Origin of the sequence: Arthrobacter vasquezii (assembly GCF_029455255.1) — a bacterium.
In the GTDB taxonomy this organism is placed as follows: domain Bacteria; phylum Actinomycetota; class Actinomycetes; order Actinomycetales; family Micrococcaceae; genus Arthrobacter_D; species Arthrobacter_D parietis.
Window position 1 is genome coordinate 1 of sequence record NZ_JAROKN010000026.1, and the last position, 43,833, is coordinate 43,833.

41 protein-coding genes and 3 tRNA genes are annotated in these 43,833 nt (G+C 64.5%); 20 read left to right on the forward strand and 24 right to left on the reverse strand.

All coding sequences use genetic code 11. The annotated features are described in order from the left end of the window. A partial coding sequence (locus tag P4U43_RS10475; RefSeq protein WP_277358727.1) for a hypothetical protein occupies positions 1-605 on the reverse strand: 605 nt, incomplete at its 3' end. Between the two features lie 259 nt (positions 606-864). On the opposite strand from P4U43_RS10475, the gene P4U43_RS10480 reads away from it, so the two are divergent. From P4U43_RS10480 to asd, 10 genes are all read left to right on the forward strand, one after another. Beyond that, the gene (locus tag P4U43_RS10480; RefSeq protein WP_056543925.1) at positions 865-1,569 is read left to right on the forward strand and encodes a winged helix-turn-helix transcriptional regulator; all 705 of its coding nucleotides are present in this window, start codon (positions 865-867) and stop codon (positions 1,567-1,569) included. A gap of 214 nt (positions 1,570-1,783) precedes the next feature. Continuing rightward, entirely contained in the window at positions 1,784-2,776 is a 993-nt protein-coding gene (gene mshD, locus P4U43_RS10485; RefSeq protein ID WP_056543922.1) for a mycothiol synthase, read from the forward strand. A gap of 72 nt (positions 2,777-2,848) precedes the next feature. Next, positions 2,849-5,074: an RNA degradosome polyphosphate kinase gene (locus tag P4U43_RS10490; protein ID WP_277358693.1), complete on the forward strand. Its 2,226-nt coding sequence runs from the start codon at positions 2,849-2,851 to the stop codon at positions 5,072-5,074. Beyond that, positions 5,074-6,039, forward strand: coding sequence for an NUDIX hydrolase (locus P4U43_RS10495; protein ID WP_277358694.1), 966 nt, complete (start codon positions 5,074-5,076; stop codon positions 6,037-6,039). The genes P4U43_RS10490 and P4U43_RS10495 overlap by 1 nt, the downstream gene beginning before the upstream one ends. Before the next feature lie 37 nt (positions 6,040-6,076). Further along, positions 6,077-6,886: a thymidylate synthase gene (locus P4U43_RS10500; RefSeq protein ID WP_277358695.1), complete on the forward strand. Its 810-nt coding sequence runs from the start codon at positions 6,077-6,079 to the stop codon at positions 6,884-6,886. After that, positions 6,883-7,482 carry a dihydrofolate reductase gene (locus tag P4U43_RS10505; protein WP_277358696.1) on the forward strand — a complete coding sequence of 200 codons (600 nt, stop codon included), beginning with the start codon at positions 6,883-6,885 and terminating at the stop codon, positions 7,480-7,482. Before P4U43_RS10500 ends, P4U43_RS10505 begins: the two co-directional genes overlap by 4 nt. Positions 7,483-7,530: 48 nt before the next feature. Then, positions 7,531-8,481, forward strand: coding sequence for a hypothetical protein (locus P4U43_RS10510; RefSeq protein ID WP_277358697.1), 951 nt, complete (start codon positions 7,531-7,533; stop codon positions 8,479-8,481). A gap of 27 nt (positions 8,482-8,508) precedes the next feature. Further along, complete coding sequence (locus tag P4U43_RS10515; RefSeq protein ID WP_277358698.1) at positions 8,509-9,162, forward strand: hypothetical protein; 654 nt, start codon at positions 8,509-8,511, stop codon at positions 9,160-9,162. A gap of 4 nt (positions 9,163-9,166) precedes the next feature. Next, positions 9,167-9,574 (forward strand): hypothetical protein, encoded by a 408-nt coding sequence (locus P4U43_RS10520; RefSeq protein WP_277358699.1) that lies wholly within the window; start codon positions 9,167-9,169, stop codon positions 9,572-9,574. A 77-nt stretch (positions 9,575-9,651) separates the two neighbouring features. Then, the gene (gene asd, locus P4U43_RS10525; protein WP_277358700.1) at positions 9,652-10,803 is read left to right on the forward strand and encodes an aspartate-semialdehyde dehydrogenase; all 1,152 of its coding nucleotides are present in this window, start codon (positions 9,652-9,654) and stop codon (positions 10,801-10,803) included. Positions 10,804-10,860: 57 nt separating this feature from the next. On the opposite strand, the gene P4U43_RS10530 is transcribed toward asd, so the two are convergent. Continuing rightward, positions 10,861-11,508, reverse strand: a complete 648-nt coding sequence (locus tag P4U43_RS10530) for a TetR/AcrR family transcriptional regulator (protein ID WP_277358701.1) — start codon at positions 11,506-11,508, stop codon at positions 10,861-10,863. Between the two features lie 255 nt (positions 11,509-11,763). On the opposite strand from P4U43_RS10530, the gene P4U43_RS10535 reads away from it, so the two are divergent. From P4U43_RS10535 to P4U43_RS10555, 5 genes are all read left to right on the forward strand, one after another. Beyond that, complete coding sequence (locus P4U43_RS10535; RefSeq protein ID WP_277358702.1) at positions 11,764-12,696, forward strand: carbohydrate ABC transporter permease; 933 nt, start codon at positions 11,764-11,766, stop codon at positions 12,694-12,696. Between the two features lie 65 nt (positions 12,697-12,761). Next, a complete protein-coding gene (locus tag P4U43_RS10540) occupies positions 12,762-13,595 on the forward strand; it encodes a carbohydrate ABC transporter permease (RefSeq protein ID WP_404800724.1) in 834 nt (277 codons plus the stop codon). A gap of 76 nt (positions 13,596-13,671) precedes the next feature. Then, on the forward strand, positions 13,672-15,003 hold the full coding sequence (locus tag P4U43_RS10545; RefSeq protein ID WP_277358704.1) for an ABC transporter substrate-binding protein: 1,332 nt from the start codon (positions 13,672-13,674) through the stop codon (positions 15,001-15,003). A 158-nt stretch (positions 15,004-15,161) separates the two neighbouring features. After that, a complete protein-coding gene (locus P4U43_RS10550; RefSeq protein WP_277358705.1) occupies positions 15,162-18,266 on the forward strand; it encodes a glycoside hydrolase family 2 TIM barrel-domain containing protein in 3,105 nt (1,034 codons plus the stop codon). 92 nt (positions 18,267-18,358) lie between these two features. After that, entirely contained in the window at positions 18,359-18,787 is a 429-nt protein-coding gene (locus tag P4U43_RS10555) for a hypothetical protein (protein WP_277358706.1), read from the forward strand. Between the two features lie 35 nt (positions 18,788-18,822). On the opposite strand, the gene P4U43_RS10560 is transcribed toward P4U43_RS10555, so the two are convergent. From P4U43_RS10560 to P4U43_RS10635, 16 genes are all read right to left on the reverse strand, one after another. Then, entirely contained in the window at positions 18,823-19,896 is a 1,074-nt protein-coding gene (locus tag P4U43_RS10560) for a UDP-N-acetylmuramate dehydrogenase (RefSeq protein ID WP_277358707.1), read from the reverse strand. Beyond that, positions 19,893-20,333, reverse strand: a complete 441-nt coding sequence (locus tag P4U43_RS10565) for a MaoC family dehydratase (RefSeq protein WP_277358708.1) — start codon at positions 20,331-20,333, stop codon at positions 19,893-19,895. Before P4U43_RS10565 ends, P4U43_RS10560 begins: the two co-directional genes overlap by 4 nt. Positions 20,334-20,335: 2 nt before the next feature. Continuing rightward, the gene (locus P4U43_RS10570; RefSeq protein WP_056543893.1) at positions 20,336-20,785 is read right to left on the reverse strand and encodes an FAS1-like dehydratase domain-containing protein; all 450 of its coding nucleotides are present in this window, start codon (positions 20,783-20,785) and stop codon (positions 20,336-20,338) included. 64 nt (positions 20,786-20,849) lie between these two features. Beyond that, complete coding sequence (locus P4U43_RS10575; protein WP_277358709.1) at positions 20,850-21,101, reverse strand: hypothetical protein; 252 nt, start codon at positions 21,099-21,101, stop codon at positions 20,850-20,852. A 9-nt stretch (positions 21,102-21,110) separates the two neighbouring features. After that, positions 21,111-23,687: an AMP-binding protein gene (locus tag P4U43_RS10580; RefSeq protein ID WP_277358710.1), complete on the reverse strand. Its 2,577-nt coding sequence runs from the start codon at positions 23,685-23,687 to the stop codon at positions 21,111-21,113. 4 nt (positions 23,688-23,691) lie between these two features. Continuing rightward, positions 23,692-24,837: an ABC transporter ATP-binding protein gene (locus P4U43_RS10585; protein WP_056543886.1), complete on the reverse strand. Its 1,146-nt coding sequence runs from the start codon at positions 24,835-24,837 to the stop codon at positions 23,692-23,694. Continuing rightward, positions 24,827-26,521: an ABC transporter permease gene (locus P4U43_RS10590; protein WP_277358711.1), complete on the reverse strand. Its 1,695-nt coding sequence runs from the start codon at positions 26,519-26,521 to the stop codon at positions 24,827-24,829. Before P4U43_RS10590 ends, P4U43_RS10585 begins: the two co-directional genes overlap by 11 nt. Next, positions 26,518-27,546 carry an extracellular solute-binding protein gene (locus P4U43_RS10595; RefSeq protein WP_277358712.1) on the reverse strand — a complete coding sequence of 343 codons (1,029 nt, stop codon included), beginning with the start codon at positions 27,544-27,546 and terminating at the stop codon, positions 26,518-26,520. Before P4U43_RS10595 ends, P4U43_RS10590 begins: the two co-directional genes overlap by 4 nt. A gap of 143 nt (positions 27,547-27,689) precedes the next feature. Beyond that, positions 27,690-28,604, reverse strand: coding sequence for a DUF2797 domain-containing protein (locus P4U43_RS10600; protein WP_277358713.1), 915 nt, complete (start codon positions 28,602-28,604; stop codon positions 27,690-27,692). Positions 28,605-28,652: 48 nt separating this feature from the next. Further along, complete coding sequence (locus P4U43_RS10605; protein WP_056543877.1) at positions 28,653-29,219, reverse strand: type 1 glutamine amidotransferase domain-containing protein; 567 nt, start codon at positions 29,217-29,219, stop codon at positions 28,653-28,655. A 67-nt stretch (positions 29,220-29,286) separates the two neighbouring features. Continuing rightward, complete coding sequence (locus P4U43_RS10610; RefSeq protein ID WP_277358714.1) at positions 29,287-30,720, reverse strand: MinD/ParA family ATP-binding protein; 1,434 nt, start codon at positions 30,718-30,720, stop codon at positions 29,287-29,289. A gap of 129 nt (positions 30,721-30,849) precedes the next feature. After that, positions 30,850-30,923 (reverse strand) — tRNA-Met (locus tag P4U43_RS10615). Between the two features lie 55 nt (positions 30,924-30,978). Next, positions 30,979-31,050 (reverse strand) — tRNA-Thr (locus P4U43_RS10620). 174 nt (positions 31,051-31,224) lie between these two features. Further along, positions 31,225-33,156 (reverse strand): DEAD/DEAH box helicase, encoded by a 1,932-nt coding sequence (locus P4U43_RS10625; protein WP_277358715.1) that lies wholly within the window; start codon positions 33,154-33,156, stop codon positions 31,225-31,227. A 348-nt stretch (positions 33,157-33,504) separates the two neighbouring features. Next, a complete protein-coding gene (locus P4U43_RS10630; protein WP_277358716.1) occupies positions 33,505-34,167 on the reverse strand; it encodes an MOSC domain-containing protein in 663 nt (220 codons plus the stop codon). Between the two features lie 45 nt (positions 34,168-34,212). Then, positions 34,213-34,965, reverse strand: coding sequence for an SDR family NAD(P)-dependent oxidoreductase (locus P4U43_RS10635; protein WP_277358717.1), 753 nt, complete (start codon positions 34,963-34,965; stop codon positions 34,213-34,215). Positions 34,966-35,030: 65 nt separating this feature from the next. Here P4U43_RS10635 and P4U43_RS10640 point away from each other — a divergent pair, with 65 nt between their 5' ends. Next, complete coding sequence (locus P4U43_RS10640) at positions 35,031-36,206, forward strand: amidohydrolase (protein ID WP_277358718.1); 1,176 nt, start codon at positions 35,031-35,033, stop codon at positions 36,204-36,206. A 1-nt stretch (position 36,207) separates the two neighbouring features. After that, positions 36,208-36,660, forward strand: a complete 453-nt coding sequence (locus P4U43_RS10645; protein WP_277358719.1) for a hypothetical protein — start codon at positions 36,208-36,210, stop codon at positions 36,658-36,660. A gap of 4 nt (positions 36,661-36,664) precedes the next feature. Here P4U43_RS10645 and P4U43_RS10650 read toward each other — a convergent pair whose 3' ends face one another. Both P4U43_RS10650 and P4U43_RS10655 read right to left on the reverse strand, forming a co-directional pair. Next, positions 36,665-37,819, reverse strand: a complete 1,155-nt coding sequence (locus P4U43_RS10650) for a cystathionine gamma-synthase (protein WP_277358720.1) — start codon at positions 37,817-37,819, stop codon at positions 36,665-36,667. Positions 37,820-37,842: 23 nt separating this feature from the next. After that, positions 37,843-39,219 carry a cystathionine beta-synthase gene (locus P4U43_RS10655; RefSeq protein WP_277358721.1) on the reverse strand — a complete coding sequence of 459 codons (1,377 nt, stop codon included), beginning with the start codon at positions 39,217-39,219 and terminating at the stop codon, positions 37,843-37,845. Between the two features lie 103 nt (positions 39,220-39,322). Between P4U43_RS10655 and P4U43_RS10660 the strand changes: the two genes are divergently transcribed. Beyond that, entirely contained in the window at positions 39,323-40,285 is a 963-nt protein-coding gene (locus tag P4U43_RS10660; RefSeq protein ID WP_277358722.1) for a DNA-3-methyladenine glycosylase family protein, read from the forward strand. Between the two features lie 197 nt (positions 40,286-40,482). On the opposite strand, the gene trxA is transcribed toward P4U43_RS10660, so the two are convergent. Then, positions 40,483-40,893: a thioredoxin gene (trxA, locus tag P4U43_RS10665; protein WP_277358723.1), complete on the reverse strand. Its 411-nt coding sequence runs from the start codon at positions 40,891-40,893 to the stop codon at positions 40,483-40,485. A gap of 226 nt (positions 40,894-41,119) precedes the next feature. Here trxA and P4U43_RS10670 point away from each other — a divergent pair, with 226 nt between their 5' ends. Continuing rightward, positions 41,120-41,527, forward strand: a complete 408-nt coding sequence (locus P4U43_RS10670; RefSeq protein WP_277358724.1) for a hypothetical protein — start codon at positions 41,120-41,122, stop codon at positions 41,525-41,527. 69 nt (positions 41,528-41,596) lie between these two features. Here P4U43_RS10670 and P4U43_RS10675 read toward each other — a convergent pair. Both P4U43_RS10675 and P4U43_RS10680 read right to left on the reverse strand, forming a co-directional pair. Further along, positions 41,597-41,678: transfer RNA gene (locus tag P4U43_RS10675), tRNA-Tyr, on the reverse strand. Between the two features lie 117 nt (positions 41,679-41,795). Further along, complete coding sequence (locus tag P4U43_RS10680; protein ID WP_277358725.1) at positions 41,796-42,083, reverse strand: hypothetical protein; 288 nt, start codon at positions 42,081-42,083, stop codon at positions 41,796-41,798. Between the two features lie 117 nt (positions 42,084-42,200). On the opposite strand from P4U43_RS10680, the gene P4U43_RS10685 reads away from it, so the two are divergent. Further along, on the forward strand, positions 42,201-42,689 hold the full coding sequence (locus tag P4U43_RS10685; RefSeq protein WP_056543842.1) for a YajQ family cyclic di-GMP-binding protein: 489 nt from the start codon (positions 42,201-42,203) through the stop codon (positions 42,687-42,689). A 78-nt stretch (positions 42,690-42,767) separates the two neighbouring features. On the opposite strand, the gene htpX is transcribed toward P4U43_RS10685, so the two are convergent. After that, positions 42,768-43,646 carry a zinc metalloprotease HtpX gene (gene htpX / locus P4U43_RS10690; protein WP_277358726.1) on the reverse strand — a complete coding sequence of 293 codons (879 nt, stop codon included), beginning with the start codon at positions 43,644-43,646 and terminating at the stop codon, positions 42,768-42,770. Positions 43,647-43,833: the final 187 nt, after the last annotated feature.

A 43,833-nucleotide genomic window follows, 5' to 3' on the forward strand; every position in this document is an offset into this window, starting at 1 on the left:
ACGACGGCGCCGCACACCGCGCCGATGATTGCGGCGGCAAGGCCCTCGACATCCGTGAAGATCAGCGCGCACAGTGGTCCGGCGAGCGCCGCGAGGACAACACCGAGCGGCCCGACCATGCGGTCAGGCCAGGGCAGCAGGGCCGTGGCGATTGCGATCAGGACGCTGATTCCCGTCACGAGGGTGACACCGGAGCTTCCCGCGTTCACTCCGAGGTTCTCGGCAGCGACCCAGCCGGCGCCGAGTGCGATGAGCAGCACGCCGGAACTCGCGCCGAGCGTTGATTCGAGGCGGTGACTCTGGCCGGTACCCCGGAGGAGCTGAATGAGGAAGATTGCCCCGACACCGAGGGCCACAGCAACCGGGAGCCAGGTCAGCGCTGCCCCCGAGGGGGAGAAGTAGGCGGCGGCGGTGGCCGCAAGGGCGCTCAGCGCGATGGCCGCGGATTGGCTCTTGCGCGCCGGGACTCCCAGCAGATGCGGCCACCCGATCGCGGCCACGAGGATCAGAACAACGACGGCGACGGCGCTCACCGTCAGCGACACGTAAGAAGCGCCGACGACAGCTATCAGTGCTACCGCCGCAACCAGTGCCGCCATCATCATTCTCACCCCTGCAATACTGCACTACCCACGCGTGAGGCGTCGAAAGCGGCAAATCCGTCCGTGGCCTTCCCGGCGGGATCATTCCCGCGGTGTAGCGAGGGATCAGCCGTTTCGGACGCGATGTTACGGGGGTGCCCCGGGTCACACCGGTATACTGGACTGCAATCCGCTGTCGGCCTGCCGGAACGTCCTGCTGTTTTCGGCACGCGGTCACCGCTGCGCCCGCCCGATGATGCGCGTCCCAATCCCTGGAGGACACATGCCGCACATCCTGATGCTGACGAACAGCCCCGGCTCCTCCGTGGAGATCCTCCCGGCGCTCGAGCTCCTCAACCACAAGGTGCACATCCTTCCCGCCGAGCCCACCGCGCTGCTCGAAACTGAACCGTCCGACGTCGTCATCATCGATGCGCGGAAGGACCTGGTGGGCGCCCGCTCACTGACGCAGCTGCTGCGCGCCACAGGGCTCAGTGCTCCGCTGATGCTGGTTCTCACCGAAGGCGGCATGGCGGCCGTAGCCGCCAACTGGCTGGCCGATGACGTCGTCCTCGACTCCGCCGGCCCGGCGGAGGTAGAGGCGCGGCTGCGCCTTGTCATTTCTCGGGCACATACCGCGGCCGAGGAGGTATCGAGCGAGATCCATGCCTCCGGCGTCGTCATTGATGAGGCCAGCTATACCGCGCGGGTGGGCGGCGAGCCGATGAACCTCACCTACAAGGAGTTCGAGCTCCTGAAGTACCTCGCGCAGCATCCCGGCCGGGTTTTCACCCGTGACCAGCTGCTGCATGAGGTGTGGGGCTACGACTACTACGGGGGCACCCGGACCGTCGACGTGCACGTGCGAAGGCTGCGGGCCAAGCTGGGCCCGGACCATGAGCAGTTGATCGGCACCGTGCGGAACGTCGGCTACCGGTTCACGCTCAGCCGCCAGAGCGGTGACTCGGCAGTCAGTCAGCAGGCATAACGTCAGCCGGCAGGCATAAACAAAGGCTCCCTCCCGCGCTGCGGAGAAGGAGCCTTTGTGTTTGTGGAGGACATACGGGTCGAACGTATCGAGGGCGCCCCACTGGCGCATCCCCCCGGTTGCACTCTTTCGAACGCTTGAAAAGCCTACCCCACGCCGCCCGACGCCGCCAAAATCCTCCCGGAATGGTGGTGCCCGCGGCTACGCTAATCAGATGACTGCAGCTGACGCACCCACCTGGCCCATCCGCACCATCGGCGGTGTCCCACGCGCTGAGGTCCTGCAGGACATCCTCGGCCTCGCCCGTGCTGCGGAAGACGCGGACGGCAACCCTCCGCTGTCCGAACAGACGCTGGTCAACCTGCGTACCTCCTCAGGACATCCGGATTCTCTGCTGGTGTTTGCAACTTATGCCAGTGACGGAAACGGCATCGGCGAGGCGGGTGAGGAGCTGGCCGGCGTCGCCGTCGTCAGCCTTCCACGTGGCGAAAGCCAACCCGGCGTGCTTGAGCTCGTGGTCCGGCCCACCTACCGCAACCAGGGCGTTGGCAGCAGCCTGGTGCGCGTGCTGCAGGACCGCCGGTTGCCGGACCTGCGGGTGTGGTCGCACGGGAATCATGCGGCCGCCGTCGAACTCGCCGGCAAAGCCGGGTTCATCCCGGTCCGTGAACTGTGGCGGATGCGGCAGACGCGCGCCGCACTCGAAGCGACAGTGCCCGACGCCGTGGTGCCTGACGGAGTGCGCCTGCGCACCTTCGAACCGGGCAAGGATGAGCAGGCCTGGCTTGAAGCGAATGCTGCCGCCTTTGCACACCATCCTGAACAGGGCGCCATGACCCGTGAGGACCTGGAGTCGCGGATGGCGGAGGACTGGTTCGATCCACAGGGTTTGATCCTTGCGGTCCGGGAGTCGGACGGGGAGCTGCTCGGTTTCCACTGGACCAAGGTGCACCCCCGCAGCGGCAAACACCCTGCCATCGGCGAGGTGTACGTCGTGGGAGTGACTCCCGCTGCGCAGGGCATGGGACTCGGAAAGGCCTTGACGATTGCCGGAATTGAACACCTGCACTCGCTCGGGCTGCAGGCCATCATGCTGTACGTCGACGCGGACAATACGGCCGCCGTCGCGCTGTACCGTTCGCTGGGCTTCACCCGGTGGGACGTGGACGTCATGTACGCACCAGGTAATACAGCCGGCAACTTGTAAGGTTGAGCAGGGCCTTCACCTGTCCTGCCAGGGCAGGCAGCGCCCCACGCCGGAACCACCAAAGGAGACACTATGGAAGCCGAAACCGCCGCCCGGGTACCGGCACGGTACGGATCATCCGAAGTAGCTCCCGCCCGGGCCACCCAGGACCGCATCGACATCCCGGAGTTCGCCCCGAGCCTGCTGCCGTCAGGCGATATATCCGCCGACCGCTTCCTGGACCGCGAGCTGAGCTGGCTGCACTTCAACGCCCGAGTACTGGACCTCGCCGAAGACCCGGACCTGGCGCTGCTGGAACGCGTCAACTTCCTGTCCATCTTCGCCTCCAACCTGGACGAGTTCTTCATGGTCCGCGTGGCCGGCCTGAAGCGCCGGATCGCCACCGGGCTGGCCGTCCCGTCCGCCGCCGGCCTCAGCCCCATTGAGCAGCTCGAGACGATCATGGCCGACGGCCTCGCGCTTCAGCGCCGCCATGCCGCCATCTTCGCCGAGCACATCCGGCCCGCACTCACCGGAGAGAACATCCACCTCACCACGTGGGATGAGCTGGATGAAGTTGCACGGCAGGATCTGAACAAGCTGTTCGCCGAGAAGGTCTTCCCCATCCTGACGCCGCTCGCTGTCGATCCGGCGCACCCGTTCCCGTACATTTCCGGGCTCTCTCTGAACCTCGCCGTCGTCGTGCGTAATCCGGTGAGCGACAAGGAACTCTTCGCTCGCGTGAAGGTACCCGACCAGCTGCCGCGGCTGATCTCCGTTGACGGGCCGCGCGCGGGGAACGTGGCAGGCCGGACTGCCCGTTTCATTCCGCTGGAGGAGGTCATTGCGGTCCATCTGGACCAGCTGTTCCCCGGCATGGAGGTCCTCGAGCACCATACCTTCCGGGTTACCCGCAATGAAGACCTCGAGGTTGAGGAGGATGACGCCGAGAACCTGCTGCAGGCGCTCGAGAAGGAGCTGCTGCGGCGTCGGTTCGGCCCGCCCGTCCGGCTTGAGGTCACCACGGACATCAACCCCAGCATCCGCGCCCTGCTCTCCCGCGAGCTTGGTGTTGAGGATGCGGAGGTCTATGACCTGCCCGCTCCCCTGGACCTGAGGGGCCTCAGCGTCATCGCCCGTATTGACCGCGGCGACCTCCACTATCCGAAGCACGTGGCGCACACCAGCCGGGACCTCAATGAGAGTGAAACCTCGAAGGCCGCAAACGTGTTCGCAGCGATGCGGCGCCGGGACATCCTCCTGCACCACCCGTATGATTCCTTCTCCACTTCGGTGCAGGCTTTTCTCGAACAGGCCGCGGTGGACCCGAAGGTCCAGGCGATCAAGCAGACGCTGTACCGGACCTCCGGTGACTCCCCCATTGTCGATGCGCTGATTGATGCTGCTGAGGCGGGCAAGCAGGTGCTCGCGCTGGTGGAGATCAAGGCCCGCTTCGACGAGCAGGCGAACATCTCCTGGGCGCGGAAGCTGGAACAGGCAGGCGTGCATGTCGTGTACGGCATTGTGGGCCTGAAAACCCACTGCAAGCTCTCCCTCGTGGTACGCCAGGAAATCGACGGACTCCGCCGCTACTGCCACATCGGCACCGGCAACTATCACCCGCGCACTGCCCGCTACTACGAGGACCTCGGGCTGCTCACCGCCAACCACCAGGTGGGCGAGGACCTCTCACGGCTGTTCAACCAGCTCTCCGGCTACGCCCCGAAGTCGACCTTCAAACGGCTTCTCGTAGCGCCGCGCTCGGTCCGCTCCGGCCTGATTGAACGCATCGAGCAGGAAATCGCCAACAGTCAGGCCGGCCTCGAAGCCCGCGTCATCATCAAGGTGAACTCGATCGTTGACGAGTCACTGATCGACTCCCTGTACCGGGCCTCGCAGGCCGGAGTTCGGGTGGACGTGATAGTGCGCGGCATCTGCTCGATACGTCCCGGCGTTCCGGGCCTCAGCGACAACATCACCGTCCGGTCTGTTCTCGGCAGGTTCCTGGAGCACTCACGTGTCTTCGCATTCGCGAACGCAGGAGATCCGGCGGTATTCATTGGTTCAGCTGACATGATGCACCGCAACCTCGACCGCCGGGTCGAGGCGCTGGTCCAGCTGTCCTCACCCGAACACATCACCTACCTGCTGTCACTGATGGACCGCTACCTCGACAGCGGCACGGCGAGCTGGCACCTGGACAGCGACGGAGAGTGGATCCGGCACCACAAGGACGACGACGGCAATCCCCTGAGCGACGTGCAGTCGTGGTTATTGGCCTCCCGTTCCCGCAGCCGTCTGCGGCCCGCCCGCCAGTGATGACGCAGCCGGACACAGCGGTAGAGAGCAGGCAGAGCAAGAAGGGCGCCGCCGTCGTCGCTGCCGGTGCACTGTGCTGGCGCAGGCGCTCGGGTGCGCTGGAAGTCCTTCTCATCCATCGTCCCCGCTATGACGATTGGTCCTGGCCGAAGGGCAAGATCGACGCGGGTGAGACCACACCCGAGTGCGCCGTACGCGAGGTCCGTGAGGAAATCGGCATTACGGTGCAGCTCGGCATCCCTTTGCCGACCATCGAGTACCCGGTGGCGTCCGGGCTGAAGGTGGTGCATTACTGGGCAGCGAAAGTTGACACCGCCGCCCCCCAACCGGATGGCAAGGAGGTGGACGACTTCCTGTGGTGCTCTCCCGAACGCGCCGCCGAGCTGCTCAGCAACCCCTCGGACAGAGAGCCGCTGAACGCCCTGGTTGAAGCGTTTGCTGAGGACCGTCTGGCCACCTGGCCGCTGATCATCGTCCGCCATGCGAAGGCCAAGCCGCGGTCCTCGTGGACCCGCGCAGAGGGCGAGCGACCGCTGGCCGCGTCCGGGCGGCGGCAGGCACAGGCCGTCAGCCGACTGCTCGAGGCCTGGTCCCCCGAGCGCATCATCAGCAGCCCGTGGGACCGCTGCGTGCAGACGATCATGCCGTATGTGAAGCGTTCCGACGCGAAACTGAAACTCGTGGACGCCATTACGGAACGCGACGCCGCCCGCAAGCCTGGACGGGCCAGCAACACCGTTGAGAAGCTGTTCGACCGGCGCGTTCCGGTGGCTGTGTGCAGCCACCGCCCGGTGCTGCCGCTGCTGTTCGACGTACTCCGTGGGCACATGCCGTCCCAGCTGGGCGAGCTGCTGCCGGCGTCGGATCCGTACCTGGCTCCCGGTGAGGCGATCATCTGCCAGGTCAATTGCAGGAAGGCTGGCAAGGTTGTCTCCGTCGAGCAGTTCCGTGCCTACGACGACTGATTCCGGCCGTGTGGGATCCGGTCTTAGACTAAATGCCGTGACTACTCCGGTTCCCACACCCTACGAAGACCTGCTCCGCGACGTCCTGGCTAACGGGACCCCGAAATCGGACCGGACCGGCACCGGAACGCGCAGCGTTTTCGGGCGGCAGCTGAGGTTCGACCTCGCGGAGTCCTTCCCGCTCATCACCACGAAGCGGGTGCACTTCAAGTCAGTGGCCCTGGAGTTGCTCTGGTTCCTTCGCGGCGACTCCAACGTGTCCTGGCTTCAGGAACGCGGGGTGCGGATCTGGAACGAATGGGCTGATGAGGACGGCGAACTTGGCCCCGTCTACGGCGTCCAGTGGCGTTCGTGGCCCACGCCCGATGGCGGCCACATCGACCAGATTGAACGCCTCATCGATGGGTTGAAGACCAACCCTGACTCCCGGCGGCACATCGTCTCGGCCTGGAACGTTGCGGATATCGAGAGCATGGCACTGCCTCCCTGCCACGCCTTCTTCCAGTTCTACGTGGCGGACGGCAAGCTTTCCTGCCAGCTCTACCAGCGCTCCGCGGACACCTTCCTCGGCGTACCGTTCAACATTGCGTCCTACGCGCTGCTCACCCTCATGGTGGCGCAGCAGGTGGGCCTTGAGCCCGGCGAGTTCGTCTGGACCGGCGGCGATGTCCACATCTATGACAGCCATGTTGAGCAGGTTGCCGAACAGCTCTCCCGCGAGCCCTACCCCTACCCCGCACTGCGCCTGAACCGGAAGCCCGAGAGCATCTTCGACTATGAGCTTGAGGATTTCACGGTGGAGAACTACCAGCACCACCCGACCATCAAGGCGCCGATCGCCGTATGAGCGAGGCCCTGAGCGCCGCTGCGCTGGTCGGCAGCCCTGTTGTAGGGATGATCTGGGCACAGACAGTGGACGGCGTCATCGGCCGGGACGGCACCATGCCGTGGCACCTGCCCGAGGATCTGGCACACTTCCGGCGCACCACGCAGGGGCATCCCGTCATCATGGGACGGCGCACCTGGGAGTCCTTCCCGGAGAAGTACCGCCCATTACCCGGCCGCACCAACATTGTGGTGAGTAGACAGGATCCGGACCCGGTAGAATACCGGGGCGCCGTCGTCGTCGGCTCGCTAGAAGAGGCCGTCAGCGAGGCCCAGCGCAGTGAGGGTGCCGACGAGATCTGGATCATCGGCGGCGGTCAGGTGTATGCGGAAGCGGCCCAGCACGCGAACGCCGCTTATGTCACGGTGATCGACTCAGCGCAGGAGGGTGACACCTACGCTCCTGCACTCGCGAATTCCTGGAATCTCGCCGGAGTTGAGCCGTCCGAGGGCTGGACCACCGCGCAGAACGGAACCCGGTTCCGGATTAGCCTGTGGACCCGGGCGGAGCAAGGTGGGCAGCCCTCCCCATCGCGGGATACCCGCCCCGCTGGGTAGTCTCAGTAGCGGGACGAAGATCAGGCAAGGTAAGAGGCACGGGGAAAAATGACTGGGACGCTGGGGGCAAACCCGGATCAGCTGCGCTCGCTGGCGCAACACTGCAGTGCAGGGGCACAGTCCCTGCTCGACATCTCCGCCAGCGTCTCCGCGGTGGTCAACAATCCCGGGTTCTGGAAGGGCACTGACGCGGATCAGACCCGCCAGCGGTGGAATACCGTGCTGCGGGTGCAGATCCTCTCCGCCTCCACGAGCCTCGACCGCGCCAAGTCCGAACTGCTGGAGCAGGCCGCGGACCAGGAGCGCACAAGTTCAGACGCTGATGGGGCTGGCGGGCCGGGCATGACACCGGCGGGCGGATCGGAACGTATGCCCATCCCCGGAGAAGACGGTAACGTGCCGGGTCCGGACTGGTTACTCGGTCCCGATTCGCCGTTTCGTGACGGCTGGGATATGTACCAGCTCATCAAGGCGTTCCCGAACATGCGCGCGGGGCTCTTCGACATCGGCGCGATGCTGACGCCGGCTCTGCGGAGCGGCTTCGGCGACCCTGCCGCCTGGACTGCGCTGCGCAACTCGAACATGCTCAGCGGCTTCTTCAACACCTCCGGCGACCTCTTCGACGGGAACTGGCATACGGCGCTGAACCTGACTGAAGGCTCCCGAGCCTTCGCTGCATTCGATGTGCTGGGCAAGGGGCTCGGCGTCGTCGGCACCGGGCTGGACCTGTACGACACGATCAACCACCTGAATAACGGGGACACGGGCGATGCACTTTACTCCGGTGCCAAAACGGTTCTCGGGGTCGCCTCCTTCCTTCCCCCACCAGTAGGCACAGTCGCCATGGTGGCCAGTGGAGCCCTTGCCATCTATGACAACGTTCCGGTGGTGCACGACGCCGTCAATGCTGTGGGCGGGGCAATCGCCGATACCGCTGAGGATGTGGGCGGCGCCCTTTCCGACGGCGCCGAAGCCGTCGGTGATTTCTTTGGTTTCTAGGACTTCAATCGCACGAGGAGCAGCACGATGACCGAGACCGTGTCGAAGCCTGAGCAGGCCGACAGCCCGTATCCCGACGCCATCGGATTCGGGTTCGCCGAGGTGGCAGCTCTGCTGAGCCTCGCTCCGGGCGCAGCCGCAACGGCGAGTGCCGCAGCTTTGCGGGTGAGCGATGAAGTCGGTGACACCCGCATGGTTGCGGCGGGCGGCTCCTCCCTTGTGGCACGCGGCCTGGCCTTTGCTGACAGCGACGGCGTGCTCTCGGTCGGCGGCCCTGTGGCTGCGGTGACCCGTGCGCTCACCACGGCGCAGCGCCGGATCGAGATCAGCCTCGTTGCGCCCAATTACTCGGACAGCGTGATCTCCATCGAATCGGCGGAGTACGAGATCCTGATGCAGCCGCGCAGCCATCTCACCTGGTTTGCGATGGCCAAGCGGCCGGACATCACCGGCGCCGAGGCGAATTTCTTCATCGTGCAGTCGCACTGTGCTGAGCATCCGGACGGCGGTGCACTGGTGAAGAACCGGGAGACCCCTGAGGCCGGTGAGTTGCTGATCAAGGTGGAAGAGGGCGCCTGGACTGTTGGACGCCGACTGCCGGGCGCGGATTCCGTTGAATCAAAGCGGGGCCTGTCCGACAGCGATGTGCTGGCCCAATTACGCGCACTACGACAGGACTGAAGCATTGGTCTACAACGCCGAGCGGGAACGCCGGGATGCCGCAACAAGGGCCGCACACGAGGATCAGGTGGCGCGGACCGGTGAGAATCGAGTGCTGACGCGCGGGATCAACGGTGAACTCGTCAGCTATACCCGCGATGAGTACGGTGTGGGGCGTCTCGGGTTGGGTCCGCGCATCAACACGCGCTGGGGGCATCTTGTCTATGTTCTCGCTATTGCGGTCATCATTGGCATCTTTGTCTACCTTCCCCTGCGGAACCTTCTGGTTGAGGGCGATTCAGGGATGCTCGGATTCCTTGTTATTCCGGCTCTCCTGTTGATACTCGAGATCTTCGCCGTCAGAAACCTCGTGCGGGAGTGGCGCGCACACAAGCTGCGCGAGGCGCGCGGGCTGCCGCGGCCCGCCTACTGAGCCGCGCGGCATCGTCGCCCTACGGCTGTGACGTAACTGACCGGCACGAGAGTGGCATCCTCGCCTAAACTGGAGGCATGACAACCGCTGCGCACCTGTCCTCGTCCGCGCCCTCCGTCGGTTTGGTCGGCTGGCGTGGGATGGTCGGCTCCGTCCTGATGCAGCGCATGCAGGATGAGGGCGATTTCCGTCTCATCAACCCGGTCTTTTTCTCCACGTCCAATGCCGGTGGCGCCTCGCCGTCGTTCGCCGAGGGCGCCGGTCCGCTGCAGAATGCCTATGACGTCGAGGCCCTGGCAAAGCTGCCCATCATCGTTTCCGCCCAGGGCGGCGGGTACACCTCAGAGGTGTACCCCAAATTGCGCGACGCCGGGTGGGACGGCCTGTGGATCGACGCCGCCTCCACGCTGCGCATGGAGGAGAGCTCCATCATTGTGCTGGACCCGGTGAACCGGGACGTGATCGATGCCGGGCTCGCCCGCGGTGTCCGCGACTTCATCGGCGGCAACTGCACGGTCTCCTGCATGCTGATGGGCCTCGGCGGGCTGTTCAGAAACGGCCTGGTTGAGTGGGGAACCTCCATGACTTATCAGGCAGCCTCGGGCGGCGGAGCCCGGCATATGCGCGAGCTGCTGAACCAATTCGGGTCCATCCACGGCGCAGTCGCCCAGAATCTGGCAGACCCGGCGTCAGCAATTCTCGACATCGACCGCGCAGTGCTGACCCAGCAGAAGAATCCGGCCATGGACGCCTCCCAGTTCGGGGTGCCGCTTGCCGGATCGGTGATCCCCTGGATCGACGCGGACCTCGGCAACGGGCAGTCCAAGGAAGAGTGGAAGGCCGGCGCGGAAACCAACAAGATCCTCGGCAAGGACACCGACGGAGCCCGGATCCCCTTCGACGGACTGTGCGTACGGATCGGCGCCATGCGCTCCCACTCGCAGGCACTCACGCTGAAACTCACCGAAGACCTGTCCGTGAGTGAGATCGAAACACTGATCGACCAGGACAACGAGTGGGCAACCGTGGTCCCGAACACCAAGGAAGCCACCCTGCGGGGCCTTACACCGGTAGCTGCCAGCGGAACCCTGGAGATTCCGGTTGGACGAATCCGCAAGCTCGAAATGGGGCCGGAATACATCAGCGCGTTCACCGTGGGAGACCAGCTCCTGTGGGGGGCTGCCGAGCCGCTTCGCCGCGCGCTCCTGATCGCAACCGGCAATCTCTAGGGCTGCTTCCCTACCGGGGTCTAACCCGGCTGCTCCGGTCTGCCGGCGTAAATACTTTCACGACCCGCTGCTGTCTGCCATGGGTTGCTGTGCCGACCCAGTTTCGGGACTAATGATGATCAGATCAAGATAGGCCTTGAGTGTTTGCGGGACATCAACGTCCTCCGGATTGAGAAGCCACTGGGTTTGAATGCCGTCCCACAGGGCAACAATCGTGGGTCCGGCGATGCCCGGGTCAATGCCGGGCCGCAGTCGTCCGATGCTGGCTAGATAACGCAGTTCGTTGCTGTACTCCCCTCTGAGGCGCTCAAAGCGCTTCACGAAGTACTCCCGGGCGGGGTGGTCCTCGGTGGTCGCTTCTCCACACAGCACCGAGTAGAGCTCGATCAGATGGGGAACGCCTTCGTTATTCTTCGCTTGCTGAACGACGACCTCGGTGAAATGCTCGCGCGTCCCCGGGGTGTCAGGACTGATTTCGTCACGGTACTCAAGGACAGCCACAAGAAGCTGCGCCTTGGTTGGAAAATGATGCAGCAGTGTCGTCTGTGCGATTCCAGCCCGGTCGGCAACGTCCTGGATGCTCCCGGCGCTGTAGCCCTTGGACCCGAACACGGCTACCGCAGCCTCCAGGATTTCACGCTGGCGCGCGGCAGTTTTCGCGTAAGGTCCGCGTGTGCCTCCCCGGGCAGTTGACTTGGTTTGCATGGAGCCAAGTCTAGGTGGCCTAAATATAGAGTAACTACTCGTTTTTCATGTTATCCTCGTCATATCGACATCCTGAACTCTTGACTACGCCCTCGCGGTTGCGAGACGAACTCTGAGACGAGAACGCGTACCACCTATCACTCGGCACCCCGGGTCGAAGCTGGTGCTCGGATTGAAGTTGCGCAACGTCGTCGCCGTTCCCATAGGCACGGTCGGCGCTATAGGCACCCATTCAACAGGCAAGGAGGCCTCCTGATGGCTACCCTGAATCAGGCCCATACCCCGCCGCGCTCGGCGGGGCGATCGCCGAGAACGGCGCAGAAGGGACGCAGCACACGTAAGGCGGTAGCCGTCTTCGTTGCACCCTTCGCAGTGCTCTTTCTCCTCTTCTACGCGGCGCCCATCATCTTCGCGGTCATCCAGTCGCTCCTGACGGTTGAGCGTGAAGGAACGTTCGGTCCGCCGCAGCAGGTCTTCGGCGGTCTCAGCCAGTACGCGCTCGTCTTCCAGGACCAGGCGTTCTGGGCCTCCGTGGGCCGGGTACTGCTCTTCGGTGTAGTGCAGGTGCCGATCATGCTGGGCATGGCGCTGCTGTTTGCACTACTGCTCGATTCGCCGCTGCTCAAGGGAAAGAAGTTCTTCCGCCTCGCGTTCTTCGCCCCGTACGCGGTGCCGGGCGTCATCGCGGCAATCATGTGGGGATTCCTCTACTCCCCCTCACTCTCGCCATTCAGTGCGGTCACCTCGGAAATCAACTTCCTCGACGGTTCCCTGGTCCTGTGGTCCATCGCGAACATCGTCACCTGGGTGTACGTGGGCTATAACATGCTCATCATCTACGCGTCGCTGCTCGCTATTCCCACGGAAATCTACGAGGCGGCACGGCTTGACGGCGCCTCCAACGCGCAGATCGCCTGGCGGATCAAGATCCCGCTGGTGACTCCGGCTATCATCCTCACGGCCGTTTTCTCCATCATCGGCACGCTGCAGCTCCTCGCCGAACCCCAGACCCTGCGCAGCTTCAGCTCGGCGATCAGCAGCACCTACACACCGAACCTCGCGGTCTACACCACCGCTTCTGTGCCCAACTACAACCTGGCCGCTGCGTTTTCCGTCGTTCTGGCACTGGCCACGTTCATCCTCTCCTTTGTCTTCCTGAAGGCAACCCAACGGAAGGTATCCCAATGAGCGCGCCAACCGTTCCCCTGTCGACCGCGGAGAAGATCCATTCCCGCGGACCCCGGCAGAGTGTCATGTCTCGCGCCGCGGCGATGCTCATCATGGGCGTCTTCACCCTCTACTTCCTGACCCCGATCTGGTGGCTGCTCGTCACCTCCACGAAGTCCGGCAGCGAAATCACAGGGACGGCAGCGCTCTGGTTCACACCGAACTCCATCTCGACGTTCTTCACCAACCTCATCGGGCTCTTCCAGTATCAGGATGGGTTGTTCGTCAAATGGTTGGCCAACAGCGCCCTCTACGCGGGAGCTGGCGCGGTGCTCGGCACGATCATCGCCGCCATGTGTGGCTATGCCCTGTCCAAGTACGAGTTCAGGGGCCGGGAACTCATCTTCAATGTTGTCCTAAGCGGTGTGTTGGTGCCCGCCACCGCGCTGGCCCTGCCGCTGTTCCTGATCTTCAGCGAGGTCAATCTGACCAACACGTATTGGGCGGTCTTCCTCCCCAGCCTTGTGAGCCCCTTCGGTGTCTACCTCGCGCGGATTTATGCCGCGGCTTCGGTTCCCGGGGAACTCCTCGAGGCAGCCCGGCTGGACGGCTCCGGTGAGGTGCGTACCTTTTTCACTGTCTCCAGCCGCCTGATGGCGCCGGCGCTGGTAACGATCTTCCTGTTCCAGTTCGTCGCCATCTGGAACAACTTCTTCCTCCCGCTGATCATGCTGCGCGACCAGGCCCTCTTCCCGGTGACGCTGGGTCTGTACGCGTGGAACAGCCAAATCAGCCAGATCCCTGAACTGCGCACGTTCGTGATTATCGGCGCGCTCGTCTCCATCGTCCCGCTCATCATCGCTTTCCTCGGCCTGCAGCGCTTCTGGAGCAGCGGACTCAGCGCCGGAAGCGTCAAGTAACCAGACTGCAAGACCCTAAGAAACCGCCGGAAGGCACACGCCTGCCGGCCTCATCCATACACAAAGGAAAAACAGAATGCGTATGCATCACGGAAAGACCACCGTCGCCGTCGTCATGGTCTCTGCCCTGGCCCTCGCGGGCTGCGCCAGTGGAGGCGACTCCGCCGGAGCGCCTGAAGCAGCGGCGTGTGAGCCCTCTACCGAGCCGGTGGAGCTCACCTACACCGCATGGGTTCCGGGCATGGACCAGGTAGTGGAGCTGTGGAACGAAGAAAACCCGGACATCCAGGTGACAGTCCAGACGGGCCCCAATGGAAACGCCGGCACGTACCGGAACTTCTTCAACCAGCTGCAGGCGGGCAACGCACCTGACCTGGGTCAGATCGAGTACGACGCACTCCCCAACTTCCGCGTTCAGGACGGCCTCGAGAACATCGCGGCCTGCGAAGGTATCGCCGAAGCGAGTGACCAGTTCATCGACTGGACCTGGAACCAGGTGACCTTCGGAGAAGAAGATGCCGTCTACGCGGTCCCGCAGGACAGCGGTCCCATGGCCCTCTTCTACCGCGCGGACCTCTTCGGGCAGGCCGGGATAGAGGTTCCGACCACCTGGGAAGAGTACGCGGCCGCGGCCGATCAGATCCGCGGGGAAGGCGGTTACATCCACAACTTCCAGCGCGCGGACGTGAACTGGTTCGCCGGCCTCGTCTGGCAGGCGGGCGGCCAGTGGTTCAGCAGCGAGGACGACGGCTGGGAGGTCAACCTGACCGGTGAAGAGTCCATGGAGGTGGCCGAGTACTGGCAGGGACTGCTCGAGGGCGACCTCGTCTCCACAGTGCCCTCCTTCTCCGACGAGTGGAACGCCTCCATCAGCGAGGGCGAGCAGTGGACCTGGATCTCAGCGGTCTGGGGCACCAGGCACCTGCAAAGCGCTGCCCCCGACAGCGCCGGCAAGTGGGCAGTTGCCCCGATGCCGCAGTGGGATGCGGGCCAGAGTGCTGCCAGCAACTGGGGAGGCTCCACCACAGCAGTACTGAAGGGCTCCGACCACCCCTACGAGGCCTCACAGTTTGCACTGTGGCTGAATACCGATCCCGAAGCACTGGCTCTCGCGAACGAGCTCGGCGGGCTGTACCCGGCAGCTACCGCCGGCGCAGACCTCGAAGCGTTCAGCGGTGAGTCCGAGTTCTTCGGCGGACAGGCTGTCTATGACGTCTTCGCTGAAGCTTCCAAGAACGTGGACCCTGAATTCACCTGGGGACCAACGATGACCCAAACCTATACAGACGTTTCCGACGGCTTCGGCGCCGCCATCGCAGGCGAGTCCACCCTCATGGAAGCCCTCCAACGCGGTGAACAGCAAACCATTGAGTCACTGAAGGCGCAGTCCATTCCTGTAGTCGAGTAACGCGTCGCAGGAACCAGTTTGCCCACTCAATCGGCCTGACACGGTTGATTGAGTGGGCCCCTTCACGGCCGGGCATTTCTGTCAATCATTACGGCCGTCGCAACCATAATCGTCCTCCATCCTCGTAGCGTGGAGACCTCACTGAAGGAGCCGTCAAAGTGATCCCCCGCCGTTCTGAAGTTGCCGCCTACATCACCGATACCGCCCCCGGCGGAGGAAACCGCCTCCCTGCACGGTCCTGGCTGCGCAGCGACGCTCCGTCACTGACGCTCGACGGTGAGTGGCGCTTCCGCCTCCTCCCCGGCGTGCCCGGCACGCCCGGCGGTCGAGGCTTCCTCCCCCAGGGCGAGGCGCCCGAGAGGATGGCCACAGAAGAGTACGACGACGCCGCGTGGGACACGTTGCCCGTTCCATCGCACTGGGTGCTTGAAGGTGACGGTGCCTACAGCCGCCCGATCTACACGAATGTCCAGTTCCCCTTCCCATGCGACCCGCCGTTCGTCCCTGATGAGAACCCGACCGGGGACTACCGCCGCACCTTCGAGATTCCGGCGGAGTGGGTCCAGGCTGAACGCATCGTGTTGCGCTTCGAGGGCGTCGAATCCCGCTACAAGGTATGGGTCAACGGCGAAGAGATCGGCTGGGGGGCAGGCAGCCGTCTGGCCCAAGAATTCGATGTCACGCCAGCTTTTCGGGCCGGAACCAATACGATCGCCGTCCGCGTCCATCAGTGGTCCGCTTCAAGCTACGTCGAGGATCAGGACCAGTGGTGGCTCCCGGGCATTTTCCGCTCCGTAACACTTCAGGCACGCCCGGCTGGTGGAATTGAGGATTTCTGGCTCCGCACCGGTTACCACGACGGAATCGGGACGCTCGATCCAGAGGTGATCGCACCGGCGTCGTCATTCCCCATCCGCCTCAGCATCCCGGAGCTCGGGATCGACGTGGAGTGGGCCAAACCCGCGGATGTCGCGCCGCTTGAGGTGGGCAGCGTCCAGGCCTGGTCCGCCGAAATACCGCAACTCTACGACGCGACTGTCGCCAGCACCACGGAGACAATCGCGCTGAGGATCGGGTTCCGAACCGTAGAAATCATTGGCGACCAGTTCCTGGTTAACGGCCGTACAGTGACCTTCCACGGCGTGAACCGGCATGAGACCCACCCCGAACAGGGACGTGTATTCGACGAAGACTTCGCCCGCGAAGACCTTCTACTCATGAAGCGCTTCAATGTGAACGCCATCCGCACAAGCCACTATCCGCCCCACCCGCGGCTGCTCGAACTGGCGGACGAGCTGGGCTTCTGGGTCATCCTCGAATGCGACATTGAGACGCACGGGTTCGAGCGGCACGACTGGGTCGGTAACCCGAGCGACGACCCTGCTTGGAATGATGCTTACCTCGACCGCATTGAGCGGACGGTGGAGAGAGATAAAAACCACCCGTCCATCGTCATGTGGTCCCTTGGTAATGAATCCGGTACGGGCGCGAACCTCGCTGCGATGTCCGCGTGGGTACATGCCCGGGACACCGGAAGACCCGTCCACTACGAAAGCGACTACACGGGCGCCTACACAGACGTTTACTCGCGCATGTACTCCACAGTGCCTGAAACGGAGACAATCGGCCGTGACGGCGACACCAATCCGCTGCTCGGCTGCTCGGCCGCCGAGGCTGCCCGGCAGCGTACCAAGCCGTTCATCCTGTGCGAGTACGCCCACGCGATGGGCAACGGCCCCGGTAACCTCTCACTCTACGAGGCGCTTGTCGACCGGTACCCGCGACTGCACGGCGGGTTCGTATGGGAATGGCGCGACCATGGACTCCGTACCCGCACCTCCGATGGGACCGAGTACTTCGCCTATGGCGGCGACTTCGGAGAAGAAATCCACGACGGAAACTTCGTCCTCGACGGTCTCGTACTCTCCGACTCCACACCGACCCCCGGCCTCTACGAGTTCAAGGCCGTCGTCGCCCCCATACGGATCTCCTTCGAATCACCGGGCGGAAAGGACGCTGGAAGCAAGCCCCTCCTACGCGTGCGGAATCTCCGCCATACCGCGAGCACCGAAGACCTCACCTTCCGTTGGCGGCTGGAGGATAACGGTGAGACGGTCGCCTCCGGTGAGCTCTCGATTCTCGGCCAGCACGGCGGGCCCCTCGAAGCCGGCGAGGAAGCAGTGCTCGCGCTGCCCACCACGGGGCAAGGCTGCCGGGGAGAGGCGTGGCTGACCGTCGAAGCCGTTCTCGCCAAGAACACGCCGTGGGCGGAAGCAGGACATGAGATCTCCGCCGCACAGATGCAGCTCGCTGAACGATCCGCGCCCGCCGGTCCGCGACCGGTCCTGGGTTCGCTTGCACCGGCCGTCGGCACCAACCGACTTGAGCTTGGCCCGGCCGTGTTCGACGACGGCCGCCTCGTCGCGCTGGCAGGCCTGACAGTAGAAGGCCCACGCCTGGAGCTCTTCCGCGCCCCCACCGACAACGACCGCGGCCGGTTAGTCGGCAGCTACATCGACTCGGACCCCTGGGCACCCGATGCCCACGGCGTCCCAGGCAACGGCCGACCTGGCCCGTCATCGGCGGAACGCTGGCACTCGGCCGGGCTGAACCGTATGCACGGAAGGGTTGAATCAATAGAAACCAAAACGGGCGCCGTGCACGTCCGCACCCGCTACGGGGCCGCGGACCAGGCCCGTTGCGTCACCGTCGATGAGACGTGGCAACTCGACGGACAGTGCCTATGGCTGCGCATCGATCTCCTTCCCAGCAGCGGCTGGGAAGGCGTCTGGCCACGCGCAGGAGTTCGTTTCGGTCTACCTGACACCGTGGACGGCGCCTCCTGGTTCGGTCTCGGCCCGCACGAATCCTACCCGGACAGTGTCCACGCGGCTTTGGTGGGGCGGTACCAGGCTGGTATCGACGAGCTCCCCGTCAAATACGGGCGCCCACAGGAAACAGGCCACCGCAGCGGCCTGCGCTCCCTCGATCTCCGCACCGGGGCCCACCCATGGCTGCGGATCGACGCGTTCCCGGATCCGCAGGGACGCCTGCCCGGTTTCACGCTGTCCCGACACACAGCCCAAGAGCTCGCCACCGCAGCGCACCCGCACGAACTACCAGCCTCGGATCGCTCCTGGCTTTATCTCGACGCAGCACAGCACGGGCTTGGCACCCGCTCATGCGGGCCGGATGTATGGCCAACAGCGGCTCTCGCCCCGGAAGCCCGCAGCCTGACCCTGCTCATGTCCGCCACTGCATAGCGGCCAGCCTGCGTGCGCCCTCTCGAGGAGACCGAGGAAGTTCGAATCTGTGTACTAGAAAAATGTCAGAGGTACGGTGCAGACTGTTCTGCATGACGCAGATTCCGGTAGATCAGATCCTTACGCGGTACTTTTCGGCGAGCGCCGCGGGCAGGCATCCCGCCACGGTTGAGCGCTACAGGCGCGTATTCGACCACCTGCGACTGTTTCTGGACCGGGAGGGCCACTCCACGGTCAGTCCGGATACGGCCGCGCTACTCGCCCTGGAGCGGCAGTTCGAGCCTGAGGGCGCCTTCGAGCGGATACTCGGTGCGGAAGAGCTCGTCTTCGCACTCCCCCGGTTCCTCAGCGCCGCGTGGCTGCTACCGGATTTCCACGACCGGCTCGCTCAGATCAGCCTGGTCTCACGGCTGGTCCAGTGGCTGTGCAGCCGGGAGCTGGTGGACAGCCGGTGGCACCGCCACGCCGTCATGCAGACCCGGGCGGCAGCCGAGAAAGCGCGGCGGCGGGCAACGACGTGAAGGGCAGGCGCCCTGCGGTGCAACGCTCCCCAGAACTAGTTCAGGGAACAGCCGATCAGCAGGGGTTCCGGGTGCAGACGGATGCCGAAGCGATCCTCCACACCATCGGCAACCAGCCGGGCAATACTCAGCAGGTCTTCCGCCGAGGCCTCGCCGCGGTTTGTGACGGCGAGGGTGTGCTTGGTCGACAACGCGGCCCTGCCGCCCGCCGCGCGGTGGCCGGCATCATCTGCCAGGCCAAATCCCTTGCCGAAACCTGCATGCTCGATGAGCCAGGCCGCACTGAGCTTCACGGAGCCGTTGGGCATCGGGTACCGGGGCGCCTCCGCCGGCAGGGACTCCGCCTCTGCCGCGTCGACAATCGGGTTGGTGAAGAATGATCCGGTGCTGTAGGTGTCGCGGTCTTCCGGGTCCAGCACCATGCCTTTCGTTGCACGCAGCTTGAGGACGGCACGTCGCACATCGGTGGCGTAGGTCCGTCCCCCGGCGTCGATACCGAGTTCGCGCGCCAGCTCGGCATACCGTACCGGTGCGCTCATGCGGCCGAGTCCCAGCTGGAACTGAACCGTGAGCACCACATAACGGGGAGATCCGGCGTCGGTCGTGCGCTTCAGGAGGGAATCCCGGTACCCGAACTTCAGGTCAAAGTTGGCCAGGGATTTGATGGACCTGGTCTCGCGGTCATACGTGCGCACCATGGCGATGGTGTGGGATACCTCTGATCCGTACGCGCCGACGTTCTGCACGGGTACCGCCCCGGTGGAACCGGGGATGCCAGAGAGCGCCTCCAGCCCGGAGTAAGCGTGCCGCACTGTGTACTCGACGAGCTCATCCCAGGGTTGGCCGGCCTGGGCGGTAACCATTACGCCTCCGCAGGTGGCGTCGTCGTCGTTCACTGTGAAGCCGGTCGAAGCAATTTTGACCACTGTTCCGGCGAAGCCGCTGTCCGCCACCAGCAGGTTCGAACCGCCGCCAATCAGCAGGAGCGGCTCCCCCGCCTCATCGGCGGAGCGGATCGCCTCGATGAGTTCCGCTTCAGTGCGTGCCACCACGAATTTGCGGGCGGGGCCGCCGACGGCCGACGTGGTGAACTGGGCGAGGGATGTCACCAGATCCGCACCACTGCCTGTGCCTTGACGAGCACCTTTTGTCCCCCGGCGGAGACGGTCAGGTCAATGCGCGCAGTCGAATTGTCCGGGTCCACAGCCCCGACAACTCCGACAACCTCGATGACCGCCCCGGCACTGCCAGGCTGCGCCGTGGTGTCCTCAACAACAACCGGCCGGGTGAAGCGGGTCTGGTAGTCGATCACGGCGGCGGGATCACCGATCCAGTCGGTTACTGCCTGGACCGCCGCGCCCATGGTGAACATGCCATGGGCGATGACTCCGGGTAGGTCCACACCCCGGGCAAAGGATTCATTCCAGTGGATGGGGTTGAAGTCACCGGATGCTCCTGCGTACTTCACCAGGTCCAGCCGGGTGACGTCGAGGGAGGAACGGCCGATTTCCTGGCCCACTTCAAGATCTGTCAGCGAAATTGTCATGCTTACTGCTCCTCCCCGCGCACCAGGATGGATGACGTGGTTGTTGCGGTTTTTTCACCTTCCACGGTGGAGATCTCAGCACGGGTGGTGATCATTGCTCCGCCGCCCATGGCCCGGACCTGATCGACGTGGAGTTCGGCAACCAGTTCATCCCCCGCGATGATCGGCCGGTGGTGGATGAACCGCTGGTCGGCGTGGACCACGCGGGTGAAATCAATGCCGGCCTCGGGATCGTTGATCAGCTGTGCGTCAGCCCGCTGGGCGATGATGATCGCGAAGGTGGGCGGCGCGACGACATCGCGGTGCCCCAGCGCGCGGGCGGCTTCCGGGTCGAAGTGCGACGGATGCGTCGCCTTCACTGCCTGGGCGAACTCGCGAATCTTCTCGCGGCCTACGGTGTAGACCTCACCAGCAGGGTAACTGCGCCCCTGGAGGTCGGGGTTGATCGTCATGAAACTCCTTATGATCCGGGCTTCCCGTCGCGGGCACGCCTGTTCAGGGTAACTGCTCGTCAGGCTACCGGCTGGTTGGGCCGGAACCATCCTTAGGCCGATGGCGGCGCTGCGCGTCACGTCCACGCACCACCAGGCCGGCCAGATGTGCCGCCATTCCCGCAATGATGATCGGCAGGGCCGCGAAGACCAGGGGATCTGTCTCGAGCATTGCTCCGGCGATGGCCAGCAGGATTCCGACGCCGGTGAGGATCAGCGCAGCGATGACGAGCCGGCGGTACAGCGGCGATCCGGTGTCCCAGGGCGTGTTCAGCATCCTTCAACCCTACCGAAGCGATTCCCGCCGGTGACCGGTTAGCGCCGGCGTCCATCGGCGGAACAGTCCCGGCACCCGCATGACCAGCGCCCAGTAGAGCACTCCCGCTACCAGGGAGGCTGCAACGCCTACCAAGGGATGGAGGTTTTCAAGGTGCGGGAACACGAGCCAGTGTACGAGGTAGATGTACAGCGATGCGCTTGCGAGCACCACAGTGAGTTGCTGAAGGACCGTGGGGACCGGGAGTCTGGGAACCCACACGAGCAGCAGCATCCCTGTCAGGAGGGTCATTTCGCGGGCCAGGTCCCCATAGAAGAAGCCGGGGATGCACAGTAGCGCAACCGCAGTGATCAGCAAGCGATGCGCGGTACGCCGTGCCTTCGCCACCGCCCACCCAAGGGCGAAGAGCCAGAGCGCGGGGGCAGTGTTCGGCACCTCGAGGTCAACGATGTTGAACCGCGTCAGCAGACCCGCGGCGGCCAATCCCAGCGGGAACCCGAAGGGAAAACGCCGTTCCAGCCGTGCAACGGGAGGAAGGGCAAGCAGTGCAACCACACAGACAAGGAGGTAGGTCAGCACCTCGACGAACCAGAAATGCCATTCAGGTGTGACTTCCTGCGGGCCGACGAGCGCGTTCAGCAGGAAGATATTGGCGACGCTGTAGTGATCGGTAATGATGTAGCCCAGAAGAATCAGCGCCACGCTCGGCAGCACTATGCGGGCGATGCTGGTCAGCTGGCGTCGCAGCCGGTGCCAGCGTTCGCCCTGGAGCTGGAAACGCGCAAAGTTGTACCCGGCTGCGGCCATCAGCACGTGCGCCGTCCCTTCCCAGTGGAACAGGCCGATGTGCGTGCTGATGATGAAGATGATGGCGACCGCCCGCAGCACGATGCTCGCCTCGACGGCCGCGAAGAATCTGCGCCGACGCACCGGAGCTTTGGCCGCCGCGCGCTGTGCAACCTCAACAAGCTCTGCGACGGACCGCACGTGCCAGTCCGCGGGCAGGGTGCCCAGGGCCCGCTCCAGGCGTACGGACGTCGCTACATAGGACAGTGAATCGCCGCCCAATGATACGAAGGTGCTGTCATCATCGACTGCGGGTACCTCCAGCTGCTCGGCCAGAATCACGCGCACGTCATGCGGCCCCTCCTTGAGGGTGACCGACGGTGCACGTGCCTCCGGTGCGGGGTCGGCGAGGGCGAGAATCGACTGATAGTCCGGCTTTCCGCTGCTGAGCCGGGGAATCTGCTCCACGGAGTACATCGTCAGCGCCCCGCGCGGTATGCCTAGGTCAGGCGCCAGTACCTTATGGAGCAGCCCCGGTTCGTGATCGCCCTCCAACGCGACAACCAGGTGTTCATCGGTCCCGGCACAGGCGGCCCGCACGCCGAGGTCGGCGAGGATCTGCTCCACCCGTCCAAGGTCAATCCGCAGCCCCGCGACCTTGATGAAGCGGCTGCGCCGTCCAACCACCTCGTACAGTCCATCCGGGTGCCTCCGCGCCAGGTCTCCGGTGCGTAGCTCGTCAACGGTGCGGCCAGCAGCGAGGTCCGCGGACGTCTCCGCGTAACCCAGCATGACGTTGGGGCCGGTGTACACCAGTTCACCGTCCTTGAGCCCATCGACCGGATCGATCCGGAAACTGCCGCCGGGCACGGGCACCCCGATCCGGGATGGATTCTCCGCGGCAAGGGCTGGAGGCAGGTAGGCCATCCGCGCCGTCGCTTCGGTTTGGCCGTACATCACGAACAGCTCCCAACCCCGGTCATTCCCCAGTTCCGCGTACCGACGCACCAGATCCGGAGACAGGCGACCGCCGGCCTGGGTCACGTACCGCAGTGTCGGCAGGTCCATGTCTGCGAAACCGACGCGCTCGAGCAGCTCGAAAGTGTACGGAACGGCGGCGAAGGCGCTTGCGTCCGTTCGGCGGAACAAATCCCAGAAACAAGGGTCCACAACGGAGAGGTCAGTGAGCACCAGCGACGCTCCGGCGAGCAGGTGGCTGTTGAGTACCGATAGCCCGTAGCAATAGGACAACGGGAGGGTGGTGACAGCCCGATCCGCCGGCCCTATCCTCAGATACTCGGCGATGGCCGCGGCGTTCGCCTCGAGGTTCCGGTGTGAGAGCCTGACGAGCTTCGGCGAACCCGTTGATCCTGAGGTGCTCAGCAGGAGTGCGAGATCGGGATGCAGTTCGTGACTGGTGATGGCGCGGATTTCACGGATGCGCGGCGTTCCGTTCCCGCCGCCCGAGTCAATGACAACATCCGGGTCGAAAGTACTCCGTAGTGAGTCGACGGCGGAGGGCTTGTCTCCCGGTACCAGGATCACAGGGTGCCCCGCGGACAGCGCAGCCAGATAGGCGACGACGGAGTCGAGGGTGTTGGTTGCCGCCAGCAGCACCAACCGCCGGTCCGGACCGAGACGGTCCGCAAGAGCCTCCACTCGTTCCGCCAGATCACGGTAGCTGAAGGTTTCACCGTCCGTCACGATCGCAGCGCGGTCAGCGAAAAGGGCGAGGTCCGCTGCGAACCCGACGGACCGGGTAGCGGGTTTCAGGGGCAGAATCGGCGTTGTCAGAGACACAGGTTCACCTCGATGTGGGAATCGGGAACGGTTCCGGCGCTTGCAGTGCATGGCCTGCGATACCGATCGGCGGCTCGGTGACGGCGCGGTCATCAACCAGCAGGGTCGGTGAGGTCCCGGACGCAACCGTCACAGTGACGGCAGTGCCCGGCGCGTACCGCACATGGTGCGGTTGCCAGGACCGCAGCGTGCGGCCGGATGCCAGACGGACATAGTGCAGAACGAATGCCCCGCGGTACTCCAGCGACACAACCCGTGCGGATGCGCCCGGATCCGGAGCGAGCGCAACTTCGTGCGGACGCAGAACGACGTCGACGTCGACGTCGCAGTTGGCCCACCCGGGCACGGTCGAGACAACACCGATCTCGCAGGTCAACAGCGCGTTGTGGACGTTGGCTGGAAGGAAATCGGCATCCCCCATGAAGGAGGCCACGAACCGGGTGGCGGGCTGCTCGAACACCTTTTCCGGTGTGTCTGCCTGTTCAATCACGCCGTCGTGCATCACGACAACCCGGTCTCCCACGGACAGCGCTTCCGTCTGGTCGTGGGTCACCAGCAGACTGGTGGTTCCTGTCTCCTTCAGCACGGCTACGATATCTGCTCGTACCCGGCCCCGGAGCGTCTCATCCAGGCTGGAGAAGGGCTCATCCAGCAGTACGACGGCGGGGCGGGGCGCCAGTGCACGCGCTACCGCCACCCGCTGCTGCTCTCCGCCTGACAACTCATGCGGATAGCGGGCGGCAAGATGATCGAGGCGTACCAGCTCCAGTACCTCGGCAACGCGCTTCCGCCGTTCGGGGAGGGAGAGCCGGTTCAGTCCGAAGGCAACGTTTTTGGCGACGGTGAGGTTGGGAAACAGCGCATGGTCCTGGAACACCAGCCCCACACGGCGGCGTTCCGGTTCCTGAAAGTTCCGCCGGTCCGCCACAACATCACCGGCGATCGTGATCGTTCCGGAGTCCGGCCGTTCCAGGCCGGCTATCATGCGCAGCATCGTCGACTTGCCGCAGCCGGAGGGCCCAATGACGGTGAGCATCTCTCCGGGAGCCACTGTCAGATCGAGGGAGGTCGCGGCCGCGATGGCGCCGTACCGCCTGCTCACCCCGCTGAGGGTCAGCGCCGTGCTGACATTGACAACCTCACCGCGCATGGGTCACCGCCCCTGCCTGCAGACCCGCCGACCGCCGGAACAGGAAATACACCGGGATGACGGCCACGGCGATGATGCCCAATGCCGGCAGCGCAGCCTTCTCCCAGAAGTTCTCCCGGGCCAACTCGTAGACCCAGACAGAGACTGTGGTGAATCCGAAGGGTCGCAGCAGAAGCACTATCGGCAGTTCCTTCACGGCATCGATCGCCACCAGCGCCAGAGCGACAGCGACGCCCCGGCGGGCCAGCGGCAGATGCACGCGTGCCAAGAGCCTGCGTGGTGTGGCTCCGAGGCTCAGCGCGGAGGAAGTCAGCGCCGGTGAGATCTTGGCGAAGCTCGCGTCGACCGCCTGGTAGGCAGGCGCAAGGAAGCGCACCACGTAGGCAACAAGGATTCCCGCCACGGACCCGGTCACGAGCAGGCCGGTTCCGCCCGGGACGCCCGCGGATTCCAGCCATCCATCCACGCGGGCGAAGGCGATGAGCACACCGATGCCGATCACTGCCCCCGGCACGGCATAGCCGAAGGTGGTAACCTGCGCTGCAGTTGCCACGACGGGCCCTCCGCCCAAACGCTGGGCGTGCCCGGTGACGAGCGCGAGTCCTGCGCACACGACTGCGACCAACAATGCGACGGTCACACTGTTTACGAGATACTCGGCGAAGCGAGGGTCCACCAGTGGTTCGGACGAGGCGAGCGCTTCACCGGCAGCCCAACCGATGAGCTGTACGACCGGGAGGATGAAGCCCAACCCGAGCACCCCCAGACAGGTCAGGGCGGCAGCCCATCTGGTCCAGCCGGTGAGCCTTCGGGGCTGCAGGCCCTCTCCCCGTCCAGGCTTTTGGTGGAACCGCGACCGTCCCCGCAGGAGCCGCTCACCGCCCAGCACGGCGACGGCGAACAAGAGCACCAGCACGGAAAGCTGGGTTGCCGCATTGAAGTCGAAGGTGCCTTTCCAGACCAGGTAGACTCCCACGGAAACGGTCTGGACGTTGAAGTACTGGACGGTTGCAAAATCCGTCAGGGTTTCCATCATCACCAGCGCCAGCGCCGCGGCAAGCGAGGGCCTCGCCAGCGGAAGCACCACCCGCCACAGCGTGCGGGCGCGGCCTGCACCGAGGGTGCGCGCGGCGTCGTACGTTGTTGCGCTTTGCTCCACAAGCGCCGACCTCGCCAGCAGATAGACGTACGGGTAAAGCGTCAGGGATAGAACGACGACGGCGCCCGCCAGCGTACGTACGTCAGGCAGCCAGGCGCCGGGACCGAGCACTGCACGCAGACCGGCCTGCACCGGTCCCCCGACGTCGAAGGTGGAGAGAAAGACGAAGCCCAGAATGTAGGCGGGCATCGCGAGCGGAAGGACCAGCGCCCAGGAGAGCGTCTTCCGCAGTGGAAAATCATAGGCAGTCACCAGCCAGGCCAGGCCGCCGCCGATCAGCAGCGTCCCCACACCCACTCCCACCAGCAGGAGCACCGTGATCAGGACCATCGAACCGATGTCCTGCGGGATGCGGCCGGAGTTCAGGCTTCCGAGCCCGTCGACCACCACAGCGATGACCGGCATTGCCACCAGTGCTGCGGCAAGCAGCACAGCAGCGGACCACAGCGGACGGCCGTTCCCGGTCAGCCGACGCCGCCGTTGACCGGCAACGGCTGCGTCAACCAGGACAGCCGATTCGCTCACTTGTAGCCGGCCTCGGACAGGACATCGATCGCTTCGGCGTTCAGGTCGCCGTAGGCCGCAGCGTTCAGCGGCATGCGGCTGAACTCCCCGAATTCGGCAATCACCGGCTCGGGCTTGGCAGCCGGGTTCACCGGGAACTCATGGTTGGCGTCCACGAAGGCGTTCTGCCCCGTGGTAGCGAGCCACTCTATGAGCTGCTGGGCCTGCGCCGCGTTGTCCGAGTTCGCCACGACACCGGCCCCGGAGATGTTCACGTGGGTGCCGGCGCCCTCCTGACTGGCCCAGTAGAGGTCCACTGCCAGGTCAGGGTTCTCCTCGAGGGTACGTGCGAGGTAATAGTGGTTGTTGATTCCCACATCGCACGCACCGGCATCGATCGCTTCGAGCAGGAGGATGTCATTACTGAGGATATCCACGTCATTGGCCACCCAGCCCCCGACGATCTCCAATGCCTTGTCCCGGCCGTGGAGGTCGATCAGGCTCGCGACCAGTGACTGCGTGTAGGAGGACGTGGCGTCGCGCATGCACAGCCGTCCCTTCCACTTCGGATCGGCCAGTCCCGCGTAGCTGTCCGTGGCGTCGAACTCTGCCGGATCAACATTTTCCGGGTTATAGGTGAGGGTTCGCGCCCGCATGGCCAGACCGAACCACTGCCCCTCCGGGTCGCGGAGGTCCTCAGGAACGGCTTCATCCAGTGCGTCCGAACTGATCGGTGCCAGCACATCCTGGCGGGCGGCGTTCCAGAGATTTCCAGCGTCTACGGTCATGAAAACGTCTGCAGGGGTGTCACTGCCCTCGGCTTTGAGCCGTTCAAGCAGCTCGGCGTCATCACCGGTGATGAACTCCACGGAGATGCCGGTTTCATCGGTGAAATCAGCGAACGCACCCTCAAGGTCATAGTGGCGGGCCGAGTAGATCTGCAGGTCTGCAGGCGCGGCGCCGATACCGAGCACGCCACACCCGGAGAGGGCAAGCACGGGAACCGCAAACGCGGTGCAGGCAGCAAGGAGCTTCGGTCGAGGCATAGGGGTACTCCTGAAGGTAGCGGCGACAGCCGCAGCAAGCTTTACAAAGGCAAGCCTAACCTATCCAGATGTGACCCTCCTACTATGTTGCGAAGATCACTACCTGCGCTGCGTCCGGGCCAAGACGAGAAGTGCAAAGCCCGTCAGAAGAGTTCGTCCTGCACGGCGATGGGCGCGGACCGGAATTCCCCAAGCTCCACGCGACGGCCCCGCAGGAGCGCGAGGTTCAGGAGGAACCTGCCTTCCAACACAGCGATCAGTGCGGTTTGCCCGAGTAACGCAAGGACGGCCCCACCGTGATCTCCTGTCTCAAAGCTGAGCGGGTAGACCGGTGCCCGCGCTGTCAGTACCTGTTCCCAGCTGCCCGGCGGATCCCACTGCTCCTCCACCGTTTCGAACCCATCAATGCCGACGTCGGCAGCCAGCAACTGACGCAGGCCATCTGCCGCTGCGGCATTCAGAACATCCAGATCCCTGGGCGCCCGTGGGCGGGCCAGGGCCGCAGTCTTCGCCGCCGACCGGACAGCCTGCGGCAGGCCTGCATGGCGGGTTGCAGCGTCTTCAAGGACGCGGACTATCCGACCGTCGTCCGCACGAGCGACATAGCGGGCAACGACTGCGCCCTGCTCGGTCAGCCGGCTCCATTTGCTGCGGTGCGAGGCCGTTCCCACCTTGGTGGCGCCGTCAGCGAAGGTCGCGACATAGAGCCAGTGCTCCTGTGCGAGGTAGGCGGCAAGCCCGGGAGGCGCCACACCGGAGCGGTGAACGTCGTGCATGAACCGGAAGTCATCACGCGCGAAACAGGGGCCGCACTGGTAGCCGCGCTCCGCCGTCGTCTGTTCCGGGCAGGGAAAGGAGCGGCGGTCCTTGGGTCCCGGCACCTTTGAATAGCCCAGGCAGAAGCGTGCACCCCTGTCCCCGAGGAGTCGGAATCCAAAACCTGCCGGAAGATTCTCAAGCGGCAACGACGCCGGAGCGCCCGGCGGCGTGGCGAGGGCGAGGGACGGACCGGACCGGTCCCAGGACACGCTGTGGCACAGGAAAGGTCCGGTAAGCATGTCGCCACGCTACCGGACCCTCCTGTTTGAAGTACGCCGCCGGAGGGGTCAGGCCGTCTGTCCCTCGTGCGGACCTTCCGCGATCTCCTCGAGCACCTTGTCATTGAAGGCGGGCAGATCATCGGGGTTACGGCTGGTGACGAACCCCTTGTCCACTACAACCTCATCATCGGTCCACTCAGCACCCGCGTTACGAAGGTCTGTTTCGAGCGTGTGGTAGGAGGTCATCGACCGACCGCTGACCACGCCGGCTTCGATGAGCAGCCACGGAGCGTGGCAGATCGCAGCTACGGGCTTGTGCTGTTCAAAGAAACTGCGTGTGAAGGCCTGTGCGTCCTTATCCACCCGCAGATGGTCCGCATTGACGACGCCGCCGGGCAGCACCAGTGCGTCGAAATCCTCGGCCTTTGCCTGGCTGAGAGGGAGGTCGACGGGGAATTCATCACCCTTGTCCGTGCCGTTGAAACCCTGCACCGAGCCCTCGCCGGGCGCCACGAGTGTGGGCACTCCACCAGCACCCTTCACTGCTTCCCAGGGGCTGGTCAACTCAACCTGTTCCACGCCGTCCGTGAGCAGGAAGGCCACTTTCTTGCCGGAAATATTGTGCATAGTCATGCTTCCTCCATTCCGTTGGCTTACGGGTTAAGCCTAGGAACGATCGGAATGATAAGCAACCTGACTATTACAGGCCGTCAGCTACTGCGGCGGCAGCAGCAAGCCAGGCACCCTGTGTCGCCGGCTTCAGCGCACCCCAGCGGATGCGGCCCTTCAGCAGCGCCACATCATAAGGAATGGTGACGGCGCTCCGCGCAAGCTGTGCGAAACCGTCCGCAATCTGCTGGGCCTGCGCCGCTGTACCGTTCTTGTCTGACTGGCTGACAATGACGACGGCGTTCTGCGACAGCTCCGCATACTTCCCACCGCGTGCACGAAGAGCCTCGAGCAGTAGCGCGCCCGCTTCCGCGTGCTCCTCAAGCGTGGTGGTGGCGATGACCAGCTGGTCCGTGTGGTGGATCATGCGCAGCCAACGCTCGGCGGTCTCATCATTTCCGGAGTCGACGATGTTCAGCCGGAAGTACTTTGAGGCAACCTCGTGGAGGGCGTCGAAATTATCGGCGGTGATTTTCTGCTCGGAAGCGAGCACATCCGGTTTGGACCGCAGGACGTCGTATTTGTCTTCCGTCTGGTGGTGGACGTAGCGGGCAAGCAGCGCAGACTGGGCGGAGGGAGCCAGCAGCTGACTTGTCTCGGGCAGCAGGTCCATCACCGAGGAGTTGTGTGGCCCCTGTTCGGTGCGCCAGCCCAGCGTGCCGCGGGTTTCGTTATTGTCCCAGGCGAGCACCGGTCCCCCGCCGTTCCGGGCGAAAACCGCAGCGAGCATCACGGTGGTCGGCGTCTTGTTTGCGCCACCCTTGCCGTTCACCACGGAGATGGTCCGTGGACCCGGCCAGTGCTGGCTCACGGCACGCGTATGCGCCCGAATGACCAATTCCCGCTTCGATGGCGCAACGCGGATCCCCAACCGGGACAGCAAACCGCGGAAACCGGTCTCCGCGGGAACAGTTCCGTTATCCGATGCCAGGAAGGAACGGCGCCGGCCCTCGGCTGAGTCCTGCCGGCGCGACTGGCGTGGCGGGTCAGCGGGGGTGCTGGGCACCGACGGAACGGGAGGCAGGGTGGTGACGGCCGTCGTCGCACCTGGTCCGGTTTCTGGTTGCATGCGGACCTCCGGCGCGGTGGGTGGTGCCGTGGCGGGAGCCGACGGCACGGGAGCGGATACGGCGGGAGTCATGGAGCCGGCGGGCGCCACGGAGCCGGCAGCGGGTGCTGGTGGTTGCTGGGGAAGGACCACGGGAACGGACATGGTGCGGACGCTATGGGCCGATTCGTCAAAGCGGATGTCGAGCACCGGACGCCGGACGGTGTCCTCGGTGTGGCCCTCCGGCTGTGCGCCCTGTTGCGGCGCCTGCGGAGCCGGTGACAAGCGGTCCGCGAAGCGGGGAACCTCCGAGATGGGCCCTGTTCCGGGGTCACGTCCGGTGCGGCGTCGGCTTGCCCGGGTTGGGAAGTCTTCCGGGTTCTCGCCCGGCCCCCAGGCCGAATCGTTGTCAGTCATGGTTCCTGTCCTGTCGATGTGCCTCGCGCCCCATACTATAAGGAGGCTGACCACAGCCCGTCCCTGGTGCAGGCACCGGGAAAACACAACAGGCCGACAGCTCACTGCGAGCCGCCGGCCTGACACTTGTAGCGGTGGCGGGACTCGATCCCGCGACCTCACGATTATGAGTCGTGCGCTCTAACCAGCTGAGCTACACCGCCATAAATGAGACTGCCCGCTTCAATCTTACGATCTTTGGCGGGCCTCCCATTTGAGAGCCCCCCACCGGAATCGATCCGGTGACCTCGTTCTTACCAAGAACGCGCTCTACCACTGAGCTAGGGGGGCAACAGCAGAAAACTTTACCAGCTAAATCGCGTGCTGAAAAATCGAGTTGTGGGGTGGGCCAGCACAGCGAAAAGCGCCGGTGTTGCGCACAAACGTGGGGAACTTCCCACGAATCTGCACAACACCGGCGCTTTTGCGGAGGACGGAGTTCAGCGTCCCATCAGGATGCTCGAATTACCACTTTTCGCGGCGGCCGTTACCGGCACCGGCGCCCTTCTGATGACGCGGCTTGCGGTCGCCGGAGGTTGCTCCGCGGTCGCTGCGGAAGTCGCCGTCGTGCGAGCGCTCGGTGCGGAAGCTGCCGTCGTGTCCGCGGTCACCGCGATAGCCCTCACCCTTGCGATGCGGCTTCTTGAAGTCACCGGCGGGGCGGTCGCTGTTGGGGCGCCGCCCCTTGTCCAGCTCGAGGTGGATCAGTTCGCCGCCGATGCGGGTCTTGGACAGCGCGCGCCACTGGTCCTTGGAGAGCTCGGCAGGGAGCTCAACCAGGGTGTGGTCCGCGCGGATGTCAATCCCGCCGATTTGCGACGACGACAATCCACCTTCGTTGGCGATGGCTCCAACGATGGAGCCGGGCATGACGCGCTGGCGGCGACCAACGGCGATGCGGTAGGTAGCGTTACCCTCGGTGAGGGTGCGCGTGGGTCCGCGGGAGCCGAAGGCGTCCTTGCGGCCGCCTGCCCGTTCCTTCTGGCCCGCCGGCGCCTGCGGGATGTCCTTGACCAGGATGGGGTTTCCGCCCTGGGACATGACGGCGAGCGCTGCGGCGATCTCCGCGGCGGGCACGTTGTGCTCATTTTCGTAGTTGGCGATCAGGTCACGGAAGATCGAGACGTCCTCAGTGGCGAGGGTCTCGGTGATGCGCTCCGCGAACTTGTTCAGGCGGAGCTCGTTGACCGCCTCGGTGGAGGGCAGGTGCATCTGCTCGACCGGCTGGCGCGTCGCCTTCTCAATGGAACGCAGCAGGTACTTCTCACGCGGCGTGATGAACAGGATGGCATCGCCGGAACGGCCCGCGCGGCCGGTGCGGCCGATGCGGTGAACGTAGGACTCGGTGTCATGCGGGATGTCGTAGTTGACCACGAGGGAGATGCGCTCAACGTCGAGGCCACGGGCTGCGACGTCCGTTGCCACGAGGATGTCGATCTTGCCGTCACGCAGGGCCTCGATGGTGCGCTCACGCTGCTGCTGGGGAATATCACCGTTGATGGCAGCCGCCTGGAAGCCCCGGGAACGCAACTTGTCCGCCAGGTCTTCAGTGGCCATCTTGGTGCGCACGAAGGCAATGATTCCGTCGAAGTCCTCGACCTCAAGGATGCGGGTCATTGCGTCGAGCTTGTGCGGGCCCATGACCTGCAGGAACCGCTGGCGGGTATTGGCGCCGGTGGTGGTCTTCGACTTGACCGTAATTTCCTGCGGGTTGTTCAGGTACTTGGAGGCGATGCGGCGGATGGCGCTCGGCATGGTCGCCGAGAACAGCGCAACCTGCTTGTCCTCCGGCGTTCCTGCGAGGATCTGCTCCACGTCATCGGCGAAGCCCATGCGCAGCATCTCGTCAGCTTCATCGAGCACGAGGTACTGCAGGTTGGACAGGTCCAGTGATCCCTTGGACAGGTGGTCGATGACACGTCCCGGGGTGCCGACCACTACCTGAGCGCCGCGGCGCAGGCCTGCCAGCTGGGGGCCGTAGGCCGAACCGCCGTACACGGGCAGCACGGTGAAGTTGTCGATGTGCTTGGCGTAGGAGGCGAATGCCTCAGCGACCTGAAGCGCGAGCTCGCGGGTCGGTGCAAGGACAAGGACCTGCGTGAACTTCGCAGGACCGTTGAGGTCCGCGAGCTCAGCCATCCTGGACAGCGCGGGAATGGCAAATGCGGCGGTCTTGCCGGTTCCGGTCTGGGCGAGGCCTACGACGTCGCGCCCTTCCAGCAACACCGGAATGGTGGCTGCCTGGATGGGGGACGGCTTTTCGTAGCCGACGTCGGACAGCGCTGCAAGCACGCGACCGTCGAGGTTGAAGTCGGTGAACTTTACATCAGGCGTGCCGGTGTCTGCAGTTTCGGTTTCAGGGGTGGCAGTAACGTCAGGGGACAGGTTTTCAGGCATGGGGAAGTTGACCTTCACTAGGAGCCGGGCGGCGTGGTGAGCCGCATGAACAGGAAATCCAGCGCTGTTTCAATCCCGCGGCAGGACCATACATTCCAGCTTTGCACCGCTATCACAGCGGTGAAGTGCAATGTTTCTGACCGGCGCTCCCTGAATGAATCTGCCCGCTTCGATCAACGATGCGGGCCCCAACACAACCAATCCATGCCGCATGAGGGCAGGAATAAAGGGAAAACCGGTGTGGGGGATGTTTCAAGTGTACCCCACGGAGCTCCCGGCTCTTCCGTGGGAGACGCAATCTCGACGTGAGGCTGCCCACAGGACCTCTCCGGCATCGTTCAGAACAGGTCAGGCTGGCACCTGCTGTGCCTTCATCTGTGCCTGTGCCCGGGCGAGCACTTTGGCGACGTCCGGCGTGAGGATCGCGCCGTCGTCGTGCGCGGCCTGCAGCCTCGCTGCCTGCTCAGGCGAGAGGCCCGCGAACAGTTGGCCGACCGTCACCCCGTGTTCCGGTCGATGCTCGACGACGACGGCGTCCCCCGCCTCGATGTGCCCACCCTTCAGGACGCGGAGGTACGTGCCGATCCTGCCTTCCGCGGCGAAGCGCTTCACCCAGTTGGACTCCCCCAGATAGCGGGCGAAGTTCATGCATGGAGTCCGCGGCTCAGTCACCTCGAGGAGAACGTCTCCGATGCGCCACCGCTCGCCGATCACCGCATGGCTGGATTCAATTCCGGACACGCGGAGGTTTTCGCCGAACTTGCCCGGCACCATGTCGCGTCCCAGTTCCGCTGACCAGAAGTCGGCGTCTTCCTGTGAGTAGGCGTACACCGCCTTGGACGGGCCGCCGTGGTGCTTCCGGCTCGCCTGAATGTCCCCGGTCAGACCGAGCGGATGCACTTTGACGGGCCCGGCCGTAGCCCGCTTGTCGATTGCCGTGACGCCGGTGGAATCCTTCGTGGGCAGCAGGGCGTGGACGCGGCATACGGCAAGAAGGGCACCTGTTGTCATGTAGCGATGGTATCCGGCGGCGCGCACGTCACGCGCCGGCGCTTTTCAGGAGGCCGAGAACCCGCCGTCGGCCTTGATGAGCTGACCGTTGATCCATCGGCCCGCCGGCGAGAGAAGGAAAGCGACGACGCCGGCCACATCGGCCGGCGTGCCGAGGCTTCCCGTTGGCTGCTGCTGGATGAGCGCTTCGCGTACCTCGTCGATCATCCATCCGGTGTCCACCGGGCCCGGGTTCAGCACGTTGGAACTGATCTTCCGCTCCCCCAACTCGCGTGCCGCAGCGATCACGATCCGGTCGAGTGCGCCCTTCGATGCTCCGTACGGCAGGTTGTGCACCGTATGGTCACTGGTCAGCGCGACGATTGCGCCGCCGTCGTCCGGGCACTGCAGCGCGAAGGCGCGGATGAGCTGCCACGCTGCACGGACGTTGACGGCGAAATGACGGTCGAAGCTTTCCACGGTGGTGTCGAGGATTGATGAGTCGACGCTCTCCGCGTGTGAGAGCACCAGCCCCGTCAGCGGACCCAGTTCGGCGGCGTCGGAGATCAGTGCATCCGGCGTGCCCGGCTGCTCCAGATCGGCGGGCAGCAGCGTGACGCGTGAGCCGATCGCCTCCAGCTCCGCGGCGAGATCCCGCAACTGGGCGTATGGATCCGTGGCCTGGTTCACCCGCTCGTCATAGGGGTGCCAGTAGGAGAGGACAAGGTCCCATCCCTCCGCCGCGAGGGCACGGGCGATTCCCGCCCCAATCCCCTCGGGACGGCCGGCGCCGGTGATCAGGGCTGATCGTTGCATCATCGGATCAGTGTAGGCAGACGGTAAGTTTGGTTGTGACCCCCACCACCGGCGAAAGGTCTCCACCCATGACTGTCACAGCAATCATCAACGCGCACGTCGTTCCCATTGAAGGCGAACCCTTCGACGGAACCGTGCTGATCGAAAACGGCAAGGTCTCCGCACTCGGAGCGGACGTCACCGCTCCGGAGGGTGCCGACGTCGTCGACGCCGACGGCAAGTGGCTCCTCCCCGGCTTCGTCGATGCGCACGTGCACCTCGGCACACATGAAGAAGGCGAGGGATGGGCCGGCGATGACACCAACGAGATGACGGATCCGGTCACTGCCGGCGTTCGCGCCCTGGACGCGGTGAACCCCTTCGATCCAGGATTCGACGACGCCCTGGCCGGCGGAGTGACCTCGGTGAACGTGAATCCCGGATCCGGTAATCCGATCGGCGGCCTCGCGGTTGCGATCCACACGCACGGCCGGTACATCGAAGAGATGGTGCTGCGCTCCCCCAGCGGGCTGAAGTCCGCCCTCGGCGAGAATCCCAAGCGCGTGTACGGCGAAAAGAAGCAAACGCCATCCACGCGGCTGGGTACGGCCATGATCATCCGCAAGGCGTTCATGGATGCGCAGAACTACATGGGCAAGGCGGACGAGAACGCCCGTGACCCGAAGCTTGAGGCCCTGGCCATGGTGCTGCGCCGCGAGATTCCCTGGCGGCAGCACGCCCACCGCGCTGACGACATCGCCACTGCGCTGCGCATAGCGGACGAGTTTGGCTACGACCTCGTGCTTGACCACGGGACTGAAGCGCACCTGCTCGCCGATGTGCTGGCGGAGCGCGGGATCCCGGTGCTGATCGGACCGCTGTTCACCACCAAGTCCAAGGTGGAGCTGCGCGGCCGCTCGATCGCCAACCCGGGGAAGTTGGCGGCGGCCGGCGTCGAAATTTCCATCATCACGGACCACCCGGTCATCCCGATCAACTTCCTGGTTCACCAGGCGACCCTCTCCGTGAAGGAGGGGCTGGACCCGGTCACGGCGCTGCGCTCCATCACCATCAACCCCGCGAAGGTGCTGGGGCTGGCTGAGCGCATCGGTTCCCTGGAGCCGGGCAAGGACGCCGACGTCGTCCTCTGGAGCGGTGATCCGCTGGATGTCATGCAGCGTGCGCTCACCGTCTGGATCGGCGGCAAAGAGGTCTACCGTTACGACGAGGCGGCGCGCACCGGCGTCGTAGCTCCCCGCGGCTGACGTGGCACGACAGCCCCGCCCAGACCTTCCGCCACGGCCGCTGACCATTCGGGCAGCGATTGCCGTGGAGGTGCTGGTCAGCGTCCTGTTCCTGATCGCCGCCGCAAGCTTCCTGATCTCCGCGGCGGCCCAGGAGATAGACCGGGCGGGGCTGATCGGCCTCGGTGCGCTGCTGGGCGGACTCGCCGTCGTTCAGCTGGTGCTGGTGCTGGGACTCCGCCGGGGCAAACGCGGCGCCCGTGAACTTCTGACCACGATCGGGCTCATTGTCGGAGTCCCGATCCTGGTCCGCCGCACGCCCGGCCTGTCAGTGGTGTGCGTGGTCATGCTGATCGGCGTGGTGCTGATGTGGCTGCCGACGTCGACAGCCTGGTTCCAGCGGATCAGCCCGAAGCCGCAGAACAAGTGGGTGCGGCTGGTCAGCCGGACCGTAAGCCCGTTCCGGAAGCGCTGATCCCCTAGAGGTTCGTGAACGCCTTTTCGAGGTCCGCGATGAGGTCCTCAACGTCCTCGATGCCCACAGACAGGCGCACCAGATTCTCCGGCACCGCCAGCTCAGTGCCCTTGACCGAAGCATGCGTCATCTCGGACGGATAATTCATCAGGGACTCGATGCCGCCGAGGGATTCCGCGAGCGTGAAGAGTTCCGTCGATTCAGCGACCGTGCGCGCGGCCTGCTCTCCGCCTTTGAAAGACACGGAGATCATGCCGCCGAAGCTGCGCATCTGGCGCGCCGCAAGCTCATGGCCGGGGTGATCCGCCAGACCCGGGTAGTAGACGCGCTCCACTTCTTCACGACCCTGGAGCCACTGGGCGATCGCGAGCGCATTGGTGCTGTGCCGATCCATCCGCACACCGAGGGTCTTCAGCCCGCGCGTGGTCAGCCACGCCTCCATGGGCGCGGATACGGCGCCCACTGCGAATTGGATGAAGCCCACCTTCTCGGCAAGGTCAGCATCATTGAGAATGACGGCGCCGCCGCTTGCGTCCGAGTGCCCACCGATGTACTTCGTGGTCGAGTGGACAACCACGTCGGCACCGAACGAGAGCGGCTGCTGCAGGTACGGGGTAGCGAACGTGTTGTCGACAACCAGCATCGCGCCGGCCTTCTTCGCGATGGCTGCAATGGCTGCAATATCGGTAATCTTCATCATCGGGTTGGACGGCGTCTCAACCCAGACCATGCGGGTCTTCCCGGAGTTCACCGCATTTTCGACGGCGTCGAGATCCGACATGTCTACAGCTGAATTGGTGATACCCCAGTCCGCGAGCACGCGGTTGATGAGCCGGTAGGTTCCGCCGTAGGCGTCGTTACCCAGAACGATGTGATCGCCGGGCCGGAGAGCTGCCCGGATCAGGGCGTCCTCGGCAGCAAGGCCTGAGGAGAAGCTGAAAGCATGCTCCGCACCCTCAAGTGCTGCGAGCTGGGCCTGGAGGGAGTCGCGGGTGGGGTTGGTGCCGCGCCCGTACTCGTACCCGTTGCGCAGCTGGCCAATGCCGTCCTGCGCGAAGGTGGTTGTCTGGTACAGCGGCGGAATGACCGCGCCCGTGGTGGGGTCAGGGGTCTGCCCGGCGTGGACTGCGCGCGTGTTGAAGCCGTTGGTTGAGGTCACTGGGTTGCTCTCCTTCGAAAGGTTTAGCTGCTCAGATACGTCAGCAGGTCGTGGCGCGTAAGTATTCCCACGGGCGCTCCCACGAAGGTAACCATCAGGGCGTCGCTGCCCTGCAGCCGCTCACGTGCGCTGGTCACCGACTCAAGCGAGCCGATGAGCGGCATCTTCTCCCCCATGTGCTCGGAGATCTTGTCGGTGAGTTTGGCTGTGCCGTGGAAGATCTTCTCCGTGAGATGGCGCTCATCGACGGAGCCGAGGACCTCGCCCATCACCACCGGCGGTTCCTGCGAGAGGACCGGGATGTTGGACACGCCGAACTCATTCATGATCATGATGACGTCCCGGACGGTCTCATTCGGGTGCGTGTGCACGAGGTCCGGCAGCGCGCCGTTCTTCGAGCGGAGCACCTCGCCGACCGACGACTCATCACCGCTGTCCATGAAGCCGTAGGACTTCATCCAGTCATCATTGAAGATCTTGCCTAGATAGCCGCGGCCGCTGTCAGGCAGAAGAACGACGACGACGTCCTCCTCGGTAAGGTCCTTCGCCGCGCGGAGCGCGGCCACTACCGCCATACCGGACGAACCGCCCACCAGGAGGCCCTCCTCACGGGCGAGCCTACGAGTCATGGCGAAACTCTCGGCGTCGTTCACGGGAATGATCTCATCCGGAACCGACGGGTCATAGGCGTCCGGCCACATGTCCTCGCCGACGCCCTCCACGAAGTACGGGCGCCCGGTGCCGCCGGAATAGACCGAGCCTTCAGGGTCTGCGCCGATGACGCGGACGGTCCCCGACTCGCGGTCCTTCGAAATGTCCTTGAGGTAGCGGCCGGTGCCGCTGATGGTGCCGCCGGTGCCCACGCCGGTGACGAAGTGTGTGATCCGCCCCTCGGTGTCATGCCAGATCTCAGGGCCGGTGCTCTCATAGTGGCTGAGCGGGCCGTTGGGATTGGAGAACTGGTCGGGCTTGAAGGCACCTGGGATTTCGCGCGTCAGGCGGTCCGAGACACCGTAGTAGGACTGCGGGCTGTCCGGTGCAACGGCCGTCGGGGTGACCACCACCTCGGCGCCGTAGGCTGCCAGGACGTTGCGCTTGTCCACGCCCACCTTGTCCGGCACCACGAAGATGCACTTGTACCCGCGCTGCTGGGCAACGAGCGCAAGCCCGACGCCGGTGTTCCCCGACGTAGGCTCGATGATGGTACCTCCGGGGCCCAGCTTGCCCTCTTTTTCTGCGGCGTCGATGATCTTGACGGCGATGCGGTCTTTCACCGACCCGCCGGGATTCATGTACTCCACCTTCACCAGAACCGTAGCGGCGATGCCATCGGTGACCTTGTTGAGCTTGATGAGGGGGGTGTTACCGATGAGATCCAGGACGGAGTTGGCGAACTTCATGGTTAACAAGTTACCGCTATGCACTCCGTGGACCTGACTCAATGGATCTGACGGCGCACCTGCGACCGGCGAACCGTCACCGGCACGTGCGAGCATTAACAGCATGACCATCACCGCTTCCGCCCCGGCCGCTCTGTCGGCAGAGTGGGAGCTCCATGAGCCTTATGCGCTGCTGCCTTCCGTTGGGCCGCTGCAGTGCGGTCCACATGATCCGACTGTCATCTTCCGCGACGGTGCGGCGTGGCTGGCTTTCCGGAACGACGACGGCGCGGCCACCCTTCGCTTGTCCCAGCGGGGCGGTCTGCGGTCATCTTCAGTGCACGCAACAGCGTGGGGACCGGGTGCCTCCCTTGCCCTTGCCTCTGTTCCGCAGTTGGCGGGATTGGTCGATGACTGGAGCGGGTTCGACTCCCCTGCCTTCGCGGCCGCGCTGCCCGAGTTGGCCCGGAAGGGCCGCTATCTTCAGCCCGGCCTCCGGTTGCCTGCAACCGGAAGGATGCTTGACGCCGTCGTGCGCGTCATTCTGGAGCAGAAGGTGACGGGGCTTGAGGCGAAGCGGGCATGGCGGTACCTGGTGACCCGCTTCGGTGATCCCGCACCGGCAGCGCCCGGCGCTCCGCGGGAGCTTCGGCTGCCTCCGACTGCTGCACAGTGGCGGCGGGTTCCGTCTTGGGAGTGGCACCGGGCAGGTGTTGATTCGAAACGGTCGGCCACAGCGTTGCGGGCTGCCGGCGTCGCGTCCGGCCTGGAGCGGTTGGCGGGACTGGATGCTGCGGGTGTGCACGCCGGGCTGTGCTCGATTCCCGGGATCGGCGTGTGGACTGCCGCCGAGGTGCTTCAGCGCACGCACGGGTGTCCCGATTCGATTTCGGTGGGCGACTTCCACCTCGCGGCCTTCGTTGGGGCGGCGCTGACCGGCGAGCGCACTGACGACGCCGGAATGCTCGAGTTGCTCAAACCGTGGGCGGGCCAGCGTCAGCGGGTGGTGCGGATGTTGTACGCGAGCGGGTTCCGGAAGCAGGCGTACGGTCCGCGGCTGTCGCCCGAAGACCACCGGCGGCGGTAGGTTCTGCTGCCGGTGCGCGCAATCCTGCACCTTCTCGCTCTCGGTGTTCCTGCCGTCCGCCTGTTTCCGGCGGTTGGCTGCGCCGTCGTCGTCATGTCCGGCCAGAAGCTGCAGGATTGTGCGTTTTTTTGGGGCTTAACGTGCGAAGGCTCCGGCCCCCACTGTTGACGGGGGCCGGAGCCTTCGACGAAGTCTTGTTATGCCTGGGGCTGAGCACCTTCAGGCTGCGCGCCGTCAGCGGAGGCCTTGGCCTGCTGCTCGGCGACCTGTGCGTGGACTTCCTTCATGTCCAGTGCCTTGACGGCGTCGACCAGCTCGGTGAACTGGTTGTTGTTCAGTGCACCCGGCTGCGAGAAGACGAGGACCTTCTCGCGGAACGCCATCAGCGTGGGGATGGAGGTGATGCCTGCTGCCGCGGCGAGCGACTGCTCGGCTTCAGTGTCCACCTTCGCGAAGGTGACGTCGCTGTGCTGCTGGGACACGGCGTCGTACACGGGAGCAAACTGCTTACACGGGCCACACCATTCAGCCCAGAAATCGACGAACACGATGTCGTTCGTTTCGATGGTCTCGGGGAAAGTTGCCTCAGTGATGTCAATAGTTGCCATGTCTTCACGCTAACGAGAATCGGCGGAGATGTCTCGTCCTGTTCGCTCTGCGCGAGGCCGCTTGGTACAACGCGAGGCTGGATGCGCGCAGACAAGACGGCGCGCTTCATTCCAATTCCGACAGGTGGGTGGCGGTTATCCACATTTTCCTGCAAGTGCCGCTGTAGGCGGAGCGCTTCGAATAGCGTCAGTTTCGCGGACGAAAACGCTACGGAAAGGACGCAAGATGACCCGCCATACGGCTTTGATTCTCACCCACCAACTGGATGCTGAAGAATCACTCGAACGCAGCATCGCTCTGCTCGACGACCTGTTCTCGAAACTCCCTTTCATTCCCGATCCAGGACGCACGGAACTACATGCCGTGGCGCCTGCAACCGCTCTGAAAGAGAAGCTCGTGCTTCCTCGGGGACAGCACGGCGAGGAACTGGCAGCAACCCCGGCCGGAGACGTGCACCACCTTTTCGATGGGCAAAGCTGGCACACGCCCGAGCAGTGCCCTCCTGCACCGATGGACAGCAATGGCGCTACAGGCTGGCAGTGGCTCTACTTCAACACACTGCACAACACAGATGCGAGCACCATCTGCTACCTCTGGGACATCCACGCGCTTGGTGCCCGAAGCGCTGCTTGATCCAGCGCGATCAAAGCGAAAGGCCCGCACTACCCTGGATTTCCGGGCAGTACGGGCCTTCGTGGCGAGTGGCAGATGAGGGATTCGAACCCCCGTAGGCTGTGCCAGCTGATTTACAGTCAGCCCCCTTTGGCCGCTCGGGTAATCTGCCGAACGTCTCGTGAAGAAAAACTCTTCAGGAAGACTGCCCGCGGATCGCCGTCCGCAGGCAAAATAACTTTACAGAACATCCCGCGCATTATCGAATCGTGTTCCGGTACAGCCGATTTCAGCGACCGGACGCCACCCGACGCTCGATCTGCGCGTAGAAGCTCTTCGCCTGGTCAGCGGTCACCAGGCCCATCTCCACCGCGTTCTGAAGGTCCGCGCGTACGCCCTGCAACCGGACAGAAGACGAGGATTCTGACCCAACTTCCGGCTCCTGCGGCAGCGTAACGATGGGCGATGCAGCGACCGACGGCGCCACTCCCACCCCTGTCAGCGAGGCGGCCATGATCAGCGACCCGGCAACAGCATGTCGGGCATGGACAAAGTAGCGACGCGATTGCGCGGTCAAGAGTTCCTCCTGAGAACGGCTGAGGGTTCCACCGTTTCACCCGCACATGAACGCCGCCTGTCGCGAAGCTGTGAATTAGGGTAGGAGCAGGAAAATACCAACCAGAAGGAGGCAACGGTGGCCAGTGAATCCACATTCGACGTTGTAAGCAAGGTAGACAAGCAGGAAGTTGCCAACGCGCTGAACCAGGCACAGAAGGAACTTGCCCAGCGCTACGACTTCAAGGGTGTTGGAGCTGAGGTGGATTTCAGCGGCGAGATGATCCTCATGAAGGCAAACTCGGAAGAGCGCGTGCTCGCTGTGCTCGACGTCCTGCAGTCCAAGATGATCAAGCGCGGCATCTCGCTGAAGTCCCTCGACACCGGCGAGCCCTACGCCTCGGGCAAGGAATTCCGCCTCGAGACAACCATCAAAGAGGGCATCGCACAGGACATCGCCAAGAAAATTAACAAGCTCATCCGCGATGAGGCACCCAAGGGCGTCAAATCCCAGATCCAGGGTGACGAGTTGCGCGTCAGCTCCAAGTCCCGCGATGACCTGCAGGCCACCATGGCTCTGCTCAAGAACTTTGACGAGGCTGACCTCCAGTTCGTGAACATGCGGTAGGCGTCCAAGCCAACCAACGACGGCGACGCTCCCTTGAGAGGGGGCGTCGCCGTCGTCGTTCTGGGCTTGTAACCGGTACTACTGCAGGGTGCGGCCGGCCATACCCTCCAGGCGGGCAATGCGCTGTGCCATGGGCGGGTGGGAGGCGAACAGCTTCTTCACCCCTCCGCCGCGGAACGGATTCGCAATCATCAGGTGCGAGGTGTTGACCAGCTGCTGGCTCTGCGGCAGCGGCGCCTGCTGCGTTCCGCGCTCGAGTTTACGCAGGGCGGAGGCGAGAGCCAGCGGGTCTTCCGTGAGGCGGGCGCCGTCTTCATCGGCGTCGTACTCGCGGGTTCGGCCGATGGCCATCTGGATGAGCCCCGCAGCAAGCGGTGCAAGGAACGCCAACAGCAGCGCCGCGATCGGGTTGCCACCCGAGTTCCGGTTGCCGCCCATCAGGCCAGTGAACGCGAACATCTGCGCAACCGAGGTGATGACGCCGGCAACAGCGGCGGCAACAGACCCGGTCAGGATGTCACGGTTATAGACATGCATCAGCTCATGCCCAAGCACACCCCGCAGCTCGCGCTCGCTGAGAATCTGCAGGATGCCCTGGGTGCAGCAGACCGCTGCGTTTTCCGGGTTCCGGCCGGTGGCAAATGCGTTGGGCGCCATGGTCGGCGAGACGTACAGGCGGGGCATCGGCTTGCCCGCCTTGGTGCTGAGCTCGCGCACGATGCGGTACATCGCCGGCGCCTGCTGCTCCGTCACCGGAACAGCTTTCATGCTGCGGATAGCGAGTTTGTCGCTGTTCCAGTAGCTGTACGCGATCGAGCCGACACCGATCAGCGCGAAGATCCACAGGAACGCCGAACTGCGCGTGGCCGAAGCGATCACCGCACCGAACAGCAGGAAGATCCCCATCAGGGATCCGAAAAGCAGGGCCGTCTTGGCCCCGTTGAAGTGGTTGTGCACCTGTTCTCCTTGTTGACTTACCTACCGGTACAACGGCGCTGCGCTGCACCCTGTTCCGCCGTCAGTTCCGCAGCCCTTCAGCGTGAAAGGACGGTGCACACGCAGGCGCGGTTGCCCTCGCCGTCGGCCAGCACGGTGAAAGACGGCGCCTGCGCCTCGTCGACGACGGCGCCTCCTGCGGCGACGG

Bases quoted from the DNA above. Each gene is read 5' to 3' on its own strand.
- P4U43_RS10480 (WP_056543925.1), top strand. From the start codon at position 865: ATGCCGCACATCCTGATGCTGACGAACAGCCCCGGCTCCTCCGTGGAG.
- mshD (WP_056543922.1), top strand. From the start codon at position 1,784: ATGACTGCAGCTGACGCACCCACCTGGCCCATCCGCACCATCGGCGGT.
- P4U43_RS10490 (WP_277358693.1), top strand. From the start codon at position 2,849: ATGGAAGCCGAAACCGCCGCCCGGGTACCGGCACGGTACGGATCATCC.
- P4U43_RS10495 (WP_277358694.1), top strand. From the start codon at position 5,074: ATGACGCAGCCGGACACAGCGGTAGAGAGCAGGCAGAGCAAGAAGGGC.
- P4U43_RS10505 (WP_277358696.1), top strand. From the start codon at position 6,883: ATGAGCGAGGCCCTGAGCGCCGCTGCGCTGGTCGGCAGCCCTGTTGTA.
- P4U43_RS10510 (WP_277358697.1), top strand. From the start codon at position 7,531: ATGACTGGGACGCTGGGGGCAAACCCGGATCAGCTGCGCTCGCTGGCG.
- P4U43_RS10515 (WP_277358698.1), top strand. From the start codon at position 8,509: ATGACCGAGACCGTGTCGAAGCCTGAGCAGGCCGACAGCCCGTATCCC.
- asd (WP_277358700.1), top strand. From the start codon at position 9,652: ATGACAACCGCTGCGCACCTGTCCTCGTCCGCGCCCTCCGTCGGTTTG.
- P4U43_RS10530 (WP_277358701.1), bottom strand. From the start codon at position 11,508: ATGCAAACCAAGTCAACTGCCCGGGGAGGCACACGCGGACCTTACGCG.
- P4U43_RS10535 (WP_277358702.1), top strand. From the start codon at position 11,764: ATGGCTACCCTGAATCAGGCCCATACCCCGCCGCGCTCGGCGGGGCGA.
- P4U43_RS10540 (WP_404800724.1), top strand. From the start codon at position 12,762: ATGTCTCGCGCCGCGGCGATGCTCATCATGGGCGTCTTCACCCTCTAC.
- P4U43_RS10545 (WP_277358704.1), top strand. From the start codon at position 13,672: ATGCGTATGCATCACGGAAAGACCACCGTCGCCGTCGTCATGGTCTCT.
- P4U43_RS10555 (WP_277358706.1), top strand. From the start codon at position 18,359: ATGACGCAGATTCCGGTAGATCAGATCCTTACGCGGTACTTTTCGGCG.
- P4U43_RS10565 (WP_277358708.1), bottom strand. From the start codon at position 20,333: ATGACAATTTCGCTGACAGATCTTGAAGTGGGCCAGGAAATCGGCCGT.
- P4U43_RS10570 (WP_056543893.1), bottom strand. From the start codon at position 20,785: ATGACGATCAACCCCGACCTCCAGGGGCGCAGTTACCCTGCTGGTGAG.
- P4U43_RS10575 (WP_277358709.1), bottom strand. From the start codon at position 21,101: ATGCTGAACACGCCCTGGGACACCGGATCGCCGCTGTACCGCCGGCTC.
- P4U43_RS10585 (WP_056543886.1), bottom strand. From the start codon at position 24,837: ATGCGCGGTGAGGTTGTCAATGTCAGCACGGCGCTGACCCTCAGCGGG.
- P4U43_RS10595 (WP_277358712.1), bottom strand. From the start codon at position 27,546: ATGCCTCGACCGAAGCTCCTTGCTGCCTGCACCGCGTTTGCGGTTCCC.
- P4U43_RS10600 (WP_277358713.1), bottom strand. From the start codon at position 28,604: ATGCTTACCGGACCTTTCCTGTGCCACAGCGTGTCCTGGGACCGGTCC.
- P4U43_RS10605 (WP_056543877.1), bottom strand. From the start codon at position 29,219: ATGACTATGCACAATATTTCCGGCAAGAAAGTGGCCTTCCTGCTCACG.
- P4U43_RS10610 (WP_277358714.1), bottom strand. From the start codon at position 30,720: ATGACTGACAACGATTCGGCCTGGGGGCCGGGCGAGAACCCGGAAGAC.
- P4U43_RS10625 (WP_277358715.1), bottom strand. From the start codon at position 33,156: ATGCCTGAAAACCTGTCCCCTGACGTTACTGCCACCCCTGAAACCGAA.
- P4U43_RS10630 (WP_277358716.1), bottom strand. From the start codon at position 34,167: ATGACAACAGGTGCCCTTCTTGCCGTATGCCGCGTCCACGCCCTGCTG.
- P4U43_RS10635 (WP_277358717.1), bottom strand. From the start codon at position 34,965: ATGATGCAACGATCAGCCCTGATCACCGGCGCCGGCCGTCCCGAGGGG.
- P4U43_RS10640 (WP_277358718.1), top strand. From the start codon at position 35,031: ATGACTGTCACAGCAATCATCAACGCGCACGTCGTTCCCATTGAAGGC.
- P4U43_RS10655 (WP_277358721.1), bottom strand. From the start codon at position 39,219: ATGAAGTTCGCCAACTCCGTCCTGGATCTCATCGGTAACACCCCCCTC.
- P4U43_RS10660 (WP_277358722.1), top strand. From the start codon at position 39,323: ATGACCATCACCGCTTCCGCCCCGGCCGCTCTGTCGGCAGAGTGGGAG.
- trxA (WP_277358723.1), bottom strand. From the start codon at position 40,893: ATGGCAACTATTGACATCACTGAGGCAACTTTCCCCGAGACCATCGAA.
- P4U43_RS10670 (WP_277358724.1), top strand. From the start codon at position 41,120: ATGACCCGCCATACGGCTTTGATTCTCACCCACCAACTGGATGCTGAA.